A 57,671-nucleotide genomic window follows, 5' to 3' on the forward strand; every position below is an offset into this window, starting at 1 on the left:
CCCGCGGAGCGGGTATTGCAGCGGCAAGCCGCTGCAAAGTAAAAGGCTCCGCTGACGCTCCGCCAAATTCCCGCGCAAGCGCGAGAATTGAATTCCGTAAACGGAATTATAACCGCAATGCAATTCCCGCAAGCGGGAATTGCAGGCACCCGCGCAAGCGCGGGTGCCTGCGCTGGCAGCAAGGGGCGGATGCATCACGTGCGGCACTGTGTAGCGATTGGGATTCCAGGCCACCACCCCCAGACAGTTGACGAACCATCCGACCCCGCCCCCGCACACCCCCTTCGCAGTGACGGGCTCCGCTACGCTCCACCCGAACCGATTCCCCAACTCCCCCACCTCCTACCGTCACCCTTACCAATACTCCGACAGCCTACACCCCAACCCACCGCCACTGATGCGGCATGACGGAGCATCAACCCGACACGGGAACCAGCAGACCCCAAGATGCATCATGCGCAGGGGCTGTGTAGTGCGCAGTGTGCCCCCACCCCTAGCCCGGAGGAAAACCCAACCGGCAGAATTCCGAATTACAGGAGCCGAATACCCCAGCCATAGAATGGAACCCCCGAATTCAGAACGCCGGAATACAACGAACGGAGGTACCCGAGCCGAACGGCCCCCAGGGCCGGACGGCGAAACCATCCACCGGCATCCGCCACGCTTCCATGCTTATGAGCGTCTCGGCTGGTACCACCCCGAGACTCAGAGTCGTTGAGGGTTGAGGCTGCCTCCGGCAGGAGGAGGCGGAGGAGGGGACACCGGAGGCCGCTGGACACCGGTACCCCACCCCAGCCCCAGGGCCGCACGGCCCCACAGCGCGACGGCCCCCGCCGTCGCGCAACACACCACAGGCCGCCCCCAATCCCCGAGGCCACCACACAACCCGCCCCCGCCCCATTCCTCTAATCCTTCAACCGGCGCGGGAAAAGTGGCAGCAGAGGGGATGTCAGACCCCCGACCGTGCGCAAAACCCTTGGTTGACCTGCGGATACGTCGACCCTCCAAAAGAGGCTCGCGCAAGAGATGTTGCAAGAGAAGGCGCAGGAGCAGCCGCAAGAGAAGGTGCAAGGGATGTTGCAAGGTTCCGTGTTTCGGTGCCTCCCGCCCATTGAGAGTGTATTATTGATTTTGCAGTCAGGCGGCAACCTGACTGAGTCTCAATCACCAACCCGAGGAGCCCCCTTGGACACCGAGTCCGTTGAGGCAGTAAGCCGCCTCACGATCCACATTGCCGGAGAGCATGAGACCAATGCATCCATCGGTCTGACGCTCATTCCCCTACTCAAGATCCCGACAGCCATCATCGAATTCCGGCACCCTACCGGCGCGCGCGTTTGGTGGGAAGGCTGGTGCGAGGCCGCCGAAATGCTCAACAGGATTTTTCCTGAGCAGATCGACGCAGGCGAATTGCGTGAGCCCGAACTCACCATCAATTCGTTTGTGATCCTTGACGACGCGCCCCGTCGCGCCAAGATCCGTGCCCGTAGCGCAGCAGTGAGCCCCGACGGGATCGGCGCACTGTCGGTCACCGTCGGAGGTCTGACGATCGCGTGCGCGTCGCGGAACGCGGTCGAGTGCCAGGTTCGTGGGTGGCGCGAGGCGTACGACATGTTCGCCAGTGACGGCGGGTTCGGACTGCCGTCCGCCGGCGAGGTGGCCGCGCGCGTACGAGCCGACCACGCCCGGCACGGGGTCAATGAGCTGTCCATGGCCGCCGAGGAGCAGCAGGCAGCCCGGAGGCAGTGACGCGCCCAGGGTGGGGTGACCGGCGGTCGCCCCACCCTCCCGGAGCCGTAGCCATCAGAGAAGGGGACAGCATGACCGCCACAGAACAGCTCAGCCGGGGGCAGCGGGTACGCATCGAGCGCAACCCCACCCGGAGCCTGGCCGCCTACGCCCGCCCGAGGACCGCACTCCGGTCCGCCCCGTGGCCGGAGGTGTGGGAAGGCACGGTGTTGCAAGTGGCCTACGAGGGCGATGAGTTGACCGACGTCGAGATCTACGGCAGGCGCGAGAGCACCGGCGAGACCAAGCGGGTCACGTTCAGCCTTACTCGGAACGCGTTCTTCCGTACGACGGTGACGCCGGTGGAGTCGTCGTAACTCGCCACGTCCGGGGGGATTGTGGGTTGAGATCACCCCCCGTAAGAGCGTATTATTGATTCTGCGAGTGAGCGGCAACTCACGCGCCATCAACTCAGCAACCCAAGGCAGGGGAACGATGAGCGAGTACCAAGACCACGTACGGCGGACCCTCGAAGGGCAGAACGTTGACCCGGGCGAGGACCTCGGCATGGACGCGATGCGGTGGACCCCCGCACCCGTCAGCGACGCCGAAACGGGTGAGGCCATGCACACCGCCGCCGACACGGCACACGCGTTGCTCGACCGAGCGGCGGACGCGTACCTGTCGCTCCTGAACGCCGTTCTCGGCGACGGGACGCACCACATGGTGGCCAACGCCAGCACGCCGCACAGTGACCTCACCGAAGGCCAGGAACTCACCGTCATGGGTGACGCCCTGATCATCAACGAGGTCGCATCCACGCGGGTGTGCGCCGTAATCGCGGCGTCCATGGTCGGGTGCGCGACCGGCGCACTGGTCGTGCGGACGTTCGCCCCCGACGGATCGGAGTTCGTACGCGGCTGGAAGGTCCGGAACTTCTGGCTTCGGCCGCTCACCTCCGAGGCCATCCGAGAGGCGTACAGCACTGACCCCAACGGCGTGCCGTTGGCCCCAGAGCCGGGAGTCGAGTTCCGCCAGGCCGAGCGAGTACCGCGCCCCGCTCAGGACCAGGCCGAGACGGGCGACCGAGCGGCCAGCCGCACCGCGCCCCGGGACAACCGGCCCCCGAACCGCCGCAACTGAGCACCACCCCGCCGGGCCGGTCGCCCGACCGGCCCGGCGGGAACGCCCCTGCCTCCCTGCCCTGCCTCCCGGTGTGAGCGGCAACTCACCCGGCACCAACCCGACCAGGAGAGACCGCCATGACCACGACCACGCACCCCGCCACCAGCACGAGCGCCCCCGCCCAGGAACCGGCGCCGGCCCCTGCCGAAGTGCCGGCGCCCACCGCCCCGCCCGCCGAGCAGCCCCACGCAGCGGACGCCCGAGGGGTGGCCCTGCCCCGCAACCTGGCCCGCCTCACCGCCCAGGCCGAGGAGGCCGGATGGACGGCCACCGTCCAGACGCAGCCCGGACACTGCGCGCTGCTGCTCGCCGCCCGTCAAGAGGCCGGGGAAACCGTCCTGCGCTGCGTGTGGCGACTCACCGCCCGGGGGCACCGCTGGGACGGCGCCACCCTCACCCGCTACGGCCAGACGGCCGCCCAGGGCATCGCATGGCGCGCCGTCGCGGACCTGGTGACCGCCGAGGCGCCCACCGCCCGCACACAGCCGACCGCGCCGGACCGGGCGGACGCTCCGGCGCCCGGTCCGGCCGAGACCGCGGCGGAGACTTCGGCCCCCCGGCAGCGTGCCCGTAAGGCGCCGTCCGTCGCGGAAGTCGAGCGCGCGCGTAGGGCGGCGGAGGAGTGGCCGGAAGCGATGGAAGCGCGGTCGCTGGGCGACCGTTACGAGGGGGAGTTCCGGCGCTCCGACCTGCTGTCGGAACTGTCCGTGTGCGGTGAGCGGTTCCCGTTCCGCTTCCATTTCAAGTCGGGCGGCGGACACACCGTGACCCTTCCGACGGGGGACGTGCGCGGCACGTGGGGTGAGGTCACGGGGGCCGCTATCGCGTACGTGATCGCGGAGCGTCCGGCGGCGGTACTGCGGGCGACGGCCGAGACGGCGCGCGTGTACGGCATCCATGCGGAGCGCGCGGCGGAGAAGGCGGAGGAGCACGCACAGACAGCCGTGTCGGTCGGCATGGCGCGCGCTGCCCTGGACACGGTCCGTGCGTTCGCTCAGCGCATCGATTGGGACGGTCTGACGGACGAGCAGTACGACAGCGCCCGGGGTGCAGTCCGTGAGGCCGAAGAGTGCGCAGAGGGGGCAGCGTCCGCGTACGGGCGGGGCGACGTCGACACGGCCCGTTGGGAAGCGCGTGACTCTCTCGCCGTCGTGCGCTGGTTCGGGCTTGACGTGCCGTCGACTCAGGAGTGCGCGGAGCGTGCGCCGGAACCGCGCGCGGTTGCTGGGCGGTTGCGGCCCCAGGCGTCGGCGTTCCTGCTGAGCATCACCCGCCCGGGGTGGGAGGGGCCGGCCGAGAAGACCGAGGTTCCGGCCGGCGACGCTCCGGCCGGTAGCGGCGTGACACCGGACGTTCCGGCGGAGGGGAACGAGGTCAAGAAGACCCCGGCGGTGTTGCCCGACGTCGTGTCGGACCCCGGCGGGGTGGACGGGTGGGAGACCGACGGAGGCGCGGTCGAGGTGCTGCCGGTGATCTGCCACGGCAAGGGGGGTGGGGTGTTCCCGGTGGCGTTCCGTGGCCCGTACGAGGGCACGGTGCGGGTGTCGCGGGCGTGGCTGACGGAGCATGCGCGCCGTGCGCTGACCGTGGCGCGTGAGCGGCTGACGGTGGCGGAGGAGCACGCGGAGACGTGCGCGGCGTGGCGGCGGGATGCGTACGACCTTCACCAGGAAGTACGCCGGTCGGCGGGTGTGCTGGGGCCGGATGTGTGGGTTGCGGAGGAGACGGCGGGGGCGTGGTCCGCGCGTGCGCGTGAGGTGTCGTGGGCCGCGGACAAGCGGCGCCAGGGTGCGCGGGATGTGGTGCGGTGGCGTGAGCGTGAGCTGTCCGCGCTGGAGTCGGAAGCCAGGAAGGCCGGGGAGCGTGCGGCGGCCGGTCGCAAGTTCCTGGCCCGTGCGGCGGCCGGTGACGTTCCGGCGGGGCGTGGGGCGTGGGCGTCGGCCGATGGCGGGGCGGCGGTGATGTTCGAGCTTCCGGCGTGCGCTGAGGTGTCGCCGGACATGGAACACGCGCCGGGCATGGCGGAGCGTCGCGCGTTCGTGGATCTCCTCGCGGACGCCGTGTCGGCCCGTGACGAGGGGCGGGCGCTGATCGGGCGTGACCTCCCGTCGAAGAAGACGCACGGGCACACGGGCGGGATTGAGAAGGGGCAGGCGTCCGCGTCGGTCAAGGCCCTGGTTCAGCCGTGGAAGGCGCCGAAGATCCCGACGGCGGGCAAGGCACCGACGGCGGCTCAGTTGGAGGACTGGCAGGACGGTTACGCGGGTGCGCCGGTCATGGCGGAGACCGAGGCGGCGCCGGGTGTGTGGCTGCCTATGGCTGCCGTGGCGTTCGCCGAGACGGCGACAGCGAACGGGTGGACCGTCGCAATGCAGCGTCAGGGCGCCACGGTGACCGTGCGCGCCGGAGGGCGGGCCACGGGCAAGGTTCCGGCGGAAGTGCGCGCGGTTTGGTCGGCCGGTCTGTACGACGTGAGCGCGTCGGGTGCATGGGTGGACGGGGTCCGGCTGGGCATCGTGGCGACGCTCCACGCGGTGAATGCCACGGTTGCTCAGCAGTGCAAGGCGCCGGGTGTTCTGGCCGAGGACGTGCGGCCGGACGCGCACGCGGATGCGGTCGACCTGGACGGGTGGGAGGCGAGGGCGGAGCGCTCGCGCGGGACGGCGGAGAGCTCCCCCCCCGCCGGCACCCCGTGACGAGGTGTCCGCGCGGGCGGCTGACGTGGTGTCCGACCCGTCCGGGGTGGACGGGTGGGAGGCAGAGGGGGGCGCGGTGCCGGGCGTCGACACCCCGGCCCCCGTCGCGGCAGCTGTGGCGGTTATGCCGATCGACTGGGCGAAGCCTGCCGGGCGCGGTGACTGCGCGGCGGCAAACACGTGTGGCGGGTTCGGGGTGCTGCTGTGGGACGTGCCCGGCTGTGCCCCGCGCTGCGCCGAGTGCGCCGCAAGGGTCATGGGGCACTCTCCGGCGGCACTGCGCGCGCTCACCCTGCCCGGGGACATCGTGGAAGCGGAGGAGGTGGCCGAGGCGGCGGACATCGTCATCCGGCACACCCACGAAGACGGCACCACTGTGGAGGGCTCCGCCAAGGGTGACGGGGTGTGGGAAGCGTTGCGCCCGCTGGGCTGGACCTACCGGCGTACCCCGGGGATCTTCATCCGGGGCAGCCGCTACAAGGACGCCGACCGGTGGAAGATCAACCGGGCGGCGGAGGCGGTGCGCGCACTCGGCCTGTCGTGCGCTGTGGTGATCGAAGAAACCATGTCGTTCGCCGAGCGGGAGGCCGCCCGCGTGGATGCGGCCGAGCAGAGGGCGGACCGGTTCACGGACCGGGCCGGACGGGCGGCGGCATCGTCGCAGTCGGCGCGGGATGCCTCGGACCGGATCGGCGAACGGTTCTGGATGGGTCAGCCGATCCTGGTGGGCCACCATTCGGAGGGGCGCGCCCGCCGGGACCAGGAGCGCATGCACAACGCGATGCGCAAGAGCATCGCCGAGGGCGAGCGGGCCGGATACTGGGCCAACCGCGCCCAGGCGGCGGAGGCTTACGAGCGGTATCGGAAGAACCCGGGGCGCACGCTGCGCCGTATCGAGAAGCTGGAGGCGGAGCGGCGCGGCGTTCTGCGGGAGCGTGACGGCGTCGACGACAAGGGCCGGACGGCCGATGTGTGGCGACGCAAGCCGTCCGAGGCGCGCCACCAGGAGCTGACGCGCCGTCTGGCCGAGTACGACGAAGAGCTGACGTACTGGGCGGAGACGATCAAGGAGGCGGAGCGGCGCGGCTTCAAGGTGTGGGGTCGGGCCGACTTCATCAAGGGTGATTTCGTGCGGTGGCGGGGGTCCTGGTACGAGGTGACCCGGGTCAACGCCAAGACGGTGACCGTGCCGCACATCCACGCCGCGTTTGATGGCGGCACCGTCGGCGCCGTCGACGGATGCCGCGTTGTCACCCGCGCGGCAACGGCGGAGACCCGGCACAAGGGCAGCACGTACACGCTCCCCTACAACGAGGTGAGCGGGCGCATGTCGGCCGAGCAGATGCGGGCCGCCCTCGCGGGCGAGGCGATCCCAGCCGACCCGCGCGACATCACCCCGGAGCCCGCCCCGTCACCGGGTTCGCCGACTGATGCGGACGAAGCGTTGAACCCTCCCAGTAAGAGCGTATTATTGATTCCGCGGGTGAGCGGCAACTCACCCGCCACCAACCCAACTCGCAGCAGAAGGACAGGGCATGGACCACATCGACACCAAGGACGTGGCCGCCGAGCTCCGTAACCGCCTGAAGAAGGCGTTCCCCGGCGTGAAGTTCAGCGTGCGCAAGGGCACCGGCACCGCCTCCGCGTGGATCTCCGTCTACTGGACCGACGGCCCCTCCACGGCCGACGTCGAGGAGCACACCCGCCCCATGCAGGGCGCGCAGTTCAACGGCATGGAGGACCGCTACGAGTCCACGGACAACACGGTCACCGTCACCGTCAAGGGCCGGAAGGTCACCGGTAAGCCGCTGGTCGACGGCATCAACACTCACCGGGACGTCTCCGACGAAGCTCTGAAGGCCGCCGCCGTCCTGTGGTCCGAGGCCCACGACGGCGCCGAGCCCCCCGCCAGCGGCATGCTCGCCGCCTGCGTCGTCGATGGCCACGTCATCCAGGAGAACTGGGCCCCGCAGCAGATGTGGCAGATCGCCAGTGATGTTGTCCTTCCCCAGCGCTGGGCCGCCGCCAAGGAGCAGGCCGCCGCCCAGGCCACCCGTCCGGCGAACGCCCGCGAGCAGGGCGACGAGGGCGCGGAGGGACTCGCGCTCCAGCACACGGACGAGGACGGGACGACGGTCACCGGTACGCGCCTGGGCGACGGCGCCGCCGAGGTCCTCAAGCGCCACGGCTTCAAGTGGCACCGCAAGAACCAGTACTGGTACGCCCCCGGCAGCCGTGACCAGCAGGCCGACACCGGGTTCATGGACGCGGTCGCCGCCGACCTGCGCGCCGAGAACCTGACCGTCACCACGGCGCAGCCCGAGCCGACCTCCACCGCCTGAACCGACACCCGACCGGCCGGGCGCCCCAGGCGCCCGGCCCACCGAGCGGAGCCCCCATGTCCACACACCTCCCCTCTCAGCTCACCGGCGATCGCCCGGACCCGGGCGCCGCCGTCACCGACCCAGGCACCGTCGAGGCGTGGGAGACGGACGGCGGAGCCGGCCCCAGGGTCGAGCCGACCGGCGACACCCCCGCGGCCCGTCCCGCCGCACCGTCCGCCGCCGAGGTCGCCGAACTGCCCACGAGGGCGCGCACGCTGGTCGAGGCAGCGACGGCGAACGGGTGGGCCGTAACCGTCACCTCCCAGGGCATCGTGGAAGATGCCCCCGTACGCACGATCACCCTGACCGGTGCATTCCCGACGCCGACCACGGTCGCTGAACTCACCGCCCGGTGCGTCTGGTACGGCTCCAGCTACTGGGGAGAGGTGTCCGAGCGCAACGGCCGCTATGCCGGCGGTTTCGGTGAATTCCTCGCGTGGGTGCGTGACGCGCCCGCCATGTGCCGAGCGGACAAGGAAGCGGGATGGATCCAGCCCGGCAGTCCGCTGCCAGGTACAGAGCTGGAGACTGTGCCGCTGCCGCAGTGGTACGACGGTGCGCCCCGTCCGCGCATCGTGGTCCGCGATGCGCGGATGTACGCGCGGTACACGCAGACCATCCACCACGACGACACCGGCATCCCCGTGCGGGAGGCTCCCGGATACGGTCGGCCTCACCTCAGCGGCGACGCGGTGCGCGCATTCCTCGGCGGATCACTCGGATTCTGGCTGTCCAGCCAGGCCGCCATCACGGACGACGAAACGATCGTCTACCGCCAGACCAACGGGCATTCAGCGATCACGTTCACGCCGGATCGCGACTCCGGCGTCATCATCACCCACCCGGAGCGGTACATCACGGCTGACGCGTACCGGGTCACCGGACACGGCCGCATTCCGCAGGTCTGGACGCAAGCAGCCGTCCGTGAGGCAGTTTCCGAAGCAACGCGCCCTGGCCCGATCGACTGGCCGGACGGCTGGGCACTGCTCATGCCGGACGAGTCCGTGAGGTTCGCCCCGCGAGGCTTCCCCTGGAAGTCCGCAGACGTGTACATCGCCGAACCCACCGCCCCGCCCCCGGCATGGGGGCCACGGTGCGGGACGTGCGGTTGGTACGAGACGGAGCACGACCCCGCGCGCGGGTGGGGCCGTTGCAGCAGCTTCCAGCCGCCGACCGACACCTGACGAACGCCTCCTGCCCGGCGCGCAGCGCGGACGCCGTAGCCATCGCTCCCCACCGAACTCACGACCGCCCTGGAGCGGTCCGGACAACCGCGTCAGGACCGCTCCCCCACACCACCGCGAAAGGCGGCATGCCATGGCCGGAAAGCTCAGCAAAGAGCAGACCAAGCAGCACAACCGGGCGTGCGAACTGGTCGACATGGAACGGGACTTGACCGAGGAGGAGCGGGAATTCGTTCTCGACCACTTCCACGAGTCCGCGAACATGGGCCGCACCCTGGACGGCGCGTTCTTCACACCGGCCGAGCTCGCCGGCGAACTCCACCACGTGGTTCCGGGTGACCGGATCATCGACCTGTGCGCGGGCATCGGACGCCTGGCCTGGCACGCCCGCGACTACTGGAACCGGCGCTGGGAGCGTCTGCCGCCGCGCGAGATCGTGTGCGTGGAGAAGAACCCGGAGTACGTGAAGGTAGGGCGGCGCATCCTGCCGGAGGCCCAGTGGATCTGCGCGGATGTGCTCGACCTCCCGGGCATGAACCTCGGTTCCTTCGACTGCGCGATCAGCAACCCCCCGTTCGGGCGGATCAAGCGCAGCTCCAACGCCCCCGGGTACCGGGGACCGCTGTTCGAGTTCCACGTGATCGCGGTCGCTGAAACCCTGGCCCGGCGGGGGGCGTTCATCATCCCGAGGGAATCCGCCCCGTTCCGCATCGAGACCGGATTCGTCTCGCAGGACTCGCCCGCGTACGAGCGCTTCCACCGCGAGACCGGGATCAAGCTGCGCCCCAACCCCGGCATCCCCACGGACGAGTACCGCGACCAGTGGCGCGACGCCTCACCTGCCGTCGAAATCGTGGTGCACAACCGCGACGAGGACGAGTTGGAGGCCCAGGCCGAGCAAGCCGGGCGCGCGGAGCGGGAAGCCTCAGCCAGCCGCCCACCCAGGCCGACGGCCGAGACCACCAGCGCCACACCCGCAGCCGCACAGTCGGCCGGGTTCGGCGACGGCGGCGGGGACACCCTGTTCTGAAAAGGGGATTGATCAGCTACTTGAGGGTGTATTATTGATTTTGCAGGTGAGCGGCAACTCACCGGCCACCGACCGACCCACACCGAGCAGACAGGAAACCGCACATGGGCGCCTACGGACACGACATCACCGCCGGAATGCTGGTCTTCGACCGAGAGGACTTCACCGCCTACCGGCCCGGCTCGGAGCCGGTCTGGCTGGTCGAGAAGGTGGCCGGACACGAGGAGCGCAGCCCGGGCGGCACCACCGTCTACAGCAGGTACGCGCACGTACGGAACGCCGAGGTTCACGGCAAGAACACCACCCCGTCGAACTCCGGATGGACCGGAACCAAGCCCGTGGGACGGCTGGTCGAGGCCGCCGAGGAGGACGACCACACGAAGCCGGGCACCTTCCGCATGGACCGCGCCATGGTGGCCTTCCTGCGGGCCACCCGCTTCCGGGGGTGCACCTCCGACGACTACCCGACCGTGCGCGACCTGGTGAACGCCGCCCCCTACGACCGGCACGGGTTCCTGGTGGGCGCGCGCACGGTCACCCCGCACGGTCTGCGCTACGAGCTGGGCGCCCTGTCGGTCTGCCTGGGGAACCTGTTCTGCGACCTGGAGGCAGGCCGCATGACGGCCGCCGACCTGGAGGCGGGCGGTGTCTCCGCACCGCTGCTGGAGGCCACCCGCGAAGCCCTGCGCACCGCCGACTCGGCCGTCCGGGCCTGAACCGTCCCGCCGGGCGCCGACCACGGCGCCCGGCCCCCTACCGGAATGAGCGGCAACTCATCCGGCACCACTCGACACAGGAGGACGCACCATGACCACCATCCGCCGGAACTGGACCAAGCGCGTTGCGGAAATCCGCACGGCGGCCCGCACCTGCCGCGCCTACGACTCCGACAGCGGCAACATGCTGCCGGTCGCCCCGGCAGCCGCCTTCGAGGCATGGGAGAGCAACCGGCGCGCCCGGCTCACCGAGGACACCCCCGGGCAGAAGTGGACGGTTCACGTTCACTCCAGCCGGTTCTACGTCCTGACCGCAGAGGAGCCGGCCGCCGAGGTTCCCGCGGCCCCCACCGCCGCGCCCGGCACCCGCCACGCGCACCAGGCCGCCGGACCGACCAGCACGCAGGACCGCAGCGCGGCGCGTACGCTCGCCCGGCACGCACGGGCATCCGGTGTGCCGGACGGTGACCGCCTGCCCGGCCATCTGCCCGCCCTGGCGGTCGATCTCGTGGGAAAGACCGTCCGCGTCAAGCTCGCCCAGGGCTACAGCCACGAGCAGATCCGGGACGAGTTCGAGCAGGAGCGGGCCGAGGCGCAGGCCGCCGGAGACGCCGGGAGGGTCGCGGCTCTGGGGACGGTGCTCGCGGTGCACGCGGCGATGGTGGCCGAGGAGGACGCCGCCCCGTCGCCCACCGGCACCGCCCCGGCCGACCACGGCCCCAGCTCACCGGAGGAACAGCAGCCCGTCCGGCACCGCTCCGGCTCGCCGCGCGAACGACGGGTGAGCCACGACAGCGTGCTGTCCCGCATCGACTCGGTTCTGCACGACGCCGCCGTCACCGACGATTACACCGTCAGCGGCGACGCCATGCGGTCGGTCCCCCTGACCGACCCAGGCGAGATCATCCACACCTACACCCGCGCCCGGGCCCTGGCAGACGGCGTCCTGGTCGCCGCCGACGCCGACTCGGCCCGGGAGGCCGGCTTCCGTGTCCCGGTCGCCCTGACCAGCGCCGTATGGGAGGGCTGCGTGGCCTGGAACGAGGGCGACAGCGAACGGCAGGTGCCGCAAGACGAACGAGGCCGCCTGTGGGACGTGCTGACCATGGCCCGCCACGCGATCCGGCGCAGCGGCGGGGGCGACGGGCAGGTCACCGTCGACCTGCGGCGGGTACCGCGCGACGGCCGCGCCCGGCAGGCCCAACCGGTCCGGCTCGTCTGCGCGATCGGGCCAGGCGACCAAGGCGAGCCCGTGATCACGATCATGGAGCCTGACGAGGACTGAGCGCCCGGCCGGCCCGGGGGCGCACCGCCCCCGGGCTTCCAACCCGAAAGGACCGGTTCTCATGACTACCCCCGCTGCGGTCGCGGACCGTGTGGCCGAGATCCTCGGCGACCGCTGGACGGCCACTCCCGGCCCGTGGAAGGCCTCCGGCCATCTGGAAGCCGAGGGCGCCGACACGTACTCGCTGGACGTCGACGAGCGCGGCGAGCTGCGCCTGTGGGCCAGCCTCAACCCCTCTGGCCCTATTGCCGTGTTCCGCGAAGTGCACGCCATCGAGGAGATCGAGGCGGTTGCCGAGGGCATCGCGGAGGCGATCCGCGAGCACCGCGCCGCATCCGGCCAGGGATAAAGGGGTCTTGCCTCAACCCCAAAAGAGCGTATAATTGATTCTTGAGAGCAAGCGGCAACTTGCTCAACACCAACCGATCGCACGAGGAGCAATCCGTGAGCGACACCGCAACAACCACACCGATGCAGCGGGTCACCCTGCAGCTCGGCCAGATCCGCGTCAACGAACACAACGTCCGCCAGGACCTCAACCTGGACGAGAAGTTCCTCAAGTCCGTCGCGGCCAATGGCGTGAAGGTCCCCGTCGTGGTCCTCCCGCTCGGTGAGGACACCTACGAGCTGAAGATGGGCCACCGGCGCTACTTCGCCGCCAGGGCCACCAAGGAGGCCGAGGCGGAGCAGGACGCGATCGAGGTCCCCGCGTACGTGCTCGACCCCTCCCTGCGCGAGGCGGGCGAGGACTTCATCGACCAGCTCATCGAGAACGACGACGACTACCGCCGGGGCCTGACCGAGCTGGAGCAGGCCGACGCCCTGTTCGGTGCGGTCGGCGCGGGCATGAAGCAGGCCAGGGTGGCGGAGCTCACCGGCCGCTCCCGCAGGGACGTGTCCCAGGCGGTGAAGACCGCCAAGTCGGTCGGCGAGCGGACCCGTTCGGCGCTCGCCGAAGCCGGTACGTACGACCTCGACCTCGAAGTGCTGGGTGTGCTTGGCGAGTTCGACGACGACGCCGACGCCATCAACCGACTGCTGGACGCCTACGCCAAGGGCCGCTTCGAGTTCCAGGTGCAGTGGGAGCGCGACGACCGCGCCGAGCAGCGCGCCCGTGAGCAGGTCCGCCCGCAGCTGCAGGCCGCCGGGGTACGGCTGGCCGAGGACAGCGACACGCTTCCGACCACCGCCGAGCCGCTCAGCGAGCTGGACGGCCCGGACGGCGAGCCCATGAGCGCCGAGGCGCACGCCGACTGCCCCGGCCACGTGGCGACCTGGGCCGAGAACCCCCGCGAGCCCGGCGAGGTGGACTACTTCTGCACCGACCCGAACCGCTTCGGCCACTACCCGCCCCAGGAGGACGCCCCCGAGGCGGACGGCGACCAGGCCGAGGAGCAGCCGCAGGCGGCGGGTGCGGCCAAGCCGTCGGAGCCGTCGCGCGAGTACGTCAAGGAGGGCAACAAGGCCTACCGCGCCGCCGAGAAGGCCCGGCAGGCGTGGCTGAAGGACCTGGTCGGCAGGAAGACCGCGCCGAAGCCACTCGCCGCGTTCATCACCGAGCAGCTCCTTTCCTGCCCCAAGCCGGTGGCTCAGTGGGTGGGCGACGCGGGCCGCCGGGACCTGGTCAAGGAGCTGACCGGCTACGACCAGCCCGCCGAGCGCGCCAAGTCGGCGACCCCCGCCAAGCTCACCCTGCTGAACTTCGCGGTGCTGGCCGCGACGTTCGAGAAGCGCATGGGCGAGGTCCGTACCTGGCGCACCGACAGCACCGCCCGTTCCGCCGTCTACGAGCTGCGGGAGATCCGCGAGGACGCCCGCACGTGGCTGTCCTTCCTCGCCGAGATCGGCTACCCGCTCTCCAGCGTCGAACAGGCCATCGTCGAGGACGAGCCCTACCAGGACGGCGAGCCGGACGCGGCCGACACCGACGGCCAGGCCGACGAGGACACCCCGGACGACCCGGACGGCGTGAGCGCCGAGGACTCCGAGGACGCGTCCTGACCTGCTGCCCGGGCCGGACCTGACAGGTCCGGCCCGGGCCCCCTCCCCCTTCGCTCTCTGCGCGCTGCCCGCCCGGAAGGCCTCGCCATGCTCCGCTCCGAACTCCGCATCAACGCCTCTCTGTTCGTCGCCCAGGCCGCCGTCAGCAACCACACCGGTCTGATCGCGCGGGCCGGTCTCGCCATGCCGGCCGCGCCGTTCGGCTCCCCCGCCTGGCAGCTGCCCGCCCTGGTCTCCTACCTTCACCGCCTCCACCAGGACGAGGAGGACCCCTCCCCCGAACTGTGGCGCGCGCACACCGAACGCCAGACCGGCCCCGTGCCCCGGCCGCACATCCGCTACCAGGCTGACGGCCTGCACGATGCGGACGCGGTGTGCGTGCTCGACATCCAGCTCGGCCCGCGCGACGAGGACACCGGCTGGCCCGCCGCCGACCTCGCCGTCATCGAGCAGGAGGAAGGCGCCTGCCCCTTCGGACGCGTCACCCGCCGCCACGGGGTCGAGGCGATCGCCGCGTACACCGCCCAGGAGCTGACCGCCGAACACGCGGCGCTGATGGACCGCGCCCGCCAGCACCAGGACGCCGCCTTCGTTCGCCTCGCAGGACTGGCCCAGCGTGCCGCCGAGTGGGCCGACAAGGTCCGCGCCGCCGCGCACGCCGATGCCGTCCACGTCCAGGCCGACCGCGCCCGGGCCCGCATCACCCGCTGACTGCCCCCGCACACCCCGCCGACTGCCGCCGTTGGAGGCCTGCGCCATGTACGAGTTCGAGCCCACCTCTCCGACCTACGCGATCTCCGACACCATCGTCGAACACCGCCTGCGCGGCCGTGACCGCACCCGCGCCGACCTGCCCGGCGGCTACCGGCTGACCCTGCGCACCCGCGAGCGGCACGGCCAGCTTGAGGCCGCACTGGCCGCGCCGTCGCCCACCGGCCCCGCCCGGATCTGCACCGCCCGTATCAGCGCCCACACCCCGACGCCCGTCACCTCGCGCATTCTCGACACGGTCACCCGCTACGCCCCGGCCCTGCCCGACGCCCGCGATGGCCGCCCGCCCCTGGAGGCCGTTGCCCGCCTGCTCACCACTGGCGCCCCCTTCCAACGGCCCGGTGAGCCGGGACTGTTCGTCCGGTTCGGGCATGCGGAAGCCTGGCTGGAAGGCAGGCGGCTCAGCGTCACCCTGGGCAGCCCCGGCAGCGGACTCAGCCTGGTCCTGGGCGGCCCGTGGGACGCGCCGTCCACCGCCCGCCTCACCGCCGCCGTCCTGCGCGAGCTGACCGACGCCGAGCAGCTCGCCGGCCAGGTCGCCTCGCTGCTGCAGCCCGGACCGTGGCAGGTCCTGTCCGACCAGTGGCACCCCGACGCCGCCCTCATCCTGCCCGCAACCCGCCGCATGGACCCGGAAGACCCGCTCGGCCGCCGCATCTCCCGGGCGCTCCGCGAGGTCAAGCACGACCTGAGCGCGGCACAGCCGGACTGGGACTTCCAGGCACTGATCTCCGCCGACGGCTCGGCCGTGGCCCTGCGCGTCACCCCGCGCGAGCGCGCCGTCCCCCGCCTGGTCCGCAAGGTGGTGGGCGACGGCGCCTTCGACCCGGACGAGTTGGGCAACACCCGCACGACGTTCCTGCCCGCCGACCTGCCCCCACCACCCGACTTCGCCCCGGCCCGGCCTCCCCACGAGGTCCCGTCCCTGGACCTCAAGGTCGCCTCGAAGGACGAGGCCTACGCGTACGGCGTAAAGCTGGAACTCGGCGACTGGGCCTACGCCTTGGACCCCCGAGCCGTCTTCTACGGGCCCGGCTGGTACCCCTTCCACGAGCACGTGACGTGCCGGGAGAAGGACCCCACCGCCCCGCTCAACGACCGCGACGTGCCCACCGGACGCACCGTTCCCGCCCGGGTGCGGCTCTCCCCCGACGTCGCGGACTTCTCCTGGGGCAACGAGTACGTACAGCTCATCCCCGTCGACCACCGGGTCGAGGCGCGGCTGCACCTCTACGTCGGCCAGGAGCAGGCCCGCACCCTGGTGCGCACCGTGACGCTGGAGGTCGATCTGCGGTCGCGGCGGGTGGTGCTCCCCGTCCAGATGCCCGCAGATCTGCGCCACCAGGCGGAGGTCAAGGGCCGGCGGATCCTCGATCTGCTGTTGGCCGCACGACGCGAACGCGCACAGGGGGCGAAGGAGCCGCGGGCTGTCCTCGGTCCCTGGGACCGCGACCCGCCCAGCGCGGACGCCTGACGCGGTCACCGACCGCGTCAGCCACGCCCGCTCGCCGTTTTGCCCCACCGCCGGTCCGGGGCGGCAACCCCGGACCGGCCCCCCACTCACCAACTCGAAGGACACGCCCGTGAACGCCGTCCTCACCGCCCCAGCCCGCCCGATGCCGGCCCCGCCGGTGTACACCCCGTATCCCGAGACGTGCACCTGCACGCCCGCCGTCCGCTACGCCTGCGGCCACTGCTACCACGAACAGTGCCTGGACTGCGGGTTTTGCACGATGGGCAGCTGCGTCTGCCACTGCGAGTACGGCCTCGGCTTCCACCCAGGGGACTCGCCGCCCGAGGGGCCGATGTTCTGGCTCGGCGGACACCACGCCAGGTCGCTGTCCACCTGGGGCGTTCCCATGTGCGTCTCGCGCTCCGCCCTGACCGGCCGTGCCACGCTGCCGCGCGCCGCCGAGGCCTGGGTGTACGACTCGGGCGCCTTCTCCGAACTCGACACCCACGGCGGCTGGACGATCGGCCCGCACGCCTACGTCCGCGAGCTGCGCCAGTTCCGCGACGGGATCGGCCGCCTGGTCTGGGCCGGTCCGCAGGACTGGATGTGCGAGCCCGACATGATCGCCAAAACCGGTCTGTCCGTGCACGAGCACATCAACCGCACCGTGGGCAACTTCGTCGACCTGATGGCCGAGGACCCCGGCGTCGACATCATCCCGACCGTCCAGGGCTGGCGTCCGGCCGACTACGAAGCCTGCCTGGACCTGTACGACAAGCGCGGTGTACGGCTGGCGGACTATCCGCTGGTCGGGGTCGGCTCCGTGTGCCGCCGCAAGTCAGTCAAGGACGTTCAGGCCGTCCTCGCCACGGTGGCCACCTCCGGGCTGCGCCTGCACGGCTTCGGGCTGAAGACCCAGGCGCTGGAGACGTGCGCCGAGTACCTGGCCTCCGCCGACTCTCTGGCGTGGTCGCGTGACGCCCGCTGGAACGACCCGCTTCCCCAGTGCGAGGGCAAGCACAAGAGCTGCTCCAACTGCGTGCATTGGGCGATGCGCTGGCGCGAACGCGTCCTGGACGTGCTGCACGCCCCCCGTCAGCTGATGCTCCCCACCACGACCTGACCCACCGCCGGCCGTGCCGGTCCCGGGGCGGCAACCCCGGGACCGGCCTCCTTCACCAACTCACCGACCCGAGGGGAACACCCTGATGTCTGCTTACGAGCAACCCCCGCTCGATCTCGGCGCCGTCTGCCAGCGGTGGAAGCATCGCCGGCACAGCTGGAGGCCGACCAGCGAGGGCGGGTTCGATCCCGCTCGCTACCGCGTCCGCGAGATGCCGAACGAGCTGGTCCACACGGCGAAGGCCTTCGTACGCGCCCACCACTACAGCGGCTCGTCGGGCCTTATCTTCACGATGATCTTTCCATCAGCTACGTCAGCCACATGGGCGCTGAACGGGCTGGATCATCGGTATCCAAGGGGTGTTCGGCATCACAGGCACGTTTGTCACGTCGTTCCGTGCAGAACGGGCGGCACTGGCCCAAGACCGCACCGGTTGGGTGATCGTCGGAGCTGACGACTACGCCCTTCACCATGAGGGCTCGCTCTTCCTCGCAGGACTGCGAGACGCCGGCCGGGCCTACAACACGGAGAGGACGTACGCCGGGCGTACGGCGCTCTACCTTTCGTACTGCACCTTCCACCGCCTGGAGTGGGCGCAGATCACCGTGTGGCAGCTCGCGCGCTTCCTGCACTGGCTGGTGGAGGAACCGTTGCCTTCACGAGCCCGCGGCGGGGGCGGGCTGGAGCGTTTCCGCGACGAGAACACCGCGAACGCGATCATGGGAACTGTCTGCGAGTTCCTGAGCTTCGGCGTACGCATGAAGTGGGTCGATCCTGAACTAGCCGGGCAGCTGACCGAGCCCCGCTACCTGCGGTATCTACCGCAGGGCTTCAACCCGGGCGAGAACAACCAGTACCGCACGGTCCGCTCCCGAATACTCAAGCTCAGGGGCGTCGACTCGGGGATCGAGTGGCTGACGGTCGAGCAGATCGCCCGCCTGATTGACGTCACCCTGCATGCGCGGGATCGCTTCTTGGTGCTCCTGCTGTGGTGCACCGGCATGCGGATCGGCGAGGCGCTCGGGCTACGTCGCGAGGACATGCACCTCCTGGCCGACTCGCAAGCCTTCGGCTGCCAAGTCAAGGGCCCGCACGTGCACGTGAGGCGACGACTGAACAGCAACGGAGCGTGGGCGAAGTCGCGGCGGCCGCGGGCCATTCCGGTCACCAGCGAGCTGGGCGTCTGCTACGCCGACTACCTTCACGAGCGCTCGGCGGTCCCACAGGCTGAGTTCACCGAGCAGGTGCTGGTGAACCTCTTCCGTGAGCCGCTCGGGCGCGCGATGACGTACTCCGGCGTCAAGGGCCTGTTCGACCGACTGGCCCGACGCGCGGACCTGATCGCCCGACCCCACATGATCCGTCACAGTGCCGCTACCGAGTGGATCCGCCAGGGCACCGACCGGTCGGTGGTCTCCGACCTCCTCGGGCATATGTCCGAGTCGTCCATGGCCCCCTACGTCCATGCCGACGAAGGCTCCCGGAGGGCAGCAGTCGAGCGCGCGGACGCCCGACGCCGGGAGATGGCGCGATGAGCATCGAGATGACAGCCGCCATGGCCGACTCGGGCATCGTCACGCTGCCTATCGACCGCACAGGTTGGATGACCTGGCTGATCGATAACACCGAGGCAGACTGGCGGCCGGACGAATGGGATGCGGCGAACTGGCTGTTCACCGGCGATCCGGACAAGGACGAGACCGCGATCTGGCGGTGCAACAGCGCCGGATGCCACGTCGCGGTCCGAGCGACCCGGCATCTGTGCCGGTCCTGCTACGAGCAGTTCCTCGAAAGCGGTCTGAGCCGCGAGCAGTTCGCCAAGGTCGGCCGCCGGGCGCTGGTTCGCTCCCTGCCCGGGGAACGGCCGCCGTGTTCGGTCGAGCGCGACAGCGTGCGCTGCGCCCTGGAGGCCGCGACGCAGGGTGCATGCACCCCGCACTACGCACGATGGCGCTACCTCAAGCGCCGTGGGAAGACGGAGTTGGGCCTGGATCCGTGGCTCCGGGCCTACGCTGAGCCGCTCCCGTCCGGCACGCCGTGTCAGGTCGGGGCCTGCGCCGGCAGCGCCCACGGTCGTGTGCCGCTGTGTACGTACCACCGCGAGCGTTGGCGCCGTCACCAGCACGAGATGGGCATGAAGGGCACGGTCTACGAAGGCCTGGAGGCCTGGGCTGCCGTGCAGCCGCCGTGGCTGACCGGATTCCAGTTTTCGCTGGTCACTCTGCCCGAACTACTTCGCCACGAGCTCCTCTTCGCCTTGATGGAGCGCGACAAGCAGCGCCCGACCCTCAGCCCGGTCGCGATGCGGCTGATGGTCCGGGGTCTCGCAGGCGTGTCATCCATCGCCGAGCTCACGGACAAGAAGCTGGGCGACCTCGGATACCTCGACCGCAACTGCGAGGCCCACTGGAACGACGTCGTACGCCTCGTGCGCGGCGCCTTCGACCGCTTCCGCGGCGTCGACCCGCTGGACAGGCCCGTCTGGGAGCTCAGTGACCTCGGCCTGCGCTCGCGGACCCGATCCGGCGTCCGCGTGAACTCGCGCCGTCTGGACGTTACGCAGATTCGACAAGAGTGGCTGCGCCGCCTGCTGGCCGACTGGGTCAAGGAGACCACCCCTGACACCAACGACTTCCGGCGCACCTTCGAGGGCTGCTTGTCGGCCTCGCGGGCTCTGTCCGCGCGCCCCGGCGGCGGCCACGACCCGGGCGCGCTGAAGGTCACGGACATGGACGCGGTCGTCGCCGCGATCCGCGACCGGAAACGCCAGGACGGCACCGCCACCCTCGCCTACGGGTCCCGCGCCGAGCTCCTCGCGCACTTCTGCCAGCTGCTCGACTTCGGACGGCGCCTGCAGATCCTCGACCACGTCGCCTCCGTCTTCGCCCGCCACCCGCATCACAAGATCCCGTACGAGGACCCTGCCGAGGACATGGCCGGCAAGGCCATCCCGGAGTACGTCGTTGCCCAGCTCGACGCCCAAGTCCAGCAGATCGGCGTCGACTTCCCCTACGGCGACATGGCGCTTGAGGTGGTGCAGGTGATGCTCCGCACCGTCTACATCCTGTTGCGCGACACCGGTCGCCGTCCCTGGGAAGTGCGCTGGCTCCGGATGGACTGCCTGGAATCCCAGGACGGCGAGTACATCCTGATCTGGGATAACCACAAATCCCGCCGCAACCGCCGTCGTCTGGAGATCGGCCGCGAGACCGCGTTCGCCATCCAGGAGTGGCTCGCGATCCGCCAGACCCTGAAGGTGCCTGCCCGCTCCAGAACCTTCCTGTTCCCCACGGCTCGCCACGGCTACGACGGGTGCATCGACGCCGACACGGTCGCCAAGATGCTCCGGCACTGGGTCGATGGCCTGCCGGAACTGGTCACCGACACCGTCGACAAGGATGGCCGGCCGCTGCCGTTCGACCGCAGCCGCATCTTCGCCTACGCCTTCCGTCACACCTATGCCCAGCGTCATGCGGATGCCGGCACCGACCTGCACACCCTGCGCGACCTCATGGACCACAAATCTGCTGATACCACCATGGGCTACTTCAAAGTTTCGATGGAAAAGCGCCGCAAGGCCGTCGAGACGATGCGCAAACACGTCGTCGACCGGTCCGGCAACCCGGCGCCAACCTCGACGGCGACCGCGTACGAGGCCCGCTCGGTCGCCGTACCGTTCGGCAACTGCACCGAGCCGTCCAACGTCAAGGCCGGCGGCGGACGTTGCCCGATCCGCTTTCAGTGCTCCGGGTGCGCCTTCTACCGGCCCGACCCTTCCTTCCTCCCTGCGGTCCAAGATCACATCCGGGCCCTCAAGGCCGACCGCGAGATGGCCAGGGCCCTGGGGACCGCGGAGTTCGTCGTCCGCAACTTCACCGACCAGATCGACTCCTTCCAGAACGTGGTCACCAGCATCCGCCGTCAGCTCGAGGCGATGCCCGACGAGGAACGGCGCCACCTCGAAGAGGCGTCCGCTGTCCTGCGTAAGGTCCGCGCCGCAGCACCTCCGCCTGTCCTGCCCGTCCCGTCCATCCCAGCCCGGAGAAGCACCGATGAGTGAGCCTCGAACCCCCGCCCAGGTCCTGCGCGAGGCCCGGCAGAAGGACTCACGCGAAAAGCGTGCCCGCGTTCTGTCGGTCGTCGACCAGCTGCTCGCCGACAACGAGCCAGTCACCTTCACCGGCGTGGCTCGCGCCGCGAACGTCTCCCACTGGCTCGTCTACGCCGAAGGCGTGCGCGAACACATCGAGGCCGCCCGGCGCCGCCAGGGGCGCGCCGCGACCAACGACGCCCGCGTCGGCGCCAAGGAACCGGCCGGATGGAAGGTGGAGAAGCAGCTCCTCCAGCAGGACAACCGGCGGCTGCGGCAAGAGGTCGAGCGTCTGAAGGGCGCCGTCCGCCGAAATCTCGGCCAGCAACTCGAGCAGATCGGCGCCGCAGACCTGGGCACCCGCGTCGACGAGCTCATCGTGGAGAACCAGCGGCTGCAAGGCGAGCGCGACGAGGCCCTGAGCCGCGTCAAGCAGCTAACGGACAAGCTCGCAGAGGCTGAGGACGACCTGGTCAGCGCAAGGACCAGCCTGCGGCGCATGATCCGCACCGAGAGCAGCAACTCGTCGAGTCGAACCTGATGTGGGCGCAGAAAAAGGCATGAAGCTGATAGCCCAATCTCAGCAAAGATACATGGGGCTCAACAGGCGAACACCGCTATCAGCCGGGCGTTGCTCGGCACACACCTCCACAAATCTCAGCAAGCGAAGAAAGTCATCACAACACTGCTTGAATCTTTCTCGAGCATGCGCACGAAGATCCGCTGTGGCCCGGCCGACTTGGTCAACCCCATCTACTACATCACGCATGATTTCGAGCGGCCCACTATTCATAGCACGTTGGAGCTTCAAGCATTCACTGTATGAAACCAAACCGGCCCGACGGAAGCGTGCGAAGGCGTTATACGAAGTGGACAGAGTGTCAGCCGACTCCATGGCAACCAAATAGCAATCTCCGACTTTCGCGTCCTGAAAAGACCACTCGTAGTTATAGTAGTGCCCCTTCAGGCGTCCCTCTGATCGAAGTCGGTCCTCCAATGCTGTTCCAGAGTAAACGCGCATAGCTGTGACGAGGGCCGTCAGTTCGACACACCCAACCTGAGCGAGAAAGTCAAGATTACTTCGAAGCTCCTCAATGGTCGTGTCTGGGCGGAACATAATGAAACCTGCACTGGGCAAGATCTCTAGCTCCTTGAGTACTTCGATAGCGTGGACACTCCGGGCTGCCGTAAGTCCCTTGCGCATCTGCTTCAGGGCGGGATCAAAACCTGACTCTAGCCCCATAAAGACGGCACTGAGCCCTGCATCACGCAAACGGGCGAATACATCGATTGTGACACCCGACGCCCGCGTTTCGATGTACCACTTGATGTCTAGTCGACGCCGCCGGATCTCTTCAGCAATCTCAAGAGCTCGCGTGGTTCCGCTCTTACCATGGCCGAGAAATTGTTCGTCGGCAAAGGCAAATTCGCGTGCGCCATATAGGCGCAATAGAGCCTCCATCTCGTCTACGACATTGGCAGGTGATCTGCCGCGCCACGCCCCACTCGGCGATGCATTGAAATAGTTGTGAACTGAACAAAAGTCACACCTAGCGTTACATCCGCGGCTTGAATAGATAAGGGGTGCGTTGCCAGCTTTCAATACCATGGGAAGCGTATCCCGTGCCGGAAAAGGAATCGCATCCAAATCCTGAATGTTTGGCCGCGGGGGGTTGCGACGAATCTCCTTTCCCTGCCGATAGGTAAGACCCTGAACGCCTGACAAGCCAGCATCCAATGATAGGGCCCGAGCTAGCGCAACTACTGTCTGCTCTCCTTCGCCACGCACCACTGAATTGAATTGAGGAAAGTCAGTCAGCACCGCTTTGTCATGGAGCGTCGCCAGGTGATTTCCGACTGTCACATGCGTTGTGATCCCTCGCGCTCGCATCCCAGCCACGTCTTTTGCAACACGACGGATTGTTTCGGGATAGATTGGGTAACCAATGAGCTTGTGATCTAGATCTTTCGATTCTGTTAGAGCCGCTCCATAGCGATCAGGGTCGAGAGCCCCGTCGATAATGTCAACCGTAAATCCAGCTGCACGAGCCATAGCCGCGATGTACGACAATCCGAGCTGCTCCATGGCGAATACTCGGCTGTCTGTCATACGACCGCGCGGCCGAAGCAGCAAGATGTCAGACTTCATTCCCGTAGTTCCCGGTCGTTCGCGTCATGCATTCTTTACGAACCTTCACTACGAGAGGTCCGGAGGCCAATCCCTTGGGCAACCTTTACGGCCATGGAATCTGCTGCCTGTGCGTTCGCCAGCACAGCGTCAATATCCAGATTGGAAGAAATGAGGCTAGCCTCCTCATCGGAGAGTTCGACGCCGAGCATCGCTGCGACTCTGCGTGGGTCGCTCTTCAGTTCTCTGGCCGCTTCGGGGTTGACGGCGACAAACTGAAGGAGGTCGTCAAGGTTCCGGATCCGCTGCATCTTCCATCAGTCCCTTCAGGACATGGACGACTGATACCCCGCGGTTACGGCGGCTCTTAGCATCGTAGGCGATGGCTTTCGGTCTCGCCTGCTGACTCTGTACTACCTCAGCCATTCAGCCCATCCATGCACCGTGAGCCGGGCGCGGCGTAAGGCTGCGCCTGAGCCGATGACCCCTCGGGATGCGGGTTGTGGGCGCGTGTAGCAATATGGAGTAGGTGGGTTGATGCGTTTGCGGCGAAGGGTATCGGGCGTATGAACACTCCTTGCGCTATTGAGATCGACTCGCATGGAACCATCAATGGAGTGGAATTCACTGCAGAAGGGTCCGGTTCCGTCGACCCCTCTCGTGGATTTGTTGAGTTCAGCGTGGAATTTCGCCCTCCTCCTCCAAGGGCTGATACCTTTGGCTCCCTCCTCTCGATCCTTATTATTCCCACCACCGGTTTCGGGCGGGAGTTTGACGGATCAGTCAACTTGTTGACGCTAACGAATGGTTCATTCCAGTTCAGGCAGGATGTCGCAAGTGAAGGGGTCTCCGTCAGGAGCGTTGGCGAGGTAAGCAGGGCTGGAGATTCCCTGTTCCACTGGTCGTCGCAAGCGGATGGTTCTGTTGAGCTTGAAGGTGTATCTGCCGTCGAGCCGTTCGATGCAGTGATGATTCCACAGGGTGCTGGCAAAATTGCGGAGTCCCTCTCGATTCCTGTCATATCCGCGACCGGTCGTCGACTTGTGACAATTTTTCGTCAGTTTACGTTCGCGCCCGATACAGATCTGCCTGGACTGCAGCTTCGCCGCATGGTCCTGAAGCCGACGATTGGAATGAGTTCAATCTCGGTGCAGATTCAGGCAGATATCATGCCCTTCAACTTGGCGCACTCACGAATTGGCGACGATCGGACACCGACGGCGTAGCGCCCGACGCGATATGGATCAGCCGGTAACGCGTGGGCGTGGCAGACAGTGGCGACTTGCACGTGCCTTACGTCGCTGATCGAGGGACCTACATGCGACCAGCGCAGGAGCTTGACAGATGTAGATAATTCCCTCCGTCCGCTTCGCCTACGGCCTCATCGACACCGCCGCGCCCCCGGAGAACAGCCTGGTGGGGGTACTCACCCTGGGCATCCCGACCCAGGTCGCCGTGCTCACTTCGGTGTTCGGCCGGCTCACCCCTTCTGCGAACCGTGCCTAAGCATCGACTGACTCGTACCGTTCGAGGGCAGGCGGTCCAGTGAGGCGAGTCGCCCATGCACTCTTTGATGCACTCGCGCACAGTCCCAACATCGATTGTTTCGCTGTGTGATTGAACTGCTACATTCCGCTTGTGTTCACTGCGGACAGGCCAACTGCCGAGATCCTGCGGGTCGAGGTCACTGACACGCTGGCCTACTGGACGGTACTTGCAGGGCCCACCTTGACGGTCGTCGAGGACTTGGACGGCTTCCTCTGCCACCTGCGCTTCGGCCGGGCCCGCGCGGAATCGACCACGAAGACGTACGCAGGTCACCTCAAGCGCTTCCATGCCTGGTGCGGCGAGCACGACCTGTCGCGGGAACACGCGGCCGCCGAACTCTCGCACTATCTGATGAAGCTGAGGACCACGCCCCGGCTGACGAGCGGCCGCGGCCAAGGGCGGCTCCCGCAGGACTCCACGCTCGCCCCCGCCCTTGCGGCAATCCACGGCTTCTACCTGCACCTGGCCGACCTCCGCCGGATCAGCGCGAAGGCGGTCGACGCCCTGTTCGTCACCGCTCCGCACCTGGCGACTGGAAAACTCGTCCTGGAGCCACGCATCCGCGTGGATCCACGGCCGAGTCACTCTTCCGGCCGGGCACCGGCGGCCAGCCACGAGGAATTCGCCGCGCTCCTGCGCACTACGAAGACCGCCCGCGACCGCTGCATGGTCGCCCTGCTCGGCGCGTGCGCGCTGCGTGTCGGCCAGGTCGTCGGCCTGCTCCGCGAGGACATTCACCTCGTCCCGGCCGGCAGTACCGTACCGGGCTGTCCCTACAGCCTGGGCCCTCACCTGCACCTGAAGAAGCGTGACGGTCACCCGCGCGGGGCGGCGAACAAGAACCGCGGCACCGTCGTCGTTCCCGTGCCCGGCCCCGTGGTGATGCTCTACGCCGACTGGATGCGCGAGCGCCTCACCATCCCCGGCGCGGGCAAAGCTATTTGGGCCTTCGTATCGTTCCCAGGTCCCACGGGAGAGCCGGGCGGGCAGGTCCTCGGCACGCGGCGGGTTCAGGACCTTATGTCGGATCTCGCCCGGGACGCCGGCATCCGGCACATCCATCCGCACATGCTGCGGCATACCTTCGGCGAGACCGCAGCCGACCTCGACGTCGCGTGCGACGTTCTCCAGCGCCTACTCGGCCACCGTGACGTGGCCAGCCAGAACGTGTACCGCAACCCTTCCGACGCCCGGGTCGCTCACGCCGCCCAGGCCGTGAACGACAAGATCTTCGGACCAGCATGACGACTTCTGCACCTCTGCCCGCACCAGCCCGCGCGACCGAGTGGGAACCGGACTGGGACTACCTGGCCCGACACGGCCTCGACCGCTCCCCGCTCCAGCTGTGCTTCCCCCTGGGCGCCGACTGGCACTTGCTGCGCCGCTGCCGGCACACCGGGTGCGACCGGCCGGCCACGAGCTGGCCGTGGCTGTGCCATCGCTGCGCGTCCGACTGGCGGGAGGCCGGCGCCCCCGGCGACATCGACAGCTGGTGCGCAAGCACGCCCGTCCCGTTCGCCCGCCGCACCTACGCCGAGCATCGGTGCCGAGTGGGTTGCGACCGTGCCGCGGAGGCCAGCGGCCTGTGCAAGAGCTGTGCCTCCGAGCGCCGGGTGCTCGGGCTGACCGTCGAGGAGTACCTCGCCCGGGGCCGCGACCCGCGTCCGGGCTTCGGGAAGTGCCTGGTCCGCGTGTGCCCGCGCATGGCCGTAGTGCGGCGGAGCCGGCTGTGCCTGCCTCACCAGCGGCAGTGGTCCAACGCGGGGACGCCCGACCGCGAGGCGTGGGCGCTGACGGCAGCCGCCATCTACACGTCCGTCGACGTGGTCCCGCTCACCGATCTTGCGCCGGCGGTCGTGGCGCAGGTGCTGCGTGGGTACGAGGCCCAGCTCCGCCAGGGCGGCCGGATCAGCCCCGCACAGGTCAAGTCGGCGGTGCGCTGGCTGTGCGACCACGCGGTCGACGACCTGGCCACCGCGGAACTGCCGACCAAGGGCGCGACGACGACGTATCTGCGGCTGTGGCAGCGGACCCTGCCGCTGCTGGAAGCCGACCCGGCGACCGAGCACACCCGGACCCTGGTCCGGCTGCGCATCCTCAACCCCCGCTACGAGGGCGGGAGCGTCGATCTGCGGGACGTCCACGCACCCTGGGTCACACACCTCGCCCAGCAGTACCTGCTACGCCTCGCCGCCGCCGGCGCCTCCTCGGCACGGTTGATGCTCGTCGGCTACGCGTCCCGGTGGTTCGCGATGTTCCTTCGCACCCTGCCCAGCGAGGGCAGAAGGCCGGGCGACGTCGGCCGGGACGGCATGCTCGCCTACCTGCGCTGGCTGACGCACCGAGCCCGTGACACCAGCGACTACCAGCTCCTCAACGACGACGACCCGGTACGGCAGATCGTGGCCGAGCGCCTCCTGCCATCACGCCGAGCCACCGGGCCTCTGCTGGTCACACCTGTACGCCACTACGAGCTGGTCAAGGTACTGCGTGAGGTCCTCGAACACGGCCGGGCATGGCTCGCGGACAACCATGCGGCGGACGTCCATCTGCTGGAGATGGACGTGCCGCCGTATCCAGAGCGGGACGACACCGCCAGCGAGCTGGAAGGCCGCTCCCAGGACGCCCTGCCCGAACAGGTCTTCCTCCAGCTCATGGACGAACGCAATCTCGCCCTGCTCCCGGCCGGTACCCGCCGCAACTGCGTCGAGCTGGCCATGCGCGTAGGCCGGCGGCCCTGGGAGCTCCGCCACCTGGAATTCGACTGCCTGCAGTGGCACGACATCGACGTGGAGGACCCGGACGGGACGGTGCGCCGCCGGTCCTACCCCTTCCTCGCCTACTGGATGCAGAAAGTCCGCCGACGGCACAAACTCCCGCTCCATCCCAGCGACGCCGAGGTCATCACCCGCCAGCAGGACCACCTACGGCACGAAGCCCCGCACCTGTTCCACAAAGACGGCCGGCCCCGCTCCACCCGCATGGTGCTGTTCCCCACCCCTCGCCGCTCCCGTGCCAACGCACTCGGCGAGCGGCCGTACGACAGCGGCACAATCGGCTACTGGTTGGAGACCTGGCTCGACCAGTTCGCCGTAACCGACGGACACGGCAAGCCCTTCGACCCGGCACGGGTGTTCCCCTACGCCTTCCGGCACACCTACGCCCAGCTCCGCGCCGACGCCGGCGTCCCGCTCGACATCCTTCAGGTCCTCATGGCCCACCAGGACCCCTCCACCACACAGGTCTACTACCGGCCCTCGCACCCCCGACGGGTGGAAGCGGTGCGCGCCATCGCCGCCAAGTACCAGTTCGACCTCACCGGCGGCCGGATTCGCGCCCGCACCCCGGACAATGACCTTGCCGACCGGATCCGCGCAGGCGTCGGCTCGGTGCCCGTCCCCGCGGGACGCTGCCACGAAATGAACAACGTCCGCGCCGACGGACACGGCTGCCCTGTATACAACCGGTGCTTCTCCTGCACCTTCTACACCACCGACTTCACCCACCTGCCCGAACTGCGCCAACTACGCGCCGGGAAGGCGGAACAGCTCGCCGCGCTGGAGAGCGCCTACGGCAGCGTGCTCACCGCGGGCCCCCTAAGCGCGGCGAACCTGGAGCTGCTGCGCCAGGAGATCCAACAGATCGACGAACTCGTCGGCAAATGCGAAGCCGACATCGGCTCCCTCACCCCCGAGGAACGGACCACAGTGGAGTCCTGGCTCCACACCCGGGACCGGTTCCTCACCGTCATCCCCGTAGCGGCGATTCTGGCCGGACGGCAGAGCCTGGACCAGCCGACCGTCGACCCGATCCTCACCGAGAGGACGACCGGGTGACGCGCCCGGCCGCCCCGTTCGCGAAGCCCGGCCAGGCGCCGATCCCTGCCAGTCGGGCTGAGGTTCTCGATGCCGGCAGAGCGGCCGCCGTTCAGCGGCGCCGTGCCGACAGCGAACAGTGCCGGCAGCGGGTCCTCGACGTCGTGGCCGCGATGCGCAAGAGCCGCCAGGCCCTCTCTGACGCGGAGATCACCCGGCGGGCCGCCGTCAACCCGCAGTACCTGCAACGCCACCGCGACCTCAAAGCCGAAGCCGAGACCGTCCGCGCCCAGCTCGCCCAAGACGGGCCGCGGGCGGCGGCAGCAGCAACCGCCCGCAAAGAGGCGGCCCTCGAAGTCGAGAACCGCATGCTCCTGGAACAGAACGCCGCCCTGCAACGGACCCTTCACGAAGTCCAGAACGAGCTACGCACGCTACGCGCCCACGATCTGGGTGCCCGCCTCCGGGACGGCCTGAACGCCCTCTCGCTGCACGACACGGAGATGGAGGAACTGCGCGAGCAACGAGACGCCGCACTCGCAGCCAACCGCCAAGCGGAGACCGCCATGCAGGCACTCCGCAACGTCAACCAGCGGCTGATGATCGAGAACAGCCGACTGATCGCCGCAAATGCTCCGGAAGCACCCCGGACAGCCGCAGCCACCCCCGAGCCGCCCGGCCCTTGAGGAAAGCCAGCCACTGAGGAGTGCTGTTAACGAATGCACTCTATGTAAGCTGTACGCGTGTTACGTTGACGATCGGCTGGGAAAAGAAACCCCCGTCGATGAGCCCCTGTTCAATCTCATGCTCCGCTTCAAAGAAGCGATAATTCCGGACGAGGACCCCGCCCAAGAAGGGGATGTTGATACTCCCCGACCCGTCGACAACGAACGATCCCGAACTAGGGTCGACGGTGCCGTCCGGGTTAAGGAGTCTGACGAAGATCTTTTCTCCCGGTTGAATGGTATTCTCGAGGTCCACGCGCGTGCTGCTCAGGGTCAGATTGACCGTCACAGGGTCCAGGATACCGTCATCGACGAACCGGTCGTGTATCTCATCGCGTAGATCCGGCGTCAACGGCTTGCCTTCTGCAATGATCGTGTTCAGCGACGGAATGCGCAGAAGCCGAGATGCGTCAATCGGATACTCGTGCGTAAAAGACGTCACCGCACCTGAGGCATCACGGATCTCCGCATTGACGACCTCGCCCAACTCCAGTGAGTCTGCTGGCATGATAACTCCACCTTGTGCGGCTATACCTCTTTCGCCACGATCTCGCAGCCGTCACGGCGTTGCAACTCGACTGGTGGCGTGGGAGGCGGCGGTAGATTTTTCAATCTAACCCTCGTAACGGGCCGCTTTGACCCAGCGTCACCTGAAGGTGCCTACGGTGAGCAGGGCAGACCACCGGTGATCACGCGGGGTCACCTAAGGCTTGTCCCGCAAAAGATCTTGGAGTCGAGCTGGACGGCTCAGTCGTTCCGGCGCCATTCGTCTATCCGGCGAGGTCATAGCGGCCGTCACCGCCCGAGGTCGTGCCGTCGGTCGCGGCGTCACTGCTGTTGTGCGGGTCCGTTCCCGTTCCGGGGCGTGGTGTCGAACTCCAGGCACCGCCGTGCCGGGCCCTCCATGAGGTCCAGCAGTTCGTTCTCGCGGTAGAGGCGTCCCGCTTCGAGGAAGCCGGGCGCGGGCGGGAGCGTACTGAACAGGTCGGCGTCTCCGTCGAGTTGGTGGAGCCACAGGAGGAAGGTGCTGAGCGCTGGGATCTTCAGCATGTGCAGCTCGAACCGGCCCGACCGTATTTCGGGGTTCTCGGCGAGCCGCTGCAGGGCCGCCGCCGTCGACTGTACGTAGGGCCCGGTGTTGACCTGCTCCAGCTTCAGCGGTCCCTCGCCAGCGCCGGCCGACAGCTCACTGCTGGCGACCGCGCCGCCGTCGGCCAGGACGAGGTACCGCCAGCCGGTGACCGGGCAGTCCGTGAGCGGACGGCGCGCCACGAGGTGGTCGAGTCCGACATGGTGGACCCGGTGTGGCGCCGAGAGTGCCACGTCCGCCTCAGTCAGGGTCGGCCCGCCCGGTGCTCCGGCGAGCCGGGCGACGTGCTCGACGCCTCTCATTGCGGTCCGCCGCGCGTCACCGGACGGCGAGGTGTATTCGATGGTCATGGGTCACCCCGTGTAGTACGTCCACGTCCAGGACCCCGAGCCCTGGTACGCGGTGCGGAAGGTGTCGTATTCCACGGCTGACTGGCCGTATGCCGGGTCCTGGATGGTGAGCCACCGTTCGATGTAGGGGAATTCGTCGCCGAGGGGGATCTCCGCGTAGCCGCTGACGACCGGGAAGTGGGTCCCGCCGCCGCTCCAGTCGATCTGGGCTGCCAGCGGGCGGTGGGCGTCGATCTCACCGACCACCGTGGGCCGCAGGGGCGCCGGTCCGGCCTCGTCCTTCACGTAGTGGCCGACCCGCTTCAGGGCGCGGTCCAGGTACCAGCGCTTGTTGCACTCGGCCGTCGAACCGTCCTCGCAGCAGGTCGTCGTGCCGAACTCGTCGTCCACCACGAGGCACTGGATCCACGGGCTCGCGGCGTCGTAGTACGCGGCAGTGCTGACGGCCGTGGCGGCCCAGCACCAGTGCGTCTGGTACTGGTGCTGCATGGGAAAGGTGAGATCAGTGCCAAACATGGTGTCCGCCTCCTGCTCCGTTCTCATGTGTTCGCTCGGGTGTCCGGTGGGTGCGTGTGCGTGTGCGGGGACGCGGCGGACACGGCCCGCGGCCGGTGCCCCGCGCCTGCGGGAGTGGTTGCGTCGGCCCTGGCCAGGGGGAGGAGGGTGCCGTCCGGTGTGGTCACCGCGACCAGCCAATGGGCGGGCGGTATGGCCGCGTCCAGGTGGCCCAGGACGAGTTCGGGCCCGGGGCCCGTCGTGTGGGCCGACGCCGGCGGGGTGGAGGCGGCGGCCGCAGCGGTCAGGCTCCACGGCGCCGCCCGCGGGTGCGCGACCGGGACGGTGACCGAGATGCTCGCATGCCCGTCGCCGTGGTCGGTGTATGCCGGCCGGATCGCGGGCCGGGGGCGCGGCCGCACAAGGGTGACGATCTGCGAGGGGGCGCTCCACAGGCCGGGTTGGGCCGCCGGCTGCGGCCACGTCGGGCGTATCTCGCCTGCCGCCGGTACCGCCTCGGGGTCCCAGGCGGGTTCGTCGGGCCACGCGGCCTCGCAGACGTACGACAGCGGGGTCCACGCGGGCGTGTCCACCGGCAGCACGTCCTCGTAGCTCGCGGTCCACTGCCAGCCGGCCTCCCGGTCGTGCTCGTCGGCCGGTACGAGCTCCACCTGCCCGACGACCGGCCACGTCTCGGGCGCCGTGCCCGTGGCGGAGCGCCGGACTCGCGCGGGCAGGGACGTCCGCTTCGTGCCGCGCCGCAGGACCGGCCCGGGGGGCGGGTCACCGGGCGGGCGCGTGCCGGGGAACCGGACGGACAGCGTCAGGCGCACCGTTCGCCCGTCCGGGTCCGCCTCGGCCGCCGCCAGCGAGGGCGCGGGCGGGGTGTCGCTCAGGGGCACCGCCACGGTGAAGCACCCGCAGTCCGTGGCGGGCGCTTCCTGCCCGCCGTCCGTGACCGGTACGAGCTGGCACACCTGCACCTGCTCCAGCCGGCCGGGCAGCCGGCACCGCACGCGCCGGGTTCCCGGTCCCGGTTCGATGGAGGCGTCGGTCAGCCGGGCCATGCCGGAGCGGTCCCGCGCCTGCCCGACGCGCGCCCGAAGGCTGCCGGCACGCTTCCACCGCGGGTCGTCCGGCGCCAGCTGAGGGTCGAGCAACTGCTCGTCGGCGATGTACAGGTGCCAGCCTGCGGTGGCGGCGAGCCCGGCGGGAAGTGCCGCGGTGACGTCGAGTTCGGCGTAGCCGTCCGGTGCGCGCTGGCCGGTGAAGAGCAGCACGGGGGCGGCGGACCGGGCGGTGCGCGGGCGCGGGTCCAGCACCGCGAGGGAGGCGCTGGTCCCGGCCTGCCGCCCGGCGGCGTCGCGGACCTCCACCTCGCAGCGGACGGTGACCGACTCCCCGGGAGTGGTGGCGCGCACGCAAGCGGTACCCGTCCACATGCCTTCCGGGTCCTGGGCGAGCAGGACGGGGCCGGCCGCGTTGTCCAGGGTCGCCCGCACGGTGGTGACCGGCGGCGCGGCCTGCACGGGCTGCGGGAGCGAGACCCGCAAGGAGACCGCGCCGGGGCTGTACGGCCCGTCGCCGCCCGGTGCGGGATCGGCCGGCAGCAGGGCGAGTGTCGCGGTCGGCTGGGGTACGGCCGGCAGGTCAGGGGGATCGATGCCGTCGACGGGCGCGAAGTCCGACCACTGCCCCCACATGTCGGCGGTCGCGACGCGCCATCGCGCCGCGCCGGGCGGGCAGCGGTAGTCGGTGAAGGCGGCGGCGGACGGGGTGTCGCGGGCGGCCGGTGCCACGAGGGGCTGCCGCCAGGGCTCGCCCGGCAGCACGTACTCGTTCAGCGGCGTGTCGGGGGAGCGCAGCACGGCGAGCGGGCCTCCTGCGGTGCCGTGCAGGGCCAGGGCGGCGGTCCAGGTGCCGTCGGGGTTCCACCGTGTCGCGTCCCGCCGGGCGGTGGCGGACGGTGCGTCCGGCACGTCGGGTGGCGGGGCCTCGACGGCGAGCGTCCACAGGCACACCACGGTGTGCCCCGCGGCTTCGAGTTCGCCGACGAGGTCGGGCAGTCCCTGTCCGCCGTGGACGGCGAGGAGCGCGTCGGTGAACGGGCCGGCCAGTGGGTCCGCCTGGGCCGCCTCGGCCAGTCGCACCCACTGCGCCTGCGGGCCGGAGGCGGGGGCAGGCAGGGCGAACAGCGCGGCGACCGCGTAGCAGGGCCATCCGTCGGCGCCCCCGGTTTGCGGGCTCACGGGCAGCGTCGTGCCGAAGCCCCACCACCGTGCGGCGGCGGGGTCCACGGAAGCCGCCCACAGGGCGACGCTCATGTCGACCGAGGCCGAGGCGTCCTGGCCGCCGGCCACGGTGGCGGGGAGAGAACGGGTGAGCTGTGCCGTGGCCGGTGCAGGGGCGGCCGGCGGGCGGCTCCAGGCATCGGCGACCGGCTCCTGCAGCCCGATTGCCTGGGCGGTGGCGCGGCCGGCGGCGTCGGCCGGCTGCATGTCGTCGTAGGGGAGGGGCGCGTCGGGCACACCGGAAAGGCGGTAGCCCAGGTCGGCGGAAGGGAACCGGCTGTCGGCGCCGCACCACCACGCACCCCGGGGAACCTGCGAGCCGATCGCGTCGAGGGCAGAGGCCGTGTCCACGTCCAGTTCGGCGGCGCGCGGCAACCAGTCGGGCAGGACCACCCCACTCCTGCCCCGGCGCGAGAGCCCTGAGCGGTAGACCGCGGGCCACACCCTGCCGCCGCCCTCGCACCGCACCCCGGCCAGCGGCACCCGGGCGACGAACGCGCCGGGCCCGGAGCAGCGTCCCGTGGTGCGCCCCGCGGCGTCCAGGACGCTGAGCGCCCGGCCGTCGCTCCAGGCGCCGACGTACCGGGACCACAAGGGGTCGACGGCGTCGAACCGGATGTCGGTGCCGTCGGACCCGGGGCCGGGCACGGCGTCGCCAGCCACCCACACCGTGAAGGGGCACAGGGGGAACCCGATCTGCGGTGAAGGGAAGACGCGCAGATGGACGCCCGGGCGCAGCCACTTGCTGTCGCGCGGGCCTCCGCCGGCGGACAGGCAGTCCGCTCTGAGCAGTCCGGGATGGACCCATGCGGGCCCGGTGGGGACAGCGGTGGTCACGGCCACACCTCCCAGGCGAGCGCGGGCACCTCGGACGGCAGCGGCAGCTGCAGCGTCGTGGCCGGAGCCGACTGCCAGGCGCCCGTGAACGGGTCGCGGTACTCGTGCCGGACGAGGGTCACAGGGCCGCCGGCCACCGGCCGGTCCGCCACGAACAGGAGGGTGGTGGTGGCGCTGTCGGTGTGCGTGGTGAAGCCGTCCAGGCCGTAGTCGCCGAGGCGTTCGCCGCGTACGAGCGGCTCGTCACACTCAAGCAGCAGTGCCGTCACGGTGTGTCCGCCGGCCCTGTCCGGTGCCCACAGCACGGTAGTGCGCACGCGGCCGCCGAGCGGTCCGAGGTCGACGTCGGCCTCGCGCAAGGCGGCCCGCAGCGCGCCGTCGCTGTCCTCGGCAGGGGCGGACAGCCCGCGGCGGGCCGGCACATGGACGAGTGCGGGCGCGGGCCGGCCGAACCCAAAGTCCTCCAGCATCGCGGCGGGCCCCGGCCAGTGGCTGGTGCGGAAGGAGGCCCGGGGCAGCATCGTGGCCACGCGCTCGGGAAGCACCGGTCTGCGCGGCTCGACGAACACGCCCACCTCGTACGAGGCGTCGCCCTCAAGGCCCGCGTCGATCGCGGCGTCCACGGGGTCCAGGGGCCACGGGCAGGACGCGGCGGCCCGCGCGACGCCGCGCCGGTCGACGGCGCTCAGCAGGTCGTCCCGCCGGCACGGCCGCAACCACGCGGCGTCCAGCAGGACTTCGCGCAGGAAGCCCGGCTGGGGCGGGCCGGGCGGGGGATCGGTCCTGTCGATCACGAGCGCCACCTGGTAGCCGTAGACGTCGGCGACCTGGGTGATCGTGCGGGAGGCCAGGGACGCCTCGACCGGGTCGCCCCAGAACCACGGGCGGTAGCGGTCGACGCTGTAGCCCAGCAGGTACCGGCCGAGCATGCGGGGGTGGAAGGCGGACACGGACCGGTACAGCTCGTGCGGCGCGACGACGTCGGCGGGCAGCTCCTTGGGCGCGTGGCGGGCGATCGTGAAGTACCGGCTCTCGGTCGCACCGGACGGCGGCCGCGGATCGCCGTCGAGGGCGCCTGTCCAGCTGACGTCGAGCCGGTAGGTGGCGCCCTCGGCGAAGACCGCCGGCCCGGCGGCGCGGGCCCCGGCCCATGCCCGCGCACCGGAGGCGGCGACGGACGCGGACCGCGCGTTCTCGGCGGCCTGGGCGGCGGTGGTCGTCACGCCGCCGAAGGCGATGACGGCGAGCACCGGCCGGGCGTCGTGCGAGGGCCACCGGGGGCCGTGCAGCACCCGCACGGTGTCGACCGGCGCGTCCGCGTCCCAGACGTAGGTGCCCACCTGTCCCGACCGTAGCTTCGTCACCGAGGCCAGCACCCAGTCGCGTTCCTGGCCCTGCCAGGTGCTGTGTACGCCGACGTCGCGCACGTCGGACTTCGCCCACAGCAGCAGCGTGGGGGGCAGGCCCGCCCGGACCATCGGTTCCAGCGGCACCTGCGAGGTGAGGGTGGTTTCCGCCTGCCGGCCGTACTCGCGCGCGGACTCCCGCGGGTCCACCGCGGGTCGCTGCAGGTCCAGGATGCGGGGGGCCACGAAGTCCGCCAGGTCGAGGCGGTCGGTGAACTCGGGTAGCCCGTCGAGGGCGAGGGGGCCGCTGGGGAAGGTGCCGCCGGGAACCAGCGCCGTGCCCGGCAGGAGCATCGCGGCCCAGTCACGGATCGCGGGCACCTGCCCGGCCGGCGGGCCCACCGGTACCTGCGTCACAGCGGACGCCCTGACGGTGGAGCAGGTCGCGGGCAGCGGCCGGTCCTCGAGCGGCGGCAGGCTCCAGCCGTCACCCTCCGGTGCGGCCCGGCCGCCGACCGCCCAGCCGGCCGCGACCGGCCAGTCCCCCCGGCAGGCCCGTTCGTGCAGCGCGACCGGATCCGCCGGGTTCCCGGCGGCGCCGTCCAGCAGGTTCAGCGACCACAGGGCGGGGTTGCGGGTGAACAGGGCGAGCGAGCGTCCCGCGGTCGGCGCCAGGGGCGCCGTGCCCGTCGGCAGCTGCCAGCACGCGGGCAGGGGACCGGGCACGCGCTGGGCCGCTCCGGTGTCCGTCAGGCGGGCCAGGGACAGTCCGCTGAGCGACCAGTGGGCCGGATAGGCGGCGGAGCCGAGGGCGCCGTCGGGTGCCGCGAGCGTTCCGGCGCCCTTGACCGCCGACGTCTGGTCGAGGTCGTCGTGGAACGTGTCGGTGGGCGGGCCCGCGTACCGCGGGCCGGGGGCAAAGCCGAGCAGGACGGTGCCGTCCGGCCACATCGCAGGTGCCCGCTCCGGCTGGTCGCCCAGGTCCGCGCGGCCCGGCAGCGCCACTCCGTTGCGGTCGCCCACCGCCGCGGACACCAGCGGGCTGTCCGGCATGTCCTGCTGAGTGGCCGCCGACTGGCCGAACCCGATGTGCACACAACCGCTGATCTCGCAGAACCACAGGTCCACGGAACCGCAGGCACGCAGTTGCGCGTACGTCAGCGTCCCCGGGCCGAGCTGGAGTTCGAGCGTGGCGTCCAGGCCCAGGCTGAAGGGCCCCAGGTGCAGGCCGCCGCTGGCGTGTGCGCGCCCGGCGACGAACAGCGGACGCGTGCCCAGGGCCACCACCGCGCCCAGGGACAGGTCGGCCCAGGCCGGTGCGACGCCGTACCGCGTGCTGAGGCAGAACCCGGCCGCCGCGCCGAATCCGCTGGCCGGCGACATCGGCAGGTCCAGCGGCGGGTCGAAGCCGTCGCCGTGCAGCATCATGTAGGCGTCAGCCCCGACATGGAACAACTCGGGCAGCACCACCGCGCGGATCGGGCCGCAGCCGTGCCTGCCGTCACCGCCGACGTGGACGAACCACGTGCGCGGGTCCCGCACCGGGTAGCGCGCCTCCATCGGCACGTCGGCGACCATCAGCGCCCATGGCGTGTCCGGCGGGAACCTGAACTCCTCCGACACACCCGCGTACACCTGCTCCTCGGGGTCCACCACGAGCAGGCCGAGCAGGCTGACCGCTCCCGACGACGCGGGCCGCTGCGTCACCTTGCGGCATTCGGCCAGCAGTTGGGCGTCAGTGGCCGCGACCACCGAGATGTCCGGGGTGCGGACGGCGAGCCTGCCGAGCGCGGAGAAGGCGAAGCCGAGGTCGGGCACCGTCCCGACGGCCACACCGGCCCCGAACAGTGCGGCGTCCGGCGTCGCCGTCGTGTGGTCGCGGTCGGGCTGCCAGGCCAGGCGCTGCCGGATGCTGTCCCGGTCCTGGCCGGGCGGCAGCGCGGCGGAGCGGTTCAGGCCCAGGAACGCCTCGATGCCGAAGAGTCCCAGCCCGGTGTCGGCCAGCGGGACGGGGGCGGGCAGATCGCAGCTGAGGTCCGCGAGGATCGAACGGTAGGGGCGGCCGGCGTCGCTGGCCTCCTCGACCACTAGACCGGCGCTCGCCGCGAGATTGAGGGGTTCAACGTCGACGCGCAGGGCGGCGGTGAAGCCGCCGTCGCCCTGGAAGGCCAACTGCCCGGATCCCGATACGAGGCCGGGCACGTCCACGCCGAGGGAGAAGCCCTCCACGGTCACCGCGAGGGCGCCGGGAGCCAGCGACAGCCGCAGTACGGCGCCCGCCACCTTCAGGGGACCGAGGTTCATCGGGACCCGTAGGTCGAGTTCGACGTACGAGGACCCGTGCCCGGACCGTACTCCCGCCACCTGCAGCAGTCCGGCCGGCTGGGTGACCTCCCAGCGGCCGGCGTCCGCCACGTCGATCGACGCGCCGGTGAGGCCGAGGGCCGGTGGGAAGGTGCCGTAGTCGAGGAGGGCGTCGCGTACCGCCACCCGCAGGGGCGCCACGGTGTGCGCATCGAGGAACATCGCGTGGACGGCGCAGCACAGTTCCGCCTCGTAGTCGACGCGGGCCGTGCCGGGCGCGGCGAAGCGCACCCCGGTAACCTTGGCCCGTCCCGAGGTGCCGAAACCCGTGCCGAGCGCCTGCGCGGTGGCGATCAGCGCCCCCAACTCGGCAAGCCCGGGGCGCCCGGCAGCCTCGCTGGTGTCGCCGGCCGTCGCCGTGGCGAGTACGCCCAGCGCGGCCGCCCTGGTGTCCCCGCTCGACAGGATCCCCGTGTCGCCGCCTTCCAGGACGACGGTGCCGTCGTATCCGGACGGGCCGCGCGCCAGCCGTACCCGCACCCGTGTGGCGCCCGCGTCGACGGGAACGCTGATGACGCCGGCCGTCGGCGGGAGTGGGAACGCGGTCGCGAGGTCGATCGAGGTGGGAAACGGGTCGCCGGCCTGGGACCAGCCCAGCGAGTACGTCACCGGCCCCGCAGCGGCCCCGGCGTGAGCCGCGTGCCCCGCCGTACCCGCGCCGCCGTTGAAGCCGGAACGGCCGCCGCGTACCGCGAACGGCAGGGATAGCGAACCGCACCCCGGCACGCCACCGACGACCAGCACACCGCCGACCTCGACCTCGGGCTCCGACCCGGGAAAGGACAGCGTCACGCTGTCGATCCGCAGCGTGACCCGTACCGGGCCGGGGAGTTCAAAGCTGCCGGGGGACATGGTGAGGGCGACCTCGCCGGGTCCGCTCCACCGCACTCCCTGCGCCGACACCTCAAGGGTCGGTTCGGCCGCTCGCGCGGACGGAGAGGACGGCGACGGCCCGGACTTCACGGTGACGGCCTGGCCCGCGACGGCCGAGGCCAGCAGCACGCCGGCCAGGGGAACGGTGAGCGTGGCCCGGCTCGCGTCACCCGCGACCGTGACCCCGCCGAGGGTTCCGGAGAAGGCGTCCGCTGTGACCTCGACGTCGAACGGCCCGGCGGGATCTGCGCCGTCCCTGCATCCCAGCGCCGTCAGGACGTCGACGTGCTCCACGGGCAGGGCCGTCAGTATCCCCGCGGTGCGCAGCACATCGATGAGCGGAAGCATGAGGCCGACCCCACCCGGCGCCGAAGGGCACCGGTAAACCGTGTCGTACGTTTTATGCCCTCACCTCCCCATGGTGCGCACACATCGAAGGACCTGCAATCGCGGAGGCCGCCCGCCCGGCGTCCGCCCGCGCCGCCCGGCGTGCCCACCGCCCGCCGCGGCCCCGCGCGGATCAAGGATGGCGAGCACCTCGTTGAAGGCCTCGGTGGAGCTGAGGTGCATCCAGATCGCGTCCCGCTGATGCGGTGGGGGTCTCCGCCGGTGGCCTCGACCCTGCGCGGTGATCACGACGCTGACCGGAGCCTGAGCGGGTGCTCCGTGGAATCGTCATGGAGCTGGAGTTGGGCGACGATGCTGCGGAGTCGCACCGGTGGGTGAGTGACGGGCGGATGGCGCAGAACGGACAGGATCCGCCTCAATAGCGGGAGTTGCTGCGCAGCGACAAGTTCCGCAGTCCACATCGCCGCGACAGCGGCGGCCCCGCAGGCCCGGATCGCCCCCGCGTCACTGGCCAACTTCTTCGCCCTCCCGCACGATAAGGACACGCTTAGGTACTCGTTCAAGTCCGCTGATGGCCAGCTGAGCGACCTGAAGACGCGGCACCAGCTCGAGTTCCGGATCGATGCGTCTGACGTGCCGGTCGACCATTTCGACGCGAAGATCCAGAGCGTTCGGTTGGCGCTCGTCGGTGCATCGCACCCTGCTAGCGAAGTTTCGTGCGAGGTGCGGCATGGCCCGACGTACACGCAGCGGCGGCGCGACAAGAGTGTTGCGGTCCAGCATCTGATGCCGCGCGTTGCCACACGACCTGCTAAGACGGAGCGCCTCCTGGCGGACGAAGGAGTCGGTGACGATCCGGCCCTTACTGCCCCGCAGTCCCTGGCGTTTTGGGGTCGAGGAGTGGGCGGTGACTGGCAGGTGACGATTCCGCAGCGGGAGTTCGACGCGGGCCTGGACTTGCGCCGCCTGACGGAGGTCCAAGTTTGGATCGGGTATCAGTTCGTCCGTTGACGGCGCTTGAACGAGGCCCCGGTTCATCCGCGGGCGAGTCGTCGAACCCGTCCAGTCCATCAACACCTCGACTGACAGGTCACACGCAGTATTAGCTGCGCCAATGACTGCTTGCGGTGCGTAGAACACCCCGTACGAGGAGAGCCTGGAGCTGAACCGGCTGGTGCTGCTCGACGAGATCCCGGCGAACGCGGAGACGTGGGCGCAGGCGTGCGCCTTCCGCCTGGCGGCCGCCCGCGGAGTGCGTGGCGTCGTCGCGCACAGCGACCCCGAGCCCAGGACGCGCCTCACCGCCCACGGCCCCGAGACGATCTTTCCCGGCCACTACGGAACGATCTACCAGGCCAGGGGGATGGACTACCTGGGCAAGACACGCCCGCGGCGCCTGACCATGCTGCCCGACGGCTCGGTCCTCCACGACCGCGCGATGTCCAAGGTCCGCAACGGCGAGCGCGGCCGCGGCGGAGTCGAGCGGCGCCTGGTCGCCCTCGGCGCCCGCCCCCGTGACGAGGGCAAGCCCGGCCGGGGGTGGCTGGAGGAGGCCCTGCAGGCCGTCGGCGCGCGGGTCGTATCCCACGGGGGCAACCACAAGTACGCGGCCTACATCGGGCCGCGCACCGGCCGCCGGCTCACCGCCACCTCCTACCCGTACCCGAAGGCCGACCAAGGGGGTGCGGCCGCATGAACGCCGCACCCCGCACCGGCAGCGCCGATGTCGAGCTGGTCATCAACTGGGGCCTGGGCGTCGACAGCACCGCGTACCTGGTGAAGATGCTGGAGGACCCGTCCGCCCACGGAGTCGATCTGGCCCGCACCATGGTGCTCCACGAACTCACCGGGGACGAGTGGCCGGCCACCCGCGCCCACGCCGCTCAGTACGTGCTGCCGCTCCTGCGCGAGCACCGGGTCCGGCTCGTTCAAGTATCCCGGGCCAGCCGCTCGTTGGAGATCGCGGTCATGGACGACTCCCGCCAGCCCGAGCGCATCATCGAGCGCGGGCCCTGGACGCTGTGGGACGAGCACGAGACAGGCGGCACCGTTCCCCAGCAGGGCGGCATCCGGCTCTGCAGCCTGCATGCCAAGGGGGAGGTCGGCGACGCGCTGATCGCCCAGGAGATCGGCGACCGGCCGTTCAGGCAAGTGATGGGGTTCAACGCCGACGAGGTCAGCCGCAGCCGCCGGGACGAGGCCGCAAACAAGAACCCGCTGCGCCAGGGCGTGTACCCCTTGAACGTCTGGGGGTGGGGGCGCGAGCGGTGCGAAGCGTTCCTGTACGAGCGGTTCGGGGTGCGGTGGGAGAAGAGTTACTGCAGCTTCTGTTGTTTCCCGGTGTCGATGGGGGCCATGGATGCGCACCTGGACCGGATGCGCGCCCATCCGGACATCGCCGGACGGGTGCTGCGCCTGGAGTACACCTCGGTCAGCCTCAACCCGCAGGCGAGGCTGTTCGGCCGGCGCAGTCTGCTGGAGCAGTTCGACCCTGACCGGGCCGCCGACCGGCCTGTGCTCGCCGCTTTCAAGGAGGAGCTCGCCTGCCCGTGGGCGCTGTACCACGTGCGCCGGATCTTGCCCGTCGCGAAGGCGGACCCGGCCCGGCGCGGGCGGGCGATGCGCTCGGTGGAGCGAGTCGACGTGGGCCGGGCAACCACTCTCGGCCGGAGGCTGCAGAGTGTCTCGGAGCGGCGCGGCGTCCCCATCGAGGTCGACGAGCGCTACGGGAGGGTGCGGGCGTGGGTCCAGCGGCGCGGGCCGGAGCTTCCGACCGTGGAGGAACTGATGGTCACCGCCCCGTTCCAGGTCCGGGACAAGAAGGTGCCGCACTTCGAACGGGAGTGGGCCGCGCACCGCCGCAGCCGGCTGTGACGTGCTCTGGGTGCCGGCGAGATTGACAGCCATCCACCAAGAGCGTCATATTGATTACGCGAAACTAGCGGCAAAAGCGGTGGGCGGCGGAAGGCACCCTCTCACGAGGGTGTCGGCCCAGGGCGGCAACCCCGACCGAACGTCCCGCCGACCACCTTCACCAACTCGACTCGCCCACCGGCGCGTGAGCGCCGGAGGAACAAAGAGGAGCAGGCCCTCAGTATAGGGCCGCGATCCGAACCGGAGAGTGCAATGTCCAAGGCCCTGAACCCGCAGCGTCGCGTCGTCGGCGACCGTGCCGTGGTCAACCGCGACTGGATCCGCGAGTTCACCGGCGCCAGCGTCGGCACCGCGGCCCGCTGGTACAAGGTGCGCCTCGAGCAGCCGGAGGAGCACCGTCACCCGGAGAAGGAGCGCATCGACGGGACCGACTTCTACGACGAGCAGCAGTTCCGCGACTTCTACACCTGGTTCCAGCAGGAGAAGGCGAGCAAGGTCCTCAAGGCCGACCCCGAGCTGTACCAGGCCGACCCGGAGGATGTCGTCTCCATCAACACGGCTGCCAAGTGGCTGGGCTTTAACGGAGCCTCGGCCATCCGCAAGTACCTGAAGGACAACCCCGACTACTTCCCGAAGCCCCTCGCCGAGCCGGTCGAGGGCCCGACCGGCCGCATGATCCCCGGTTTCCGCGTCGGCGACCTGCAGGACTTCGACAAGAAGCGCACCGGGGACAAGCTCGGCAAGGCCGGCCGCCGTCCTGGGCCCCAGGCCGACGCGGCCGTCGGCCGGCCCTCCGCCCTCGAGGAGGCCCTCGCGGCCGAGCTGAGCGCCCACGCCGGCGGTGAGCCGCTCACGGCCACGCAGCTCGCCGAGCAGTACGCCACCAAGGCGATCGACCGCGACGGCTACCACTCGGGGCTGGCCGCGGAGCTCAGCGTGCAGTACGGGGGACCGCAGAGGTCTTGGGAGTACGTCGTACGCAACGCCCTCGAGCACCGGCCCGCGGCCGCGCCGGCCCGCTCGGAAGCCGACCGGCGGGCGGCCGTCGCCCTGGCCGCCCTGCGCGAGCGCGGTGACATCCGTGGACTCGCCGCATCCCTCGCCCGCGAGCACGGCGGCAGCCCCGACGTCTGGTCGCGCGCGGTGAACGCGGCGCGAAGGATCGCCGACTCCACCACTGATCACCCCACGCCGAAGGACGAGTCCCGATGACCAGCTACCAGCTCCGCGACACCACCACCCGCCAACTCCTCGCGCGCGACCTGGCCGACTTCGCCGCGGCCGAGGCCGCAATGGACCGCCTCGACGACGAACTGGAACACGATCTTGCGGCCAACGGCGAAGGCGCCGGCCGCATCCGGATGCGTCTGGACGTCGAGCGAGTCACCGACGGCGTGACCGAGGCCGTCGGCCACCACGTCCTGCTCCTCGGCGTAGACGACGCGCCTGACCTGCTGCCCGCTGTGTGATCGCAGCGGGCGAGAAAACGCGTACAGCCGACCCTCGGCCCCCACCAATTAACCAGCGGGAGCTCAAGGAACTCACCCAGAACGGCCGTCGCGAAGATCATCTCCTATTCATCTGGGACCGCAACACCTCCAAGGCCAGACCCAAGGACTCGTCCTGTAGGCCCGCCTGAGAGACGCTAGCCCAACGGCAACTCCGCCAGCATGACGGCGAAGACCGGGGAGTCCGGGAAGGGCTGCTGTACGCCCACCTTTTTGAAGCCCCAGTCCTCGTACAGAGCCTGGACGCGGGGGTGTTCGACGTCCACCAAGAGGACGGCGAGGTCTTCGGTCCGGCCCTCCAGAAGGGCGCGCGAGAGCAGGTCGGAGATGCCTTGCTTCCGGTACGCCTGACGGATGGCCAGCTCGGAGTAGGCGAAGGTCAGGTGCTTCTCTGGGGGCTCTTCGACGTACTCGCGCCACCACTCCCGGCCATCGACCGCCGGAGCGCCGTACGCAAAGCCCACGGCCGTGTCGCCGTCCCACGCAATCACGCAGGCGTAGCCCTCGCGCGAACCCCAGTGATCGACGAACCAGGGGAACTTCTTTCGGAAGTCGTCTGTCTGCTCGCCTTGGGCGTCCACGTGGATGTCGATGATCGTTTGCCGGATCTGCGGCAGGTCCTCACGGCTGTAGCGACGGACGTCCAGGTCGGCCATCAGGCTCGGCTCCATTCGGATCGGTAGCGGTCGCCCCACTCTCGGGCGGCCGAGGCATTCGGCGCAAGGGTGATCAGGTCCCGGTAGAAGTCACCAAGCAGGGAGCGCATGCGGCCCGGGATCGGGTTGCCGGACATCAGCTCGAAGGCCGAGGAGGCCGAACGGCACCCCTGGTCAACGTCCCGCTGATGGACCTGCGTCAGGGCGAGCCTGGCCGTTGCCAGGGCCCGGTTCCGCTTGAAGTGCTTGGGAATGCCGCTCAGCGCCCTGTGGGATGCGGCCTCAGCCTCGGCGAAGTCCCCGATCCGGTCCCGGGTGATGGCCATCATGGCGTCCAGCTCGGCCACGCCGTAAAAGCTCACCCAGCTCGGGCGGGCCTCGTCCTCGGTCGCCTTGGCCAGCGCCTCCTGGGCGTAGCCCAGGGACCTGATAGCCGCCTGGCGGTCCCCGAGGGTGGCGTGGGCAACGGCCGTACGGGCGTGCGCGAGAGAGCCGTAGAAGGGATCCCGGCGGGCAATGCCCGTCGCCTGAGCCGCGTACCCAGCGTCCACCGCGTCGGCAAAGTCGTCCCGCTGATGGGCAAGCATGGCGTAGGAGTTCCACACCCGCAGCTCGACGACGGGGTCCTTGGCCATCCCGGCGAGGTACAGGGCGCGGTCCAGCCGGGACTGGGCCCGGCCGAGCTGACGGCCGTCGATAGCGGCCCACGCTGCTGTCGAGGTGTAGTTGGCGGCCACGGAGTACAGCCTCTGCCGGATACGCTGGGAGGCGGCCCGCTTGACCTTCTCGAGTGCCTCGTCCGCTCCGGCGAGGGCGGACCGCTCCAAAGCCTCGTGACCGCCTCTGACGGCATCCAGGGCCATCAAGGCGTCTAGGCCGGACCTCAGCCGGATCACGTCGGAGGTGCCGACGATAGACGGTCTCGAATCCACGATGGGCGCCACGACGGCAACGGCGGTTCCAGTGGTGGCGGAGATGAAGTTCCTGCGTCTCACGGAGTTCTCCGAAGCGTTCACGCAACGGCTTCTTGCTGCCGGAGGATTGAACCCCAACTCTCGGGCAGTACAGCCGAATACTGCCTCCAGCGCCTCACGCTGACGAGGGTGCGGCCACCGGGTCTTGCCCGTGATCCAGTTACGGACCGTGCGGTCGCCGACCGTCCCCTCGTGCCCTGCTCTCATGAGGTGAGCGTTCACCTTGTCGGCCAACTCGGCCTGCGTAAGGCCACTCTGCCGTAACGCGCTACCGAGACGCGGGTTCCCCTCCATGTACCCACCGTAGCCACTGGCGCCTCGTCAGTGGCCGGCGAGGCAGGAAATTTCCGGTGGGCGGGGGGCACGTCCGCAGGTTTTTTCCTCCCCTACAGCCGAGGGCGGACGTTGACTGAGTGAGGCCGTCGTTCACCGACCCTGTCGAGGTCCAGATGATCGCGTTAACGAAGTCACGTCCCCAAGGGCACCGCCCCGGATACTGCCAGGAGCTGCCCGCCACGAGGAAAAGTGCCGAAGCCGCCCGCCGGCTCGTCGAAACGGCACTATCCCTATGGCATCTGGAGTGCCTGACCGATGCCGGGATCCTAGTGGCGAGCGAGTTGGTGACCAACGCGGTCACGCACACCGACAGCCACCGTATCCGCATCGCCGTCCGGCGCACGGGAGAGCGATCCGTACGGATCGGCGTCACCGACACCGCGCCCGTGCCTCCCGCGCCCGCGGTGTCCGCCGCCGCCCTCAGCACGAACGGCCGCGGACTGCTCCTCGTGAGTGCCCTCGCTGAACGTTGGGGAACGGAGTTGCACGACTCGGGCAAAGAGGTCTGGGCCGAGTTGCTCAGTGAGCCCTTCCAATGACCGATCCGCGGTCCGTCACACGCCCACGAGGCGGGGCTCATGGAAGAACTCAGGTGCGACAGGGCACGCGCGCCTGCCCCTGGCGCAGGCGCATGGGATGGCTGGCCCGTTTCACTGGGCCGCTCCTCATCGTGATGATCTCCGCGTCCTGCGGCTTCGTCATCGGCGTCGCAGCCTCGACTCTCCCACTCACTCCTTGAGCTCCGCACCCGCTTCGGCGGATCCGGCAGCTTCAGCCGGCGAGGAACCGGCTCGGGCCGCCCAGATCAGCGCACCGCAGCATGCCCGCCCCGCCGTCTTCTCAAGCGGCCAAGTACCCCCGCCAGACTGCCCGGACGACCACCGCACCATCCGCAAAGGCCGCCGCGCCCCCAACTTCTCGAGAGACAACCGCATGATCACTCCTCCACTTCCCTACAGTCCCCGATCCCCAACCCCCAGCAAGTGGCAACCCATGACCACCCCGGATACCTCCGGCCCCGTTCCGTTCATCACCCAGCGTGAAGGCGAGGACGCAGCCCCCGACAACCTGACCCTCCTCCCCCACATCGACGGCCGGCTCCACCTGCACTACCTCGACGAAGACCCCCGCGACCGTGACCTGCGCGGCGTGCTGTGGGCACGCTGCTCCTTCAACCGCCTCGACGCACGCGGTCAACCCACCGGCCGGCCGCAGTGGAAATTGATGCACCCCTACCGGCAGCTGATGTGCATGCAAGCCCTGCGCTGCCAGATCTGCGCGCAGCCCGCCCGCTCCCCACTCGGCCTGATCTTCCTCGTCGGCCCCCATGACGAGAACTCCGGCGTAGCGCAGGTGCTGACGAACCAGCCGCCCGTCTGCGCCCGGCATGTGCGCACGGCCGCGCAGCTGTGCCCCCACCTGCAGGGCGGTCCGACCGTCTACCTGGCACAGAGCGCACCGCTTTATGGGGTTGTCGGCACTCTCTACGGACTTGGCGGGAATGGTGTCCAGCCCGTCGCACAGCCAGGGCCGCCCTTGCCCTACAGCCACCCCGACATCACCGGCTTTCTCGCCTCCCAGCAGGTCCGCCGCCTGCACTCCTTCCGCATCCTCGACCTCGATCAACTCCTACAGGAACTCACCCCGCCGGCGGTATAGACCACGGCCTGCACACCCCGGGCACCCCCGCCCCTGAGCCCGCGGGCAGTCTCCCGCCCGGCGCGGGAGCCCCGAGGGCGACCGCCGCCCCGACAACCGGGCCCCTTTCCGTGCCGGGCCCATGGCTGCCACGGCTCCGAAAGCAGGGCGTGCGTCGTGTCTGCTGAGGCTCCCGTTCACCGGTTCGTCTTCGACACGGAACGACATGGGAGCCCGTATGTCCGTTCTTCGCTGTTTTCTCTACCTGCCAGGGAATCGACTCGTGACTGTCATCTTGCCCGTCTTCGTCAGCCAGTTGCTCGGCCAGAGCCAGGACTCCGCGGAGGTCCCAAAGATCGCACCGTCGGCTGCCGTTGGCTGGCTTGCCCCGCTCGCGTCCCGGATTGTCAGCGTCTTCGACACGGGCTCCTACCGGGCAGACGGCTCTTTCCTCGCCCACGGCTACATGCATCTGCCTCTTACGTTGTCCGACAGGCCCGCCGCCTACCTTCGGGTGACGGCGCAGTCCGGCCTGGAGCCCTGGCCGGTGCTCGCCACCTCGGTGGTCCTGACGATCACAGGCTCGCTGCAGCTGGAGATGTACCAGGAAAGAGCCGATTCCCTCGCTCAGCAGCCCCACTACGCGCGCACGTGCGGCCCCGAGGAAGTGCTCGCCGTCCATGCAAAGACGCTCTGCGCCACCCGCAGCAGTGCCGACGCGTTACATCTCCTGGCCATGACGCCTTCGGTCAAGCCGGGCGGCTCGCCGCTCACTACGGACGAGTACACCGGGGCCGCCCGCCGGGCGCGCGAGGCCCTCGAGGACGTCTTGCTGGCCGGCACGGCGGGTGGACGCCGGTGACAGCCGCCGACTCCTGGCTGTCGCAGGTCCCGTGTCTGGACATGCCCGATGTGGCCTATGTGCAACACGTCAGCTGCAGCGTCCTGGACCGGATCGCCGCAGACCGGACCCTCCTCACCGCACTCGTGGACGCGGTCCTGACCGACCCTGACCGCCTGGCGGCAAGCCGCGTCACGCTTCTGCTGAACCGGTTGTCGCTGTGGGAGGCCCCGGATCGCAGCTTCGAGATCCGCCTCAACATGAACCCGCGGCCCGAGAACCAGCTCGTGCCGCACGACCACTGCTACGCCTTCGCCACCCGCATCCTGGCCGGCGGCTACGTCCACGTGGTCAGGCGCCGCACCGACGGCCGTCAGGGTCCGTTCACCGGGGCGGATCTCCAGCCGGCCATCGTGACCCTCGAGCGGACCGGCAGCGCGTATGCCCTGGACCACTCGATGGTGCACCAGGCGGTGATGGCGCCCGGCACCGTCACCCTCTTCGTCCGCGGCCCACGCCGAAAGCAACGCTCGCACGCTGCCGGCGACCTCATGCCGGCCAAGCAGTCGTGGCCCGAGCCCGCCATCCCCGGCGACGAGCCCGAGGAATCCCGCTCCGCCACCCTCAACGAGTTCCTGACGATGCGCCGCTACCTGCGAGAGCGCCAAATCATCGACTGACGTCGCGCATCGCGCACCTCTTCGGTGTGCCGCTGCCCTGCGGCGCGAGAGGCTACGGCGAACACCTTTGGAACGACATGAGGAGTATCCCGATGGCCGGCGTTCTCACGACCGATCACCCTGCCTGGCACCGCTACGAGAGCGGTGCCTGTGCCCGTGCCGTACAGGCCGGCTCAGGGCTGTGGGTCATGTCGCACGACACCTACGGCCTGCGCGTGGATTGTGTGGATGGCAGTGAGGACGTCAAGCCGTCGTTCGTCGTCACCGACCCCGCCGGCCTGCCGGCGGCCGCCCCGAGCGCGCTGCGGGATGGGCTCGTCGAACTCGGCGCCTCGCAGCGGCTCGCCAACCCGTGGCTGTGGGACGCGATCACCACCGCGATTCTGCGGCAGGTCGTCCGCGCGGACCAGGCCCGCAAGCTCTACCGCACCTGGTGTGCGACGTACGGAACGGCCGTGGAGGGGCCCTTCGGTCCGCTGGCCGTCGCCCCCACGCACACCCGGGTTCTCGAACTGCCCGACACCGGCTTCGCCGCCGTCGGCGCGAAGTTTCATCGCACTGCTCTGCAGGCCGCGGCAGAACACTACGACCGGCATCACGACGCATGGGGGCACGCGGACGCCGGGGAGCTGGCCGTCGCCCTGACCAGCATCCCGCGCATCGGTCCGTGGACCGCCCGCGCGGCGGCCGCCGACTTCACCGGGGACTTCAGCATCTACCCGCACGACGACCTCGCCGTGCGCACCTGGGCCGCGCAGATCGCGCCCGCCTACCCGTGGCCCGGCAAGAAGGACAAAGCGTTCGGGCCGCTGTGGAGCGGCTGGGCCGGCGAGGACCGCACCGCCTTGCACACCCTCACTCTCGCCACCCTGACCTGGGGGGCGCACATCCGATGACCTGGAGGATCCATGCGGCAGTTACCGCTGATCGCGGGCGCCGACACCACCCGCGCGATCGACGCCCTGTTCATCAACGCACCGCTGCGTGACTACACGCTGCGGCCCCGCACCAACGACTACACCCTCCCCGTGCTCGGCATGGCCTACATCGCCACCTACGCCCAGCAACAGGGGTTCAACGTCGGCGTGCTCGACGCCGAAGCCCACGGTCTGGGCGTAGACGAGACGGCCCGGCTAGTCAACGAGGCGGGACCCCGCTGGGCCGCCATGAATCTCCTCGCGCCCACCTACGAGATGTCCGCGCGGATCGCCGCCAGGCTCGATCCGGGCATCGACCTCATGGTCGGCGGCCACCACGCCAAAGCCATGCCGGATCGCGTCCTCAACGACCCCCGCATGATCAACCTGCGCGCCCTCGTCCTCGGCGAGGGAGAGCTGCGGGTCTCCGCGCTCCTGGATGACGCCCACCGCCGGCGATCGCTGTCCGGCGTCCTGTGGCGCGACCCCCTGCTCGGCACCCGGGCCGCCGGTATCGCAGATCCCAAGACCAGTGCCGCCCTGCTGGGACCCGACATCGACGCCCTGCCCTACGTCAACCGGGCCTTCCTGCCCCAAGACCCCTACCACGCCCCGCCCACGGCGACGGACCTCCGCCTGGCCGCGCAACGCCCCTGGATCAGTCCTCGGGGCCACTGGGAGGCCAACATCGTCGGCAGCCGCGGCTGCCCCTACAACTGCACGCTCTGCGGCGCGGCCGTCTCCGCCAACCCGGACGTCAGCATCCGCGTCCGCTCCCCCCACAACATCATCGGTGAACTCGATCAGCTGCACGACGAGTACGGCGTGACCGCGTTCCGCTTCGTCGACGACCTGTTTCTCGGCGTCGGCCGGGTCATCGACGAGCAGATGACCGCCTTCGCGAAGCACCGGATCGGGGACCGGTACGTCTGGGACGCCACCGGCCGCATCAACGTCCTCGACCGGCTCACCGACGCCGACCTGGACCGCCTCGTCAGCAATGGCCTGCGCGAAGTCGCTCTCGGCATCGAATCCGGCAGCGACCGCATCCTGGCCGCGATGGACAAGCGCATCGACGCCGAGATGACCGAGCGCGTCGCCCGTCGCCTGGTCGCCCACGGCATCGGCGTGAAGGGCTACTTCATCCTCGGCTTCCCCGGCGAGACACAAGAGGACCTGCAGGCGACCGTCCGGCACATCCGCAACCTGTGGGACATCTGCGACCAGCACGCCGGCGACATCCGCGCCAGCGTCTTCGAGTTCCGGCCCTACCCCGGCACCCCCGTGTGGGACACCCTGATCAAGGCCGGCTACACGGCGGACGCCCTGCTGGCCTACGGCGACGTCGACCTGACCGGCGACGGAGCCCACGAGTCCATGCGTCAGCGCGACGAGTTCAACTTCTCCGTCGGCCTCCAGTTCGGCGACGTGCCGCTGCCACAGATCCGGTCGACCCTCGCCACCCTCACCCGGGAGCAGCACGAACGCAACCAGAGCGGGCAGGAGGAAGCCGCGTGAGCGACGAGCGCAGGGGCTGGTTCGTCAGCATCGACGGGCCCAGCGGCGTGGGCAAATCCACCACCGTGCAAGCTCTGCACGACCTGCTGGCCGGCCAAGGCCACCCCGTCACCTGCACCGGCGAGCCGACCACCACCGCACTGGGCGCCTTCACCCGGGCGAACGCCGACCACGTTCACGGCCTGGCGCTCGCCTGTCTCGTGGCCGCCACCCGCTACGAGCACGTCGAGACGGTCATCCAGCCCGCGCTGCAGGCTGGCGAGCTCATCGTCAGCGACCGCTACCTGCCCTCCACCCTGGTCCTGCAGCAACTCGACGGCGTCCCCGTCGAATTCCTGATCGACATCAACCAGCACGTGCCCATGCCAGACCTCGCCGTGATCCTCACCGCCGAGCCGTGCCGGATCGCCGCACGCATCGCCGAACGCGGGATCACTCACCGATGGCACCTCGATCCCACCGGCCCGGGCAGGGAAGTGGACCTCTACCGGGATGCGGCGGCCTACCTCATGAGCCAAGGAGTCCAGGTACTGCTCCTCGACAACGGCGGCTCCACCCCATCGGACGTAGCACGGCGAATCACCGACGCCCTGCCCGCTCTGCCGCTAGCGTCGATTCCCTCCCCCGCCCCTTCAACCCCCCAGGGAACATGAGCGGACAACCGGCAGCACCCGTCATCGACACCCACGTCATCCTCCGCGACGGCGACAAGATCCTCCTCTCGAAGCGAGGCGGCCCCTACGGCCACGGCCGCTGGCACATGCCGTCCGGAAAGCTCGACCACGGCGAACCCCTCCCCGAAGGCGCCGCCCGCGAACTGTCCGAGGAAACCGGCGTCACCGTCGACCCGACCGCCCTACGGCTCGTCCAGGTCGTCCACCACCGCCAAACCGACGACGTCGAACGCATCGGCTTCTTCTTCGAAGCCCTCCAATGGGAGGGAGAGCCCGTGAACAAAGAACCCGACAAGTGCATGGCACTCACCTGGTTCACGGTCCACGAACTGCCCGACGACATCATCGAATACCCGCGAGCCGGCCTCCTCGGATACCTCGAAGGCACCGGGCCTCTCACCACCCACAACTGGCGCGGGCGCGGGGAGTAGACGTAGATCCATAGGGTGCCGGGCCACGTCGCCGAGAACACCCCCGCGGGCGCGGGGAGCAGTGGGGTTGATCGCCGATGCCGAGCAGCCCGATGAGTGGACACAAGCTGCATGCAGCGGCGCAGACCTGGGTGGAGCACCGAAGCCGACAACTTCCCGGTGCCCGCCGAGTCCTGCGAGGCCTCTGGCTCTGGCTCTGGCGGCACAGTCCTTGGGCTGTCACGCTTGCCTCAGTCGCTGGTGTCGACGGTCATGTATTTCCCCATCGCGAGCGTCGGCTTCCCCCGCCCGGACGTTCGACCCGTCGTCACACCATCGTGGTCGTTTCGCGACTGACCGGAAGGTGAGGTTCGGCTGGTCAGTCCCAGCCGGATGCCGGCTGGTCGACTCGGCCGCCCTTGTGGGGTGTGGGGATGTAGTCACGAGCACCGCCGGGCAGGGTGGCGACACACGCCGCCGAGCAGGCGCTGACCAGCAGGGGCAGTACGTCAGTGGCCACGCGCAGTGAGATCCACACCTGATGGAGTGCGCTCTGTTCGATCGGACGGGCGCAGACACTGCAGCTGTGGATGGCGGTGACGCCCCAGTGCCGAGGATCCAGGTTTCCCGGATCGAGGTCCGCGACGGAGTTGAGGGAAGGCTGTAGCTGTGGGAACGGCGGTCGAAACTTGTAGTTGCCGAACAATGCGCGCGTGCTCACCGTGCTGCGGGTCAGCTTCCGGCATCGGGTGATCTCGTAGGGGAACCAGTGCAGCCGGTAGGAGGTGTAGGGGGTGAACTCCTCCAGGTTGGTCATGGCTCCGATCTCGGGCGGGATCCGGACCAGATTGCTGCTGTAGAGCACGAGGTGCTTGACCGCCGTCAGCTGGGCGATGCTCGATGGCAGGGTGATGATCTGCCGCCGCTCTTCCGGACTGAGCTCGGCCAGGGGGCGGAACTCTTCGCGCCCGTCGGCGGCGGCCACGTCGATCAGCTCCAGCAGGCGGCGCCAGCCCGGAGCTGAGGTGTCCTGCCGCTCGGCGTGAAATCCGACTCGGGCTCGCGGATGCGGCCTGGACTGATCGAAGCACGAGCACGCGTCCTGGCGGGGCCCCCGTCGCTCCGGGGCCGGGTCCGATGTGTCGCCCCAGCGGTTCAGATTGAGCCTCGGCTCTGCCTCGTCCGTCATGACGCCAAGATACGGAGGCCGCCCCAGGCCGTCCCAGGATTATCCGGGTGAGACACAGCGACCCCATTGCCGCGCTCGAACACTCAGCGGGCTCGGGGGTCAGGCGCTCCCGGCCAGTTCAACGAGAGGTCCGCCGACGACTGCGTCGTGGTCCTGCAGGCCGTCCCTGGAGTGAAGACGGCCTGCCGGTCCCCAGGCGGGCAGGAACACCCAGACCGCTCATGCGTGCAATGGGTTGACGACGATCTGGTGCGTGGGCACGCCCCACGACCACCTCACGGCGCGTGTGACGCGGGAGGGCGGTATGTCGTGGAGGAAGACGACCTCCCGCTCCTGTCGGAAGAGGTAGTCGAGGCCGAGCACCCGGTTGAGGTCGATCCCGCTGCCAGGACGGTCGATCTCGTACACCCAGGTGCTGCCATGGGCCCGTTGGGGAAAGCAGGCGGCCTGCCGCTCGCGGCGGGAGCAACCCAACCACGGGGACGGGGCGTTGCGCAGGCCGTATTCTTCGAAGTCGGTATTGCAGACGTCGCCGCGAATACGGAACCCAGTCCGGAATATCTCGAAGGGACACCTGCTGTCCCCTCGGTAGACGCGGGCAGGGGTGACGACCGCCCGGGGCGGCACGACGAGTTCGGTGGGGGGAGTCGTGGCCGTGAGCACACGCACACGTGCGGCAGTTCGAATGGGATGCACCTGGGACGCCTCTCGGTCCGCGTCACACCCCGGTGGCGTGACGCGGACCAGATGGAGCGCTAGCCCTGGCGTCCCCGGCAGGTTCTCTGCGCGCCGTTGGGCGACTTCGTCCCAGGTCAGGTGCTGTTCCAGAAAGTGTTCGGCGGGCGTCCGGACCGAGCGGCGCCGAACAGCGCGCACGCCGTCGGGTGCGTCGCGGGCCGGGGTGGCGCAGCGAAATGGCTAGGGACCAGGCGCCGGGCCCGTCCGACCTCTCCGCGGAGGAGATCCAGTTCTTCAAGGCCTGCCGCGTGCTGTTGCACGCGGCAGGCAATCCACCTCGACGGATTCTGATGGAGATCGAAGACGGCCGCGGGAATGCAGCGGCCCGTTCTTCTCTTTCCGAGTGGTTCAGCGGCAAGACGATCCCCAAAGAGCAACCGCACTTCAAGGGAATCGTGCAGAAGTTACTGAAAATCGCACGAGATAATGGCAGATCACTGCCCGGCGACTACATGTACTACGAGACATTGCGAAAGCGAGCGGAAAAGGCACGCCGTAGCCGGGTGCAGCCCCCGAGGCAGCGCGAGTTGTTGCTTGCCTATATGCGCAGGGCAGAACTGACCGCCGACCGGCACCCCGCTCCGGGGCTCGCCCGCTGGCCGGTGCCGGCCTTCTCCAAGGTCTATCGGCCCCAGCGCAGCGTCGGCTGGGTCTCCCGGGCTGCGAGTCCGGTTCCGGACACGCACCTAAGCGGCCAGGACGGCCCGGCCACCGGACACATTGCCGACGGCGCTGTCCTTCACCCGTCAACTGTGCTGCACGGCGGCAACTGCCTGGTGCTGGCCGGCCCCGGCGGTGGCAAGTCAAGCCTGCTGCGAGCGGTGCTGATGGAAGGGCTGCGAGTACCGGAGGCTACGACTCCGGTACCCGTTCTGCTACCGGCCCGGGCCCTGGAGAACGAGCACCTGCTGCTGCCCCTGGCGATCGCCGAGCATGTGAAGGCCGAGTTCGGTCCCCTCACCGAGCAAGACCCGGACACGGCCGTGCTCTTCGCCTCCCGTCCTCGTCCCGACGCGCACTGGCTGCTCCTGGTCGACGGGCTGGACGAGATCATCGACCCTGCCCGTCGGGGGGCGGTCCTGGGCCGCCTGGCCGCCCTGACGGCGGACGACTCCCCCGTCCACCAGTTCGTCGTGACGAGCCGTCCACTGCCGGCCTGGGAGTTGGACCGCCTCGGCAACAAGGTGGACCGTCTCGAGCTTCAGCCCTTCGACCGGGCGGACCTGCGGAGCTTCGCCGTCGACTGGTTCAAGATTGGGGACGCACCGTCGCCGGAGCAGCAAGCCGAACACCTGCTCGCCCAGACCGAGCATTCGAACTTCGCCGCCCTGGTACGGGTCCCCTTCATGGCCACGATCCTCTGCGACCTGCACCGGCAACGTCTGGCGAGCGAGGAGACCGGTCCGGCCCGGGGGGACGTCCACCCATTTCCGGTGGACACCGAACGCCCTGACTCCCGCGGTGCTCTGTACCAGTGGTTCACCGACATGCTCCAGGAGCAGCAGTTCGAAGCGGACCTGCGCCAGCGGGTGGAGGCGACGCTCGCGACGTATGACGACGACCTCACCAACCTCGCCATCAGGCAGTCGCGGCAACGCATCGAAGAGATGGCCGTACGCCAAGTGTCCAAGGACAGGGACGGGCAGGCCTTCCGGAAGGAGCCTTGCCCGCAGTCGGTACCACCGACCGTGTGGGAGGCGGTGCTGCGGGACATCATGCTGGGCACCGGCCTGCTGACAGAACAGGCCGGACGGTTGGTCTTCCTCCATCAGACCCTGGCGGAGTACCTGGCCGTACGGCATCTTGCGAGCAAGCCGCCAGCGTTCGCCAGAACCGTCCGCTCCGTGCTGAAGGCCGGCCTGCTGCAGCAGGTCCGGCTGCAGATGGCACATCCGCAGTCCTACGACCGGCCGGAAGGGGACTCATACACCGGGTTCCTGCTCGACCGGGCGGCCGAGATCGAAATCGACTGCGCCGCCCATCTCCGGCGGATGGTCGCCCATGGCGGATTCGGCGCCAGCGCCTTCGTGGTCCGGCAACACCTCCTGGGGACCCGCATCGATCCGGACGCGGTGAAGGACGCCGTCGACGTGCTCGCCAAGGAGGCCAGCGCCTCCCGAGCGATGGGGTGGTGCCGGATAGAAGCCATCGAGTTACTCGTCAAGTACGGCGACCGCCGGGGATCGGACGCCCTCGCGAAGGTGGCCGCCACCTCGCTACGCCTGCGCATTCCCCGCTACCAGGCGCCAGAAGACGTGACGATAGGGGCAGGGGCCGGCGGGCACTGGCATGACCTGAGGCAGTACCAGTACCTGCTCACAGCCCTCTCCCGCATCGCGTTCGACCCAGATCTGCTCGGCACCGCACGCGTGCACGCCGCGATCGCCATGGAGGCCGTGGAGCGCAAACACGTCCATGACGGCAGCGGCCTGGACGCGCTCCGCGCGATCAGCCTCAGCGCGCTCGATCCGCAGGACCGGAAGATGGCCAGGTGGGCACTAGCAACCGCCTACCGCGGCCGGAACACACCACCGCAACCGAACCGCGATTCCTGAACGGCGGCACTGCATCCAGCCGTCGGCCCTCAAGGCGGCATCACGACTGAAGGCGCACGAAACTTCAGTCATCGCACCGTGTCTGCGTGTTTGTGCCCGATGGCGCGCGTGTGACGCCTGAAGTCGTTCGTTGTGCCACCGGCCGGGCGCTGCGCGGTCCTGCTGACCCTGCGCCGCCCCGACAAGGGCCCGGTCAGGGCAGGCGCGGCCGATACGATGGCCGGATCCAACCGTCACCTTGACGAGAGGATCTGGCAGTGACCCAGCGCCATTCGGCCCGTGCTGCGGTGTTCTCAGCCGGGTCCTG

Annotated in this window: 47 protein-coding genes (1 of these 47 running past the window's edge); 37 read left to right on the forward strand and 10 right to left on the reverse strand. The window is 69.7% G+C overall.

All coding sequences use genetic code 11. The annotated features are described in order from the left end of the window. Window positions 1–1,185: 1,185 nt before the first annotated feature. The 18 genes from ACH4ZA_RS25360 to ACH4ZA_RS25445 all read left to right on the forward strand — a co-directional run bounded on the left by ACH4ZA_RS25360 (window position 1,186) and on the right by ACH4ZA_RS25445 (window position 22,187). Window positions 1,186–1,749: a hypothetical protein gene (locus ACH4ZA_RS25360; RefSeq protein ID WP_319279393.1), complete on the forward strand. Its 564-nt coding sequence runs from the start codon at window positions 1,186–1,188 to the stop codon at window positions 1,747–1,749. Between the two features lie 71 nt (window positions 1,750–1,820). Beyond that, entirely contained in the window at window positions 1,821–2,105 is a 285-nt protein-coding gene (locus ACH4ZA_RS25365; RefSeq protein WP_319279391.1) for a hypothetical protein, read from the forward strand. Window positions 2,106–2,223: 118 nt separating this feature from the next. Further along, window positions 2,224–2,871, forward strand: a complete 648-nt coding sequence (locus tag ACH4ZA_RS25370; protein ID WP_398431752.1) for a hypothetical protein — start codon at window positions 2,224–2,226, stop codon at window positions 2,869–2,871. 119 nt (window positions 2,872–2,990) lie between these two features. After that, the gene (locus ACH4ZA_RS25375; RefSeq protein ID WP_398431753.1) at window positions 2,991–5,609 is read left to right on the forward strand and encodes a hypothetical protein; all 2,619 of its coding nucleotides are present in this window, start codon (window positions 2,991–2,993) and stop codon (window positions 5,607–5,609) included. Between the two features lie 322 nt (window positions 5,610–5,931). After that, window positions 5,932–7,188, forward strand: coding sequence for a DUF3560 domain-containing protein (locus ACH4ZA_RS25380; protein ID WP_398431754.1), 1,257 nt, complete (start codon window positions 5,932–5,934; stop codon window positions 7,186–7,188). Continuing rightward, window positions 7,145–7,951 carry an LPD29 domain-containing protein gene (locus ACH4ZA_RS25385; RefSeq protein ID WP_398431755.1) on the forward strand — a complete coding sequence of 269 codons (807 nt, stop codon included), beginning with the start codon at window positions 7,145–7,147 and terminating at the stop codon, window positions 7,949–7,951. Before ACH4ZA_RS25380 ends, ACH4ZA_RS25385 begins: the two co-directional genes overlap by 44 nt. 56 nt (window positions 7,952–8,007) lie before the next feature. Beyond that, window positions 8,008–9,177: a hypothetical protein gene (locus tag ACH4ZA_RS25390; protein WP_398431756.1), complete on the forward strand. Its 1,170-nt coding sequence runs from the start codon at window positions 8,008–8,010 to the stop codon at window positions 9,175–9,177. Window positions 9,178–9,310: 133 nt separating this feature from the next. Next, the gene (locus tag ACH4ZA_RS25395; protein ID WP_398431757.1) at window positions 9,311–10,207 is read left to right on the forward strand and encodes a methyltransferase; all 897 of its coding nucleotides are present in this window, start codon (window positions 9,311–9,313) and stop codon (window positions 10,205–10,207) included. Window positions 10,208–10,311: 104 nt separating this feature from the next. After that, window positions 10,312–10,923 (forward strand): hypothetical protein, encoded by a 612-nt coding sequence (locus ACH4ZA_RS25400; RefSeq protein WP_398431758.1) that lies wholly within the window; start codon window positions 10,312–10,314, stop codon window positions 10,921–10,923. A 91-nt stretch (window positions 10,924–11,014) separates the two neighbouring features. Continuing rightward, window positions 11,015–12,208, forward strand: coding sequence for a DUF6573 family protein (locus ACH4ZA_RS25405; RefSeq protein WP_398431759.1), 1,194 nt, complete (start codon window positions 11,015–11,017; stop codon window positions 12,206–12,208). A gap of 61 nt (window positions 12,209–12,269) precedes the next feature. After that, on the forward strand, window positions 12,270–12,557 hold the full coding sequence (locus tag ACH4ZA_RS25410; protein ID WP_398431760.1) for a hypothetical protein: 288 nt from the start codon (window positions 12,270–12,272) through the stop codon (window positions 12,555–12,557). Between the two features lie 95 nt (window positions 12,558–12,652). Then, window positions 12,653–14,209, forward strand: coding sequence for a ParB/RepB/Spo0J family partition protein (locus ACH4ZA_RS25415; RefSeq protein WP_398431761.1), 1,557 nt, complete (start codon window positions 12,653–12,655; stop codon window positions 14,207–14,209). An 87-nt stretch (window positions 14,210–14,296) separates the two neighbouring features. Beyond that, window positions 14,297–14,920 (forward strand): hypothetical protein, encoded by a 624-nt coding sequence (locus ACH4ZA_RS25420; protein ID WP_398431762.1) that lies wholly within the window; start codon window positions 14,297–14,299, stop codon window positions 14,918–14,920. Between the two features lie 46 nt (window positions 14,921–14,966). Continuing rightward, window positions 14,967–16,454, forward strand: coding sequence for a hypothetical protein (locus ACH4ZA_RS25425; protein ID WP_398431763.1), 1,488 nt, complete (start codon window positions 14,967–14,969; stop codon window positions 16,452–16,454). A gap of 109 nt (window positions 16,455–16,563) precedes the next feature. Continuing rightward, window positions 16,564–17,556, forward strand: coding sequence for a hypothetical protein (locus ACH4ZA_RS25430; RefSeq protein WP_398431764.1), 993 nt, complete (start codon window positions 16,564–16,566; stop codon window positions 17,554–17,556). A gap of 437 nt (window positions 17,557–17,993) precedes the next feature. After that, window positions 17,994–19,091 (forward strand): tyrosine-type recombinase/integrase, encoded by a 1,098-nt coding sequence (locus ACH4ZA_RS25435; RefSeq protein WP_398431765.1) that lies wholly within the window; start codon window positions 17,994–17,996, stop codon window positions 19,089–19,091. Further along, complete coding sequence (locus tag ACH4ZA_RS25440; protein ID WP_398431766.1) at window positions 19,088–21,616, forward strand: tyrosine-type recombinase/integrase; 2,529 nt, start codon at window positions 19,088–19,090, stop codon at window positions 21,614–21,616. Before ACH4ZA_RS25435 ends, ACH4ZA_RS25440 begins: the two co-directional genes overlap by 4 nt. Further along, the gene (locus tag ACH4ZA_RS25445; RefSeq protein ID WP_398431767.1) at window positions 21,609–22,187 is read left to right on the forward strand and encodes a DUF6262 family protein; all 579 of its coding nucleotides are present in this window, start codon (window positions 21,609–21,611) and stop codon (window positions 22,185–22,187) included. The genes ACH4ZA_RS25440 and ACH4ZA_RS25445 overlap by 8 nt, the downstream gene beginning before the upstream one ends. Before the next feature lie 39 nt (window positions 22,188–22,226). Here ACH4ZA_RS25445 and ACH4ZA_RS25450 read toward each other — a convergent pair whose 3' ends face one another. Continuing rightward, on the reverse strand, window positions 22,227–23,795 hold the full coding sequence (locus tag ACH4ZA_RS25450; RefSeq protein ID WP_398431768.1) for a B12-binding domain-containing radical SAM protein: 1,569 nt from the start codon (window positions 23,793–23,795) through the stop codon (window positions 22,227–22,229). Between the two features lie 596 nt (window positions 23,796–24,391). On the opposite strand from ACH4ZA_RS25450, the gene ACH4ZA_RS25455 reads away from it, so the two are divergent. The 4 genes from ACH4ZA_RS25455 to ACH4ZA_RS25470 all read left to right on the forward strand — a co-directional run bounded on the left by ACH4ZA_RS25455 (window position 24,392) and on the right by ACH4ZA_RS25470 (window position 29,823). Then, window positions 24,392–25,000 carry a hypothetical protein gene (locus ACH4ZA_RS25455; protein WP_398431769.1) on the forward strand — a complete coding sequence of 203 codons (609 nt, stop codon included), beginning with the start codon at window positions 24,392–24,394 and terminating at the stop codon, window positions 24,998–25,000. 412 nt (window positions 25,001–25,412) lie between these two features. Beyond that, the gene (locus ACH4ZA_RS25460) at window positions 25,413–26,567 is read left to right on the forward strand and encodes a tyrosine-type recombinase/integrase (protein ID WP_398431771.1); all 1,155 of its coding nucleotides are present in this window, start codon (window positions 25,413–25,415) and stop codon (window positions 26,565–26,567) included. Beyond that, complete coding sequence (locus ACH4ZA_RS25465) at window positions 26,564–29,158, forward strand: tyrosine-type recombinase/integrase (RefSeq protein WP_398431772.1); 2,595 nt, start codon at window positions 26,564–26,566, stop codon at window positions 29,156–29,158. Before ACH4ZA_RS25460 ends, ACH4ZA_RS25465 begins: the two co-directional genes overlap by 4 nt. Further along, complete coding sequence (locus ACH4ZA_RS25470) at window positions 29,155–29,823, forward strand: hypothetical protein (RefSeq protein ID WP_398431773.1); 669 nt, start codon at window positions 29,155–29,157, stop codon at window positions 29,821–29,823. Before ACH4ZA_RS25465 ends, ACH4ZA_RS25470 begins: the two co-directional genes overlap by 4 nt. Window positions 29,824–29,863: 40 nt before the next feature. Here ACH4ZA_RS25470 and ACH4ZA_RS25475 read toward each other — a convergent pair whose 3' ends face one another. From ACH4ZA_RS25475 to ACH4ZA_RS25495, 5 genes are all read right to left on the reverse strand, one after another. Further along, complete coding sequence (locus tag ACH4ZA_RS25475) at window positions 29,864–30,370, reverse strand: polysaccharide biosynthesis/export family protein (RefSeq protein ID WP_398431774.1); 507 nt, start codon at window positions 30,368–30,370, stop codon at window positions 29,864–29,866. Between the two features lie 320 nt (window positions 30,371–30,690). After that, window positions 30,691–31,302 carry a hypothetical protein gene (locus ACH4ZA_RS25480; RefSeq protein WP_398431775.1) on the reverse strand — a complete coding sequence of 204 codons (612 nt, stop codon included), beginning with the start codon at window positions 31,300–31,302 and terminating at the stop codon, window positions 30,691–30,693. A 3-nt stretch (window positions 31,303–31,305) separates the two neighbouring features. Continuing rightward, the gene (locus ACH4ZA_RS25485; protein ID WP_398431776.1) at window positions 31,306–31,818 is read right to left on the reverse strand and encodes a hypothetical protein; all 513 of its coding nucleotides are present in this window, start codon (window positions 31,816–31,818) and stop codon (window positions 31,306–31,308) included. Between the two features lie 23 nt (window positions 31,819–31,841). Then, a complete protein-coding gene (locus tag ACH4ZA_RS25490; protein WP_398431777.1) occupies window positions 31,842–34,925 on the reverse strand; it encodes a hypothetical protein in 3,084 nt (1,027 codons plus the stop codon). Then, window positions 34,922–39,856, reverse strand: coding sequence for a hypothetical protein (locus ACH4ZA_RS25495; RefSeq protein WP_398431778.1), 4,935 nt, complete (start codon window positions 39,854–39,856; stop codon window positions 34,922–34,924). Before ACH4ZA_RS25495 ends, ACH4ZA_RS25490 begins: the two co-directional genes overlap by 4 nt. Window positions 39,857–40,234: 378 nt before the next feature. Between ACH4ZA_RS25495 and ACH4ZA_RS25500 the strand changes: the two genes are divergently transcribed. The 5 genes from ACH4ZA_RS25500 (at window position 40,235) to ACH4ZA_RS25520 (ending at window position 44,199) form a co-directional block, all read left to right on the forward strand. Continuing rightward, the gene (locus ACH4ZA_RS25500) at window positions 40,235–40,867 is read left to right on the forward strand and encodes a hypothetical protein (protein WP_398431779.1); all 633 of its coding nucleotides are present in this window, start codon (window positions 40,235–40,237) and stop codon (window positions 40,865–40,867) included. A gap of 163 nt (window positions 40,868–41,030) precedes the next feature. Continuing rightward, entirely contained in the window at window positions 41,031–41,552 is a 522-nt protein-coding gene (locus ACH4ZA_RS25505) for a hypothetical protein (protein WP_398431780.1), read from the forward strand. Then, a complete protein-coding gene (locus tag ACH4ZA_RS25510) occupies window positions 41,549–42,730 on the forward strand; it encodes a hypothetical protein (protein ID WP_398431781.1) in 1,182 nt (393 codons plus the stop codon). The genes ACH4ZA_RS25505 and ACH4ZA_RS25510 overlap by 4 nt, the downstream gene beginning before the upstream one ends. Before the next feature lie 252 nt (window positions 42,731–42,982). Further along, the gene (locus ACH4ZA_RS25515) at window positions 42,983–43,942 is read left to right on the forward strand and encodes a hypothetical protein (RefSeq protein WP_398431782.1); all 960 of its coding nucleotides are present in this window, start codon (window positions 42,983–42,985) and stop codon (window positions 43,940–43,942) included. Then, window positions 43,939–44,199 (forward strand): hypothetical protein, encoded by a 261-nt coding sequence (locus ACH4ZA_RS25520; protein WP_398431783.1) that lies wholly within the window; start codon window positions 43,939–43,941, stop codon window positions 44,197–44,199. The genes ACH4ZA_RS25515 and ACH4ZA_RS25520 overlap by 4 nt, the downstream gene beginning before the upstream one ends. 176 nt (window positions 44,200–44,375) lie before the next feature. On the opposite strand, the gene ACH4ZA_RS25525 is transcribed toward ACH4ZA_RS25520, so the two are convergent. Next, window positions 44,376–44,894, reverse strand: a complete 519-nt coding sequence (locus tag ACH4ZA_RS25525) for a GNAT family N-acetyltransferase (RefSeq protein ID WP_398431784.1) — start codon at window positions 44,892–44,894, stop codon at window positions 44,376–44,378. After that, window positions 44,894–45,910 (reverse strand): hypothetical protein, encoded by a 1,017-nt coding sequence (locus ACH4ZA_RS25530; protein ID WP_398431785.1) that lies wholly within the window; start codon window positions 45,908–45,910, stop codon window positions 44,894–44,896. The genes ACH4ZA_RS25525 and ACH4ZA_RS25530 overlap by 1 nt, the downstream gene beginning before the upstream one ends. 371 nt (window positions 45,911–46,281) lie before the next feature. Here ACH4ZA_RS25530 and ACH4ZA_RS25535 point away from each other — a divergent pair, with 371 nt between their 5' ends. From ACH4ZA_RS25535 to ACH4ZA_RS25570, 8 genes are all read left to right on the forward strand, one after another. Next, window positions 46,282–46,743 carry an ATP-binding protein gene (locus tag ACH4ZA_RS25535; protein WP_398431786.1) on the forward strand — a complete coding sequence of 154 codons (462 nt, stop codon included), beginning with the start codon at window positions 46,282–46,284 and terminating at the stop codon, window positions 46,741–46,743. Between the two features lie 454 nt (window positions 46,744–47,197). Further along, complete coding sequence (locus ACH4ZA_RS25540; protein WP_398431787.1) at window positions 47,198–47,863, forward strand: hypothetical protein; 666 nt, start codon at window positions 47,198–47,200, stop codon at window positions 47,861–47,863. A gap of 262 nt (window positions 47,864–48,125) precedes the next feature. After that, on the forward strand, window positions 48,126–48,704 hold the full coding sequence (locus ACH4ZA_RS25545) for a hypothetical protein (protein ID WP_398431788.1): 579 nt from the start codon (window positions 48,126–48,128) through the stop codon (window positions 48,702–48,704). Further along, window positions 48,701–49,363 (forward strand): hypothetical protein, encoded by a 663-nt coding sequence (locus ACH4ZA_RS25550; protein WP_398431789.1) that lies wholly within the window; start codon window positions 48,701–48,703, stop codon window positions 49,361–49,363. Before ACH4ZA_RS25545 ends, ACH4ZA_RS25550 begins: the two co-directional genes overlap by 4 nt. A gap of 92 nt (window positions 49,364–49,455) precedes the next feature. Beyond that, the gene (locus ACH4ZA_RS25555; protein WP_398431790.1) at window positions 49,456–50,259 is read left to right on the forward strand and encodes a hypothetical protein; all 804 of its coding nucleotides are present in this window, start codon (window positions 49,456–49,458) and stop codon (window positions 50,257–50,259) included. Between the two features lie 12 nt (window positions 50,260–50,271). Next, complete coding sequence (locus ACH4ZA_RS25560) at window positions 50,272–51,798, forward strand: B12-binding domain-containing radical SAM protein (protein ID WP_398431791.1); 1,527 nt, start codon at window positions 50,272–50,274, stop codon at window positions 51,796–51,798. Further along, window positions 51,795–52,451 carry a dTMP kinase gene (tmk, locus tag ACH4ZA_RS25565; protein WP_057578261.1) on the forward strand — a complete coding sequence of 219 codons (657 nt, stop codon included), beginning with the start codon at window positions 51,795–51,797 and terminating at the stop codon, window positions 52,449–52,451. Before ACH4ZA_RS25560 ends, tmk begins: the two co-directional genes overlap by 4 nt. After that, entirely contained in the window at window positions 52,448–52,903 is a 456-nt protein-coding gene (locus tag ACH4ZA_RS25570; RefSeq protein WP_398431793.1) for an NUDIX domain-containing protein, read from the forward strand. Before tmk ends, ACH4ZA_RS25570 begins: the two co-directional genes overlap by 4 nt. 358 nt (window positions 52,904–53,261) lie before the next feature. On the opposite strand, the gene ACH4ZA_RS25575 is transcribed toward ACH4ZA_RS25570, so the two are convergent. Beyond that, window positions 53,262–54,071, reverse strand: coding sequence for a leucine-rich repeat domain-containing protein (locus tag ACH4ZA_RS25575; RefSeq protein WP_057578265.1), 810 nt, complete (start codon window positions 54,069–54,071; stop codon window positions 53,262–53,264). Window positions 54,072–54,290: 219 nt separating this feature from the next. Beyond that, window positions 54,291–54,947 (reverse strand): hypothetical protein, encoded by a 657-nt coding sequence (locus ACH4ZA_RS25580; RefSeq protein WP_398431794.1) that lies wholly within the window; start codon window positions 54,945–54,947, stop codon window positions 54,291–54,293. 38 nt (window positions 54,948–54,985) lie between these two features. Here ACH4ZA_RS25580 and ACH4ZA_RS25585 point away from each other — a divergent pair, with 38 nt between their 5' ends. Beyond that, window positions 54,986–57,364, forward strand: a complete 2,379-nt coding sequence (locus ACH4ZA_RS25585; RefSeq protein WP_398431795.1) for an NACHT domain-containing protein — start codon at window positions 54,986–54,988, stop codon at window positions 57,362–57,364. Window positions 57,365–57,621: 257 nt separating this feature from the next. After that, window positions 57,622–57,671, forward strand: the 5' portion of a protein-coding gene (locus ACH4ZA_RS25590; RefSeq protein ID WP_319279334.1) for an NAD(P)H-dependent glycerol-3-phosphate dehydrogenase. It continues 964 nt past the right edge of the window; only the first 50 of its 1,014 coding nucleotides appear in the window; it begins with the start codon at window positions 57,622–57,624; its stop codon lies beyond the right edge, outside the window.

Source organism: Streptomyces sp. NPDC020597 (genome assembly GCF_044335095.1).
Taxonomy (GTDB): Bacteria; Actinomycetota; Actinomycetes; order Streptomycetales; family Streptomycetaceae; genus Streptomyces.

Excerpts from the sequence above, each read along its gene's own strand:
- ACH4ZA_RS25560 (WP_398431791.1), top strand. The coding sequence starts at position 50,272 with ATGCGGCAGTTACCGCTGATCGCGGGCGCCGACACCACCCGCGCGATC.
- ACH4ZA_RS25525 (WP_398431784.1), bottom strand. The coding sequence starts at position 44,894 with ATGGCCGACCTGGACGTCCGTCGCTACAGCCGTGAGGACCTGCCGCAG.
- ACH4ZA_RS25375 (WP_398431753.1), top strand. The coding sequence starts at position 2,991 with ATGACCACGACCACGCACCCCGCCACCAGCACGAGCGCCCCCGCCCAG.
- ACH4ZA_RS25395 (WP_398431757.1), top strand. The coding sequence starts at position 9,311 with ATGGCCGGAAAGCTCAGCAAAGAGCAGACCAAGCAGCACAACCGGGCG.
- ACH4ZA_RS25555 (WP_398431790.1), top strand. The coding sequence starts at position 49,456 with ATGGCCGGCGTTCTCACGACCGATCACCCTGCCTGGCACCGCTACGAG.
- ACH4ZA_RS25400 (WP_398431758.1), top strand. The coding sequence starts at position 10,312 with ATGGGCGCCTACGGACACGACATCACCGCCGGAATGCTGGTCTTCGAC.
- ACH4ZA_RS25540 (WP_398431787.1), top strand. The coding sequence starts at position 47,198 with ATGACCACCCCGGATACCTCCGGCCCCGTTCCGTTCATCACCCAGCGT.
- ACH4ZA_RS25515 (WP_398431782.1), top strand. The coding sequence starts at position 42,983 with ATGTCCAAGGCCCTGAACCCGCAGCGTCGCGTCGTCGGCGACCGTGCC.
- ACH4ZA_RS25420 (WP_398431762.1), top strand. The coding sequence starts at position 14,297 with ATGCTCCGCTCCGAACTCCGCATCAACGCCTCTCTGTTCGTCGCCCAG.
- ACH4ZA_RS25390 (WP_398431756.1), top strand. The coding sequence starts at position 8,008 with ATGTCCACACACCTCCCCTCTCAGCTCACCGGCGATCGCCCGGACCCG.
- ACH4ZA_RS25495 (WP_398431778.1), bottom strand. The coding sequence starts at position 39,856 with ATGCTTCCGCTCATCGATGTGCTGCGCACCGCGGGGATACTGACGGCC.
- ACH4ZA_RS25425 (WP_398431763.1), top strand. The coding sequence starts at position 14,967 with ATGTACGAGTTCGAGCCCACCTCTCCGACCTACGCGATCTCCGACACC.
- ACH4ZA_RS25520 (WP_398431783.1), top strand. The coding sequence starts at position 43,939 with ATGACCAGCTACCAGCTCCGCGACACCACCACCCGCCAACTCCTCGCG.
- ACH4ZA_RS25385 (WP_398431755.1), top strand. The coding sequence starts at position 7,145 with ATGGACCACATCGACACCAAGGACGTGGCCGCCGAGCTCCGTAACCGC.
- ACH4ZA_RS25475 (WP_398431774.1), bottom strand. The coding sequence starts at position 30,370 with ATGCCAGCAGACTCACTGGAGTTGGGCGAGGTCGTCAATGCGGAGATC.
- ACH4ZA_RS25450 (WP_398431768.1), bottom strand. The coding sequence starts at position 23,795 with ATGAAGTCTGACATCTTGCTGCTTCGGCCGCGCGGTCGTATGACAGAC.
- ACH4ZA_RS25570 (WP_398431793.1), top strand. The coding sequence starts at position 52,448 with ATGAGCGGACAACCGGCAGCACCCGTCATCGACACCCACGTCATCCTC.
- ACH4ZA_RS25510 (WP_398431781.1), top strand. The coding sequence starts at position 41,549 with ATGAACGCCGCACCCCGCACCGGCAGCGCCGATGTCGAGCTGGTCATC.
- ACH4ZA_RS25410 (WP_398431760.1), top strand. The coding sequence starts at position 12,270 with ATGACTACCCCCGCTGCGGTCGCGGACCGTGTGGCCGAGATCCTCGGC.
- ACH4ZA_RS25585 (WP_398431795.1), top strand. The coding sequence starts at position 54,986 with ATGGCTAGGGACCAGGCGCCGGGCCCGTCCGACCTCTCCGCGGAGGAG.
- ACH4ZA_RS25485 (WP_398431776.1), bottom strand. The coding sequence starts at position 31,818 with ATGTTTGGCACTGATCTCACCTTTCCCATGCAGCACCAGTACCAGACG.
- ACH4ZA_RS25575 (WP_057578265.1), bottom strand. The coding sequence starts at position 54,071 with ATGACGGACGAGGCAGAGCCGAGGCTCAATCTGAACCGCTGGGGCGAC.
- ACH4ZA_RS25465 (WP_398431772.1), top strand. The coding sequence starts at position 26,564 with ATGACGACTTCTGCACCTCTGCCCGCACCAGCCCGCGCGACCGAGTGG.
- ACH4ZA_RS25440 (WP_398431766.1), top strand. The coding sequence starts at position 19,088 with ATGAGCATCGAGATGACAGCCGCCATGGCCGACTCGGGCATCGTCACG.
- ACH4ZA_RS25445 (WP_398431767.1), top strand. The coding sequence starts at position 21,609 with ATGAGTGAGCCTCGAACCCCCGCCCAGGTCCTGCGCGAGGCCCGGCAG.
- ACH4ZA_RS25365 (WP_319279391.1), top strand. The coding sequence starts at position 1,821 with ATGACCGCCACAGAACAGCTCAGCCGGGGGCAGCGGGTACGCATCGAG.
- ACH4ZA_RS25405 (WP_398431759.1), top strand. The coding sequence starts at position 11,015 with ATGACCACCATCCGCCGGAACTGGACCAAGCGCGTTGCGGAAATCCGC.
- ACH4ZA_RS25480 (WP_398431775.1), bottom strand. The coding sequence starts at position 31,302 with ATGACCATCGAATACACCTCGCCGTCCGGTGACGCGCGGCGGACCGCA.
- ACH4ZA_RS25370 (WP_398431752.1), top strand. The coding sequence starts at position 2,224 with ATGAGCGAGTACCAAGACCACGTACGGCGGACCCTCGAAGGGCAGAAC.